This is a genomic window from Pseudonocardia sp. MH-G8, assembly GCF_002262885.1.
Lineage (GTDB): Bacteria > Actinomycetota > Actinomycetes > Mycobacteriales > Pseudonocardiaceae > Pseudonocardia.
In genome coordinates this window covers 228,680-283,961 of record NZ_NKYF01000002.1, presented here as the reverse complement: position 1 = coordinate 283,961, position 55,282 = coordinate 228,680, and the positions used below count along the sequence as shown (strand labels likewise).

The following is a 55,282-nucleotide window of genomic DNA, read 5'->3' as shown; positions in this document are numbered from 1 at the left end:
CCCACCACACTCGCTGGAGGACGTCCGCCGTGTACGACGGTGACATCGCATCGACGCTGGTCACCGAGCAGGCCATCCGTGAGAAGACCGCCGAGCTGGCCGCACAGATCGCGGCCGACCGCTCGGCGGAACACTCCGGTTCCGGCCCTGACTCGGACCTCCTGCTCGTCGGCGTCCTCAAGGGCGCCGTCATGTTCATGACCGACCTCGCGCGGGCCCTGCCCGTGCCGGTGCAGCTCGAGTTCATGGCCGTGAGCTCCTACGGCTCGGCCACCTCGTCGTCGGGTGTCGTGCGCATCCTCAAGGACCTCGACCGCGACATCGCGGGCCGCGACGTGCTCATCGTCGAGGACATCATCGACTCCGGCCTCACGCTGTCCTGGCTGCTGAAGAACCTGGAGTCGCGTCAGCCCGCGTCCCTGTCGGTGTGCACGCTGCTGCGCAAGCCGGACGCGGTGAGGGTCGACGTCCCGGTGAAGTACGTCGGCTTCGACATCCCCAACGAGTTCGTCGTGGGCTACGGCCTCGACTACGCCGAGCGCTATCGGGACCTGCCGTTCATCGGCACGCTCGACCCGGCCGTGTACGCCTGAGGCGCCCGTTCAGCCCGCTGGGAGCGTGGGCACGGCCAGCGTCTCGGCGGGGACGCCGGTCGGGCTCGGGTCGAACGGCTCGGTGCCGGTGGCGAGCTCCACGTCGCCCACGTCGCCGTACGTACCGGCGTAGTCGAGCGCGGTCGCCAGGTCGATCACCCCGTTGCTGACCGGCAGCGGCGCGAGGTTCAGCGTGGACAGCACGCCGATCGCGGAGCCGGAGCCGTCGACGAACGCGCTGCCGGAATCGCCGGGCACACCCGGGGTGAGGGTGTAGACCTCGTGGGACATGCCCGCGCCCTCTTCGGTGGCGTTGATGCCGACCTTCGGGCTGAGCGCGCTGATGCCCAGCCGCAGTGGCGAGTTGCCGTAGCTGTAGACCAGCTCGCCCGGCGCGACGCCGTCCCTGTCGATCCCGGTGGGGCCACCGAAGAACGGGATGCTCGGGTTGACGTCGGCCACGTCCTCGGCCGCGATCTCGACGAGCGCGAAGTCGTTGTAGGCGCAGACGTCCGGGTCGGACTCGCCGTTCTCCTGCATCGTGACCCACGAGCTGTAGGCGAGGCGCCCGGTGCGGTCGCTGCCGTCCGCCGCCCTGATGGTGACGGGCGTGCCGATGCCGCCGGTGCCGGAGTCGCAGCCGTCGGTCTCGGTGGCGTCACCGGTGCCCGCGCAGTGCGCGGCCTGGCCGATGAACGTGCGGTCGCCGCTGGTGAACACGAAGTTGCTCGTGCAGGAGCCGCCGCCCTCGGTGTCGGTGACGACGCCGGGCCGGATCGGCGCGGAGTCGGCCGCCGCCCAGTCGCCGGGCGCGCTCTGGCCGGGCGCTGCGACGGCCGCCGGGGCGACCACCGCTCCGAGCCCGATGCCACCCAATGCGACCGCCAGCGCGATGCCACGGGCCCTGACCGTCATCGTGCTACCCCCATCACCGACGCCGTCGTCGCGAGCGTCCGGGTCGTCCGCCTCCGCCAGTGGCTCAACGACGCGGGCGCCGCGGGGATACCCCCCGCCATCGGCCCTGCTCACCGGCGGGAACACCGGCTCCGGTCCATCCGTTGAACGTGCACGTACCCGTCAGGGGTGCGCCGGTGGACATGGACGGCGCGGCCCGGCTCCCGGACCGCTATCCTGGCGGACTCAGGGCCGGTCAGTCCGCTGCGCCGGGTCTCCGCAGGAGAAACTCGCCAGGGAGGGTGAAGGCCGCCACGGCCGAAGCTGCATGGACCGTAAGCGCCTGCTCCGAAACCCGCTGATCTGGATCCTCGCCGCGATCCTGGTCTACTTCACGTTCAGCGTGTTGTTCGATGACACACGCGGTTACACGCGGGTGGACACCTCCGTCGCTCTCGCGCAGATCGAGAGCGGCAACGTCGCCGAGGCCGAGCTCGAGGACCGCGAGCAACGCCTGCGGCTCACCCTCGCCCAGCCCTTCGAGGGCCACACACAGGTCATCACGCAGTACCCGGCGCAGACCGCCGGCACGATCGTCAGCTCGCTCGAGGAAGCCGGCAACAACCCGTCGTTCGACACGACGGTGCGCCAGGACTCGTTCCTGATGACGATGCTGATCTACCTGATCCCGCTCGGCCTGGTGCTCCTCATCCTGTTCTGGATGATGAACAACGCCCAGGGCGGCGGGAACCGGGTGATGTCCTTCGGGAAGTCGAAGGCCAAGCAGCTCAACAAGGACATGCCGAAGACCAGCTTCGGTGACGTCGCGGGCGCCGACGAGGCGGTCGAGGAGCTGTACGAGATCAAGGACTTCCTGCAGAACCCGGCCCGCTACCAGGCGCTGGGGGCGAAGATCCCGAAGGGCGTGCTGCTCTACGGCCCGCCCGGCACCGGTAAGACGCTGCTGGCGCGCGCGGTCGCGGGTGAGGCGGGCGTGCCGTTCTACACGATCTCGGGTTCCGATTTCGTCGAGATGTTCGTCGGTGTCGGCGCGTCCCGCGTCCGCGACCTGTTCGAGCAGGCCAAGCAGAACTCCCCGTGCATCATCTTCGTCGACGAGATCGACGCGGTCGGCCGCCAGCGCGGCGCGGGCCTCGGCGGCGGTCACGACGAGCGCGAGCAGACGCTCAACCAGCTGCTCGTCGAGATGGACGGCTTCGACGCCCGCGGCGGCATCATCCTGATCGCGGCCACGAACCGCCCCGACATCCTCGACCCGGCGCTGCTGCGGCCCGGCCGCTTCGACCGGCAGATCCCCGTGGCCGCGCCCGACCTCGCCGGCCGCCAGGCGATCCTCGCCGTGCACTCGAAGGGCAAGCCCTTCGCGAACGACGTCGACTTCCTGAGCCTGGCCAAGCGCACGGTCGGCATGTCCGGTGCGGACCTCGCCAACGTCATCAACGAGGCCGCGCTGCTCACCGCGCGCGAGAACGGCACGCTGATCAACGGTGCCGCGCTCGAGGAGTCGGTCGACCGGGTCGTCGGCGGGCCCCGTCGCAAGGGCAAGATCATCTCCGAGCAGGAGAAGAAGATCACCGCCTACCACGAGGGCGGCCACGCGCTCGCGGCGTGGGCGATGCCCGACCTGGAACCGGTCTACAAGCTCACGATCCTGCCGCGCGGGCGCACCGGCGGCCACGCGCTCGTCGTCCCCGAGGACGACAAGGGCCTGATGACCCGCTCCGAGATGATCGGGCGGCTCGTGTTCGCGATGGGCGGGCGCAGCGCCGAGGAGCTCGTGTTCCACGAGCCCACCACGGGCGCGTCCAGCGACATCGACCAGGCCACCAAGATCGCCAAGGCGATGGTCACCGAGTACGGCATGAGCGCCCGGCTCGGTGCCGTCCGGTACGGGCGCGAACAGGGCGACCCGTTCCTGGGCCGCTCGATGGGGGCTCAGGCCGACTACTCGCTCGAGGTCGCCCACGAGATCGACGAGGAGGTGCGCGCCCTCATCGAGGCGGCGCACACCGAGGCGTGGGAGATCCTGAACACCTACCGCGACATCCTCGACGAGCTCGTGTTCGAGCTGCTCGAGAAGGAGACGCTCACCCGCAGGGACCTGGAGCGGATCTTCGACCGGGTGGAGAAGCGGCCGCGGATCACCGCGTTCAACGACTTCGGCGACCGCACGCCCTCGGACAAGCCGCCGATCAAGACGCCGGCCGAGCAGGCCCGCGAGCGCGGCGAGCCGTGGCCGCCGCACACCGAGCCGGCGCGCGAGCCCGCACCCGTCGGCTCCTACCCGGGCGGCAGCAACGGTGTGCCTGCACCCGGCCCGAACGGTGGCCCGGTGCCCACGCCGGGGCCGCACGGCGGCTACCCCGGTGGGCCCGCCCAGCCGCCGTTCCCCGCCGCCTACCCGGGCCAGCCGGTCCGGCAGCAGCCGTGGGGCCCACCGCAGCAGCAGCAGCCCAACTCGGTGCCGCACAACTACGGTGCTCCGCCCGACTGGCGCCCGGCCACGACCCCGCACGGGCAGACCTGGCCGCCGCCGGGGCACCACCAGCAGCCGGCGCCGCAGTGGGCACCGCCGCCGTCCGCGCCGCCCGCGGCCAACGGCAACGGCGCCGGGGACGTGCCGGTCGTCCCGGAGCAGCAGGCGTCGCCGCCCGAGCGCGCCCCCGGCGAGGAGAACGACTCCGACAAGGGTGGCTCGCGCTGAGCACTGCAGCACAGGGGTCCACGGCCGCGGGAGCGGCGCGGAACGGCCGTCCGGGGGTCGACCACGCGCGCGCCGCGGCCGCGGTGCGCGAGCTGCTGATCGCGGTGGGCGAGGACCCGGACCGCGAGGGCCTGCGGGAGACCCCGGCACGCGTTGCGCGCGCGTACGAGGAGATCTTCCAGGGCCTCTACTCCGATCCCGACGAGGTGCTGGACCGCACGTTCGACGAGCACCACCAGGAGCTGATCCTGGTCAAGGACATCCCGATGTTCTCGATGTGCGAGCACCACCTGGTGCCGTTCCACGGCGCCGCCCACGTCGGCTACATCCCCAACGTGGACGGGCGTGTCACGGGCCTGTCGAAGCTCGCGCGTCTCGTCGACCTGTACGCGCGGCGGCCGCAGGTGCAGGAGCGGCTCACCGCGCAGGTCGCGAACGCGCTGATGCGCAAGCTCGACGCGCGCGGCGTCATCGTCGTGATCGACGCCGAGCACCTGTGCATGGGCATGCGCGGCATCCGCAAGCCGGGGGCGCGCACCACCACCTCGGCCGTGCGGGGCATGCTCCAGTCCTCGCCGACCTCCCGCGCGGAGGCGTTGTCGCTCATCCGGAACGGGTGAGGAGGGGGATTCGATGGCTTCCGCTATCCCCCGTCCGCAGCGATGCGTCGTGATGGGCATCCTGAACGTCACGCCCGACTCCTTCTCCGACGGCGGCCGCTTCATCGACCGCGACCAGGCCGTGGCCCACGGCGTGGCGATGCGGGACGCGGGTGCCGACCTCGTGGACGTGGGGGGCGAGTCCACGCGACCCGGCGCAGGGCGGGTCGAGCCGGACGTGGAGCGGGAGCGCGTGCTGCCGGTGGTGCGCGAGCTCGTCGCCGAAGGCGTGTCGGTCAGCATCGACACCACGCGCGCCGCGGTGGCCGACGCGGCCGTCGCGGCCGGCGCCAGCGTGGTGAACGACGTGTCCGGGGGGATGGCCGACCCCGGGATGGGTTCCGCGGTGGCCGCCGCGGGTGTGCCCTGGGTGCTCATGCACTGGCGCGGGCACAGCGACCGCATGACCTCGCTGGCGCGCTACGACGACGTCGTCACCGACGTGCGCGACGAGCTCGTCGCCCGCGTCGACGCGGCGGTCCTGGCCGGGGTCGACCCGGCACGGCTGGTGCTCGACCCGGGCCTGGGCTTCGCGAAGAACGCCGCCCACAACTGGGCGCTGCTGCGCAGGCTCGACGTGCTCGTCGCGCTGGGGTTCCCGGTGCTGGTGGGGGCCTCGCGCAAGCGGTTCCTCGGCGACCTGCTGGCCGACCGCGAGGGCGCAGCGCGAGTCGCAGGCGGTCGTGACACCGCCACCGCCGCGGTGAGCGCGCTCGCGGCACGCGACGGCGCCTGGGGCGTGCGCGTGCACGACGTGGGCAGCACGCTCGACGCGGTGCGCGTGGCGCAGGCGTGGCGCCACGGTGCCCCGCCGCAGGAGGTGGGCTGATGGACCGCATCGAACTGCGCGGGTTGCGGGTGCGCGGCCGCCACGGCGTGTACGAGCACGAGCGCCGCGACGGGCAGGACTTCGTCGTGGACGTCACGGTGTGGATGGACCTGGGGGCCGCCGCCCGTTCCGACGACCTCGCCGACACCCTCGACTACGGGGCGCTGGCCCAGCGGGCGGCCGCCATCGTCGGCGGTGAGCCGTGCGACCTCATCGAGACCGTCGCCGGGCGCGTGGCCGACGACGTGTTCACCGACGCGCGCGTGCAGTCCGTCGAGGTCGTGGTGCACAAACCGCAGGCGCCGATCCCGCTCGAGTTCGCCGACGTCGCGGTCGTGGCGCACCGGTCCCGGGTTCGTCCCGGCCGGGTGGTGCCGGCGTGACGCGTGCCGTGCTGTCGCTCGGCTCGAACCTCGGTGACCGGTTCGGCCACCTGCAGGCGGCGGTCACGGGGTTCGGCGTCACCGTGCGGGCGGTGTCCCCCGTCTACGAGACGGCCCCGTGGGGCGGTGTCGCGCAGGACGATTTCCTCAACGCGGTGCTCGTCGTCCAGGACACCGGCACGGACGCGTGGGGCTGGCTGCGCCGCGGCCAGGGGCTGGAGCGGGCCGCGGAGCGCGTGCGCGACGTGCGGTGGGGGCCGCGCACGCTCGACGTCGACGTCGTCACCGTCCAGGGGGCGGAGGGGGCTGTCCTGAGCGAGGACCCCGAACTGCTGCTCCCGCACCCCGGCACGCCCCAGCGGGCCACCGTGCTGCGCCCGTGGCTCGACGTCGAGCCGGAGGCGGTGCTGCCCGGCCACGGTCCGGTGGTCGCGCTGCTCGCGGCGCTGGGCCCGGAGGCGGAGGCGGGGATGCGCCTCCGGGACGACCTCGTGCTGGTGGGTGCGCCCCGGTGAAGGCCACCCGTCCCCGAGACCTCTTCGCCGTCGGCCTCGTGGTGGCGGTGCTGGCCGGCCTCGTCATCCGGCTGTCCTACGGCTCGCTCCCGCCGATCCCGGTGCTCGCGGGCGCGCCGTTCGGCGTGCTCGGCATCGCGGAGGCGATCGCGGGCAACGCGCTGCGGGCCCGCATCCAGCGCCGCCCGGGCAGCGAGCCCGTGCAGCCGCTCGTGGCCGCCCGGGCCGTAGTGGTGGCCAAGGCCTCGGCGCTGGCCGGCGCGATCATGGCCGGGGTCTGGGCCGGTCTGCTGGTGCACGTGGTGCCCCAGGCGGGTGACATCACGGCGGCGGCGGGCGATTCCCTGGCCGGCGCGGTCGCGCTCGCCTGCGCCCTCGGGCTGGTCGCCGGGGCGCTGTGGCTGGAGCACTGCTGCCGCACCCCGGACGACGAGCCGGGCGGCGAGTCGAACGGCCGCGCGACGGGTGCCGACCACCCGTAGGCTGGCGCCCCGTGACACAGCCGCCCGTGGACCAGCCGACGCGCGTGATCCCGATGCCCACCCCGAGACGGCAGCGGCGCGCCGTGCTCGCGCCGGTCCTCGGCCTGATCGCGCTGGGGTTCTGCGGCCTGGTGGTGCTGGGCCTGGTGGGCAACAGCGTGGGGGCCACCGGGGTCGTGGTCGGTGCGCTGTGCGCGCTGCTGCCGGTCGGTCCGGTCGTGGCCACGTTCCTCTGGATCGACCGCTGGGAGCCGGAGCCGCCGCGCACCCTGCTGTTCGCGTTCCTGTGGGGCGCGTGCTTCGCCGCGCTGACCGCGCTACTGATCAACACCAGCGCCAGCATCGTCGTCGAGCAGGCCCTCGGCAGCGGCAGCGGCGATGTGCTCGGTGCCGTGGCCGTGGCCCCGGTCGTCGAGGAGGCCGTGAAGGGTGCCTTCCTCATCGGATTGCTGGTCTTCCGGCGCCGCGAGTTCGACGGCGTGGTCGACGGCATCGTCTACGCCGGGCTGGTGGCCGCCGGCTTCGCGTTCACCGAGAACATCCTCTACCTGGGCCGGGCGTTCACCGAGGACGCCGGGGCGGGGCCGGTGGGCAGCGTGCTCGCGGTGCTGCTGCTGCGCGGGGTGCTGTCCCCGTTCGCGCACCCGCTGTTCACCGCGATGATCGGGATCGGGGCGGGCATCGCGGCGCGCACCACCAGCGTGGCCGTGCGGATCGCGGCGGTGACGATCGGGTTCCTGGTCGCGGTGGCGCTGCACTCGCTGTGGAACACCTCCGCCTCGGTGCCCGGGAACGGGCTGTTCCTCGTGGTCTACGGCTTCGTGATGGTGCCGGTGTTCCTGGCGCTCGTCGCGGTGGTCGTGTGGCAGCGCCGTCGCGAGCAGCGGATCGTGGCCTCGCAGCTGCCCGGCTTCGCCGCCGCCGGCTGGATCGTGCCCAGCGAGGTGCCGTTGCTGGCCAGCATGGCCGGCCGGGAGGGGTGGCGCGCCGCCGTGCGCAGGCGCTCGGGCCGCAGGGTCGCGAAGGCGGTCGCGGAGTACCAGGCCGCGGTCACCGAGCTCGCCTTCCTGCGGCACCGCCTCGCGCGCGGCACCGTGGGCGCGAACGGTCCGGCGTGGCACGTCGAGGCGGTCGAGGCGGTGCGCGCGGCCCGCGCCCGGGTCGTCGGCCACCCGGAAGCGCTCTCGGTGGCCATCCGCCACCACGGCCCGCCCGGCTGGGCCCCGCCGCCCCCCGGCCCGCCCCCGCCGGTCCCGGGCCGCGCCACCTGGTGACGTCGCCGGAGCCGGCGTCGCTCTCCTGACGATCGGCCGCCCGGACCGGTGAAGCCCGTCACCGATGCGCTGCCCTCCCGGCCCGCCCCGTTAACCTTTCCGCACATCGTCCGGTACCCCGCGCGGGACCGGAACGAGTGAGGAGCGGACTCGATGACTGCTGGCAGGCCTGCCCGGCTCACCGTCGGTGTCGTGTCGGCGGGGCGGGTCGGTGCCGTGGTGGGCGCGGCCTGGGCAGCCGCCGGGCACCACGTCGCCGCCGCCTCGGGGGTTTCCCGCGCCTCGGTCGCGCGGGCCGCAGCCCTGCTGCCCGACACCTCGCTGCTGCCGCCCGACCAGGTCGTGGCCGGCGCCGACCTCGCGCTGCTGGCGGTTCCCGACGACGTGCTTCCCGGCCTCGTGCGGGGGCTCGCCGCGGCGGGCAGCTTCCGAGCGGGCCAGATCGTCGTGCACACCTCGGGGGCGCACGGCGTCGCGGTCCTCGCCCCCGCCGCCGAGCACGGCGTGCTGCCGCTCGCGCTGCACCCGGTCCTGACCTTCACCGGTCGCACGGAGGACGTCGCCCGCCTCGCGGGCGCGAGCGTCGGCGTCACGGCCGCGCCCGGCGACGAGGCCGCGTGGAGCGTCGGCGAGGCGCTCGTCGTCGAGATGGGCGCCGAGCCGGTGCGGGTGGCGGAGGAGGTCCGCCCGCTCTACCACGCTGCGCTGGCGCACGGCGCCAACCACCTCGTCACGCTCGTGCGCGACTGCGTGGACACGTTGGAGCGGGCCGGCGTCGGTCCGGCCGAGCGGCTCGTCGCCCCGCTGCTCTCGGCGGCGCTGGACAACGCGCTGCGCCACGGCGACCGCGCGCTCACCGGTCCGGTCGCGCGCGGCGACGTCGAGACCGTGCGCCTGCACCTGCAGGAGCTGGCGGCCGCCGACCCGGACCTCGCCGAGACCTACCGCGTGCTCGCCGCGCGGACTGCGCGGCGGGCGTCCGATGCGGGCCTGCTGCCCGAGCACGCCGCGCACGACGTGCTCACGATCCTCGAGGAGAAGCCGTGACCGGACCGATGGCCGCCTCGCCGCTGCGCGGCGGCGCCCGCACGCTCGGCGGCTACCGGCCCGGAGCACTCACCGTGCACCGCTCGCCCGCCGAGATCGGCCCGGTGAGCCGCGCGCTGCGCGCCGCGGGACGCAAGATCGCGCTCGTGCCGACGATGGGAGCCCTGCACGAGGGGCACCGCGAGCTCATCCGGCACGCCCGCCGGGCATCGGGTGCGATCGTGCCCGCTGTGTCGATCTTCGTGAACCCGCTGCAGTTCGGCGCGGGCGAGGACCTCGAGCGCTACCCGCGCCCGCTGGAGGCCGACCTGGAGGTCTGCCGGGAGGAGGGCGTCGAGCTGGTCTTCCTGCCCGGGGTGACGGACATGTACCCCGAGGGCGCCGACACCACGGTGGCGCCGGGCGCGCTGGGCGACCGGCTCGAGGGCGAGGTGCGGCCCGGGCACTTCGCAGGCGTGCTCACGGTGGTGGCGAAGCTCTTCCACATCGTGGCGCCCGAGCTCGCCTTCTTCGGCGAGAAGGACTACCAGCAGCTGGTACTCGTCCAGAAGATGGTCCGGGACCTGGACTTCCCGCTGTCGGTGGTCGGGGTGCCCACGGTCCGCGAGCCGGACGGGCTGGCGATCTCCTCGCGCAACGCCTACCTCTCCCCCGACGAGCGGCGGTACGCGCCGGTCCTGCAGCGTGCGCTGGTCGCGGGGGCGTCGGTGTCGGCCCGCGGATCGGAGGCGGTGCTCGACGCCGCGCGCGCCGTGCTGGCCGAGGAGTCCGCGCTGCAGGTCGAGTACCTGGAGCTCACCGCCCCGGAGCTCGGGCCCGCCCCGCAGACCGGGCCTGCCCGGCTGCTCGCGGCCGCCCGCCTCGGCGGCACGCGCCTGCTCGACAACGTCGCCGTCCGCCTGTAGGCCGCCGTGCTGCTGTGCGTGGACGTCGGGAACACCCAGATCGCGCTGGGGCTCTACGCCGACGAGCCGGGCGCGTCCGACGAGCTCGACCCGCCGCTGGTGCGTGACTGGCGGATGCGCACCGACCCGCGCATGACCGCCGACGAGCTCAGCGTCGCCTTCGACGCCCTGCTCGGCCCGTACGCGACGCAGGTCACGGGCGTCGCGGCGCTCTCGACCGTGCCCACGCTGCTGCGCGAGCTGCGGCTGCTCATCGATCGCAGGAACGTGCCCGCGGTCGTCGTCGGGCCGGGGGTGCGCACCGGGGTGCCGCTGCTGGTCGACAACCCGCGCGAGGTGGGCGCCGACCGCGTGATGAACACGCTCGCCGCGCACCGGCTCCACCACACGGCGTGCGTGGTCGTCGACTTCGGGACGTCGACCAGCATCGACGTCGTCTCGGCCAAGGGCGAGTTCCTCGGCGGTGCGCTCGCGCCGGGGATCGAGATCTCGCTGGACGCGCTGGCCACCCGGGCGGCCGCGCTGCGCACCGTCGAACTGGTGCCCCCGCGCTCGGTGATCGGCAAGAACACGGTCGAGTGCCTGCAGTCCGGGGTGCTCTACGGCGTCGCGGGCCAGGTGGACGGGCTGGTGCGGCGCATCGTCGCCGAACTCGGACCGAAGGCGGGGCCGGTGACCGTGCTCGGGACCGGCGGGCTGGCGCCGTTGGTCACCGGCGAATCGGAGACGATCACCGAGTTCGTGCCGGACCTCACACTGCTCGGTTTGCGCCTGACCTACCTGCGCAACATCCGCACCACGTCGGTCACCAGCGGGAGCTCGAACTCCCCGGACACCGTCTCGGGACGGGTGGCGAGGTAGGTCCGGATCCGGTCGAGGGCGGCCTCCCGCTCGGCCGGTTCGGCGGTGAGGGCCCACGACTGGGTTCGCTGGGTCGCCACGAGCAGGTCGACGGTGGTGGGCACGGGGTTGGCGAACTGTGCGATCTCGGCCGGTTCGAAGGCGGGGTGCGCCGGCAGCCGGGGTTCGTCCTGCGGGGCCCGCACGACGGTGCGGCGCATCCCGGCGGCGTCGTTGTAGCCGCGCACCCACTCCACGCTCGCGTCGTCGCCGTTCCAGAGAGCCGCGAGCACCCCGCCCGGCCGCAGCACCCGGGCGATCTCCGGGTGGGCGCGCTCGGGGTCGAACCAGTGCCACGCCTGCCCGACGAGCACGGCGTCGAGGCAGCCGTCCGGCAGCGGGATCTCCTCGGCGCTGCCTTCGTACGCCTCGACCCCCGGGACGCGGGACCGCAGCTCGGCGAGCATCGCCGGGTCGGGCTCGACGGCGATGACCGTGCCGCGCGGGAGCAGGGAGGCGGTGAGCTTCCCGGTACCCGCGGCGAGGTCCAGCAGCCGAGGGTCCGGACGGCCGGCGATCGGGGCCAGCGCCCAATCGAGGGCGGCGTCCGGGTACCCGGGCCGGTACCGGGCGTACTGGGTGGCCGCGGTTCCGAACGAACGAGCCCGGTGCGAGTCCATGATCCGACCGTACGGCCGGGTCGCGCCCTGAGGCGACGGCAATGCCGTCGAGCGGCGTCATTACCCTTGTCCCGTGAGCAACGAGCCCCCCACCGGCCCCGATGACGACCTGCCCGAGCAGATGCGGGTGCGCCGGGCGAAGCGGGCGGCGATGCTGGAGCAGGATCGCGACCCCTATCCCGTCGCCGTCGAGCGCACCCACACGCTGCGCGAGGTGCGCGAGGCGCACCCGGACCTGCCGCCCGACACCGGCACCGGCGAGGTGGTCTCCGTCGCCGGGCGCGTGATGTTCCTGCGCAACACCGGGAAGCTGTGCTTCGCCACGTTGCGCGAGGGCGACGGCACCGAGCTGCAGGCGATGCTGTCGCTCGCACTCGTCGGGGACGACGAGCTGGCGCGCTGGAAGGCGCAGGTCGACCTGGGGGACCACGTCGTCGTGCACGGCGAGGTGCTCACCTCGCGACGTGGCGAGCTGTCGGTGATGGCCGACCGTTGGCAGATGGCGGCGAAGGCGCTGCGGCCCCTGCCCGTGACGCACCGGGAGCTGTCGGAGGAGACGCGGGTGCGGCAGCGCTACGTCGACCTCATCGTCCGGCCGCAGGCGCGCGAGATGGTCCAGCGCCGGGCCACGGTCGTGCGGACGCTGCGGTCGGTGCTGCACGATCGCGCCTTCACCGAGGTCGAGACGCCGATGCTGCAGCTGCAGCACGGTGGGGCGACCGCGCGCCCGTTCGTCACGCACTCCAACGCGCTGGACCGGGATCTGTACCTGCGGATCGCGCCGGAACTGTTCCTGAAGCGGTCCGTGGTCGGCGGCATCGAGCGGGTCTTCGAGATCAATCGGAACTTCCGGAACGAGGGCATCGACTCGTCGCACTCGCCCGAGTTCGCGATGCTGGAGGCCTACCAGGCCTACGCCACCTACGACGACATGGCCGAGCTGACCCGCGAGTTGGTGCTGAACTCGGCCCGCGCCGTGTTCGGTTCGACGGTGGTGCGCCACGCCGACGGCACGGAACACGACTTGGGCGGTGAGTGGCGCTCGGTCACGCTGCACGGAGCCGTCTCCGAAGCGGTGGGACAGGACGTGACACCGGACACGTCGGCGGAGGAGCTGCACAAGCTGGCGATCGCGCACGATGTCGAAGTCGACGCTTCGCTCACGGCGGGCCAGATCGTCCTCGAACTGTTCGAGAAGCTCGTCGAGCACACCCTGCAGGAGCCGACTTTCGTGCGGGACTACCCGTACGAGGTGCGCCCGTTGACCAGGCGTCATCGCACGGACCCGCGCCTGGCGGAAGCATGGGACCTGGTCGTCTTCGGCACCGAGCTGGCCACCGCGTACTCCGAACTCGTGGATCCGGTGGACCAGCGGGAAAGGCTTACCGCCCAGGCCGTTGCCGCCGCGGCGGGTGATCCCGAGGCGATGCAGCTCGACGAGGACTACCTGCGCGCGATGGAGTACGGATTGCCGCCGACCGGGGGCATGGGAATGGGCGTCGACCGGCTGCTCATGGCCCTCACCGGGCTCGGAATCCGGGAAACCATTCTGTACCCGCTCGTGCGTTCCGAGTAACTGCCACGCGACAACCGGACAGGTGACTCGACGGCCCACCACAATTGGTTTATGGTGCGCTTGCGGCATCGCCGCGTGACAGGAGCAGGTTCGAAGTGAGTGGAGGTTGCGGCGATGGCGCAGATCCGCGAGGTGCGGCTGATCGATGACCTGGACGGAGAGGCCGCCGACGAGACGATCGAGTTCGGTATCGACGGGAAGAACTACGAGATCGACCTGTCGAAGGCGAATGCGGGGAAGTTGCGCGACGCCCTGGCGTCCTACGTCGCGTCGGCCCGGCGTTCCGGCGGTCGCCGCCGGAGCGGGTCGAGCGGCAGCAGCGCGCCGGCCCGTCGGCCTTCCATCGACCGCGAGCAGAACCAGGCGATCCGGGACTGGGCCCGCAAGCGGGGCATGAAGGTGTCCGACCGCGGCCGCATCCCCGCCGAGGTCCTCGAGGCCTACCACCGGGAGAACTGAGCGCGGCCGGTGGTCCAGCGCCGGGATGGTTAGGCTGTCCTCATCAGTTGACGATGAGGAGGCGCCGTGGCGCGCAGGACGACCACCCTCGAGGTGCGCCGCACCGAGCGGCTCACACCGCACATGATCCGCGTCGTGGCCGGCGGGGAGGAGCTGTCGGAGTTCCCCGACACCCCCCACACCGACCGCTACGTCAAGATCCTGTTCCCGCGGCCCGAGGTGCGCTACCCCGATCCGTTCGACATGGACGTCATCCGGGCCGAACTGCCGCGCGAGCAGTGGCCGATGACGCGCACGTACACGGTGCGGGCGCTGGACCACGACGCCGGCGAGCTGACGATCGACTTCGTGCACCACGGCGACACCGGTCTCGCCGGGCCGTGGGCCGCGGCGGCCCGCCCCGGCGACGTGCTGCGCCTCGCCGGCCCCGGCGGCGCGTACGCGCCCGACTCGACGGCCGACTGGCACCTGGTGGTGGGCGACGAGAGCGCGTTGCCGGCGATCGGAGCGGCCTGCGAGCGCGTGCCCGCGGGAGTGCCGGTGCTGGCCGTGCTCGAGGTGGGCGACGCGGCCGAGGAGCAGGAGCCGGGTTGCCCCGGGCGGCTGCGCACCACCTGGCTGCACCGCGACCCGGGAGCGCCTGACCAGCTCGCGGACGCGGTGCGGGCGCTGGAGTTCCCGACGGGGCGCGTGCACGCGTTCGTCCACGGCGAGGCCGGGTTCGTGCGAGACATCCGGCGTCACCTCGTCAACGAGCGCGGCGTGCCACGCGAGGCGCTCTCGGTGTCCGGTTACTGGCGTCGCGGTGTCGACGAGGACGGCTGGCAGGCCGAGAAGGCCTCGGAGCGCGCCGGCGCCACGTCCTGACCCGTCCTGACCCGTCCGGACGTGTTCGCGGCGGGTGAACGGAACACCAGGGCTCTTCAGCCGTGATCGAACAGCGCTGGTGTTCCGCTCACCCGCGGACTCGGGGCGAGCGCCCGCCGCCACGAAGGCCGACGGTCCCTGGCCGGACCCATAGCATCGGCCTCGATGGATCAGCACCTTCGCGAAGCCCGTCCCGCCGACCTCGGCCCGGCCACCGACACCCTCGGCGCCGCCTTCGCCGACTACCCCTTCACCCGGCACACCGTCGCCGCCGATGACCACCAGGGCCGGGTTCGGCGCCTGCAGCGGATGTTCCTCGAGCGGATCGGCCTCGCGCAGGGGCGCGCCTGGGTCGTCCCGGATCCCGGCGGGGAGATCGGCGCGGTGGCCGTGTGGACGACGCCCGACACCGATCTGCGGGTGTTCGCGGAGATCGCGCCGTTGGCCCAGGAGATCGCCGGCGACCGGGCGGCGGCGTCCGAGGCAGCCGAGCGTGCGCTGCAGCCGCTCCGACCTACCCATCCGGTGTGGTTCCTCGCCACGGTGGGCGTCCGGCCGGACCGGCAGGGACGCGGCCTCGGACGGGTGGTGGTGGAGCCGGGGCTGCGCGCTGCGGACGCCGCGGGGGTGCCGTGCTTCCTGGAGACCTCGCTCGCGTCGAACGTGGCCTTCTACCGGCGGCTCGGGTTCGAGGTGGCGGGCGAGGTCGACATACCCTGTGGGGGACCGCGGACCTGGGCGATGCGACGGGCGGTCCCGAACACCCCCGGATGGGCGATCGGGGCCGCTCCGACCAGGTGAAACGAGGCGCGGCGGAATCTGGCGGAGCGTGCACGCGTTGTGCCGGGTACGTGAGAGACGGGCGTCCGGGTGTCTCGGCCCGATACAGTGGGCGTCGGGGTGTACTCGGCGCAGTGCGCCGGTGCATGGCGCAGCAGGCTAGGAGCGTAAATGTTCGAGAGGTTCACCGACCGAGCGAGGCGGGTTGTCGTCCTGGCGCAAGAAGAAGCCAGGATGCTCAACCACAACTACATCGGCACCGAGCACATCCTCCTTGGCCTCATCCACGAGGGCGAGGGTGTCGCCGCGAAGGCGCTGGAGTCCCTCGGTATCGCCCTGGAGGGCGTCCGCCAGCAGGTCGAGGAGATCATCGGTCAGGGCCAGCAGGCGCCGAGCGGGCACATCCCGTTCACGCCGCGGGCCAAGAAGGTGCTGGAGCTGTCGCTGCGTGAAGCGCTGCAGCTCGGCCACAACTACATCGGCACCGAGCACATCCTGCTCGGCCTGATCCGCGAGGGCGAGGGTGTCGCGGCGCAGGTGCTGGTCAAGCTGGGCGCCGACCTCAACCGGGTCCGCCAGCAGGTCCTGCAGCTGCTGTCGGGCTACCAGGGCAAGGAGCCCGCCGAGGGCGCCTCCGGTGGCCGCGGCGAGGGCACCCCGAGTTCCTCGCTCGTCCTCGACCAGTTCGGTCGCAACCTCACCCAGTCCGCCCGCGAGGGCAAGCTGGACCCGGTCATCGGCCGGGAGAAGGAGATCGAGCGGGTCATGCAGGTCCTCTCCCGGAGGACCAAGAACAACCCCGTGCTGATCGGCGAGCCCGGCGTCGGCAAGACCGCCGTCGTCGAGGGGCTCGCGTCCAACATCGTCAAGGGCGAGGTGCCCGAGACGCTCAAGGACAAGCAGCTCTACACGCTCGACCTGGGTTCCCTGGTCGCAGGCTCGCGTTACCGCGGTGACTTCGAGGAGCGCCTGAAGAAGGTCCTCAAGGAGATCCGCACGCGCGGCGACATCATCCTGTTCATCGACGAGCTGCACACGCTCGTCGGCGCGGGTGCCGCCGAGGGTGCGATCGACGCCGCGTCGATCCTGAAGCCGATGCTGGCGCGCGGCGAGCTGCAGACGATCGGTGCCACCACGCTCGACGAGTACCGCAAGTACGTCGAGAAGGACCCGGCCCTGGAGCGCCGCTTCCAGCCGATCCAGGTGGGCGAGCCGAGCGTCACGCACACCATCGAGATCCTCAAGGGTCTGCGCGACCGGTACGAGGCGCACCACCGGGTCACCATCACCGACCCGGCACTGGTGGCCGCGGCCACGCTGGCCGACCGCTACATCTCCGACCGCTTCCTGCCGGACAAGGCGATCGACCTGATCGACGAGGCCGGTGCCCGGATGCGCATCCGTCGGATGACCGCGCCGCCGGACCTGCGCGAGTTCGACGAGAAGATCGCCGGCGTCCGTCGCGACAAGGAGTCGGCGATCGACGCGCAGGACTTCGAGCGGGCCGCGCACCTGCGCGACTCCGAGAAGCAGCTGCTCGGCCAGAAGGGCGAGCGGGAGAAGCAGTGGAAGTCCGGTGACCTGGACGTCGTCGCCGAGGTCGACGACGAGCAGATCGCCGAGGTCCTCGCCAACTGGACCGGTATCCCGGTGTTCAAGCTCACCGAGGAGGAGACCACGCGTCTGCTCCGCATGGAGGACGAGCTGCACAAGCGGATCATCGGCCAGGAGGAGGCCGTCAAGTCGGTCTCGCAGGCCATCCGCCGCACGCGGGCCGGCCTGAAGGACCCGAAGCGCCCGTCCGGCTCGTTCATCTTCGCCGGCCCGTCCGGTGTCGGTAAGACCGAGCTGTCCAAGGCGCTGGCCAACTTCCTGTTCGGCGAGGACGACGCCCTCATCCAGATCGACATGGGCGAGTTCCACGACCGCTACACCGCCTCGCGGCTCTTCGGTGCCCCTCCCGGGTACGTGGGCTACGAGGAGGGCGGCCAGCTCACCGAGAAGGTGCGCCGCAAGCCGTTCTCGGTGGTCCTGTTCGACGAGATCGAGAAGGCGCACCAGGAGGTCTACAACACCCTCCTGCAGGTGCTGGAGGACGGCCGCCTGACCGATGGCCAGGGCCGCACGGTGGACTTCAAGAACACCGTGATCATCTTCACCTCGAACCTCGGCACCCAGGACATCTCGAAGGCCGTCGGTCTCGGGTTCGCCCAGGGCAACGACGAGCAGTCGAACTACGAGCGGATGAAGAACAAGGTCAACGACGAGCTGAAGAAGCACTTCAGGCCGGAGTTCCTCAACCGCATCGACGACATCGTCGTGTTCCACCAGCTGACCGAGGACCAGATCATCACGATGGTCGACCTCATGATCACGCGGGTGGAGGCTGCGCTGGCCAACAAGGACATGGACATCGAGCTCACGCCGGCCGCGAAGGGCCTGCTGGCCCGTCGCGGGTTCGACCCGGTCCTGGGTGCGCGGCCGCTGCGCCGCACCATCCAGCGCGAGATCGAGGACCAGCTGTCGGAGAAGATCCTCTTCGGCGAGGTGGAGCCCGGTCAGATCGTGGTCGTCGACGTCGAGGGCATCGACCCGGACGCCCCCAACTCGCGGGCGGCCGACGACAAGGCTGTGTTCACCTTCCGCGGTGAGCTGAAGCCGGTCACGGTGCCGGACTCGCCGCCGGTCGACCTGGCCAAGTCGGGCGACGAGTGAGCCGCTAGATCCACCGGGACGGCCCGTCCGGACGTGAGTCCGGGCGGGCCGTTCTGCTGTCCGCCCTATGCCGTCACGCGGCGGTGGCGGAGCTAGAGGGCGTCGGCGAGCGGTGTGAGCCGCACACCAGCGTCCTCACGACCCCGCTGACGTACTTCTCGCATGCGGGCGGCCGCCCGTTTCATGATCAGGTCGACGTGAGGGCTGCCGCCGCGGGGTCCCGCAGCTCTGGTGTCGATATGATCTTGGAAACCTCCTGTTGGCGGGCCGTTCCCGGCTCGCGACCACTGCCTCACGCTCCGGCCCTGGTCTTCGGCGCAGTCGGCCGGGTTCCCCCTGCTCCTGCCTGTCGGTGGGGTGGCCGGGTTGGCAGAACTGCCGAATATCGGCGCCGGGAACGGCTGCCCGGCCGACCACCATATTCGTGGCTTGTACCCAACCCGGCTGCCCTCGGCACCGGACCGATTGCGGGTGAGACCCGGCTGCGGGGTGGGGCAGGAAGTGTCGAGCCGGGGACGGCGCGCCCACCGCAATCCGGGCTACGAGGCAGCGCCACGAGGAGGGGCGACGGCGGGGCGCCGGAAGGGGGGCTCGCGCACCCCGTGTCCGGTCGCGCCCCCAAATTCACGCCGCGCACCCCGTCGACGGGCCGCGTCCGCATAGAAGGGGTGCGCGGGCGGGCCTACCGGTGTCGCGGACCGGCAGTTGCACGACCCGGTGGACGATCGTGGTCACCGCAGGCGCTCCTGGGTGGGGCAGCGACCGCGGCAAGGTGATTACATTCGTGGCGTGAGCTCCGTCCGCGTGGTTCCGGAGACCGAGCTCATGTCCGGTGAGCTGCTCTCGGCCGACGACGCCTGGCACACCGTGCGCCACTACGGGCTGTGGCACCTGCTCGCCACCGCGTTCGTCCGCTTCCGCTACGGCGACGGGTTCAGCCACGCCCGCGCGTTCGCCCTGCAGCTCGCGCTGGCCGCGGTGCCGCTGGTGATCGCCGGTGCCGGGCTGGCCACGGCCATCGGGGTCGAGTCCTTCGCCGAGGTGGTGGCCCGCACCGTCGTGGCCGTGTCGCCGGGCAGCAGCGACTCCCTGCTGGCTGCGGTGCTCGAGGGCGGGGAGGAGGGCAGCGAGCGCGGCGAGGTGGTGCTCGTTCTCGGGCTCGTCACCGCGTTCGCGGCCGCCACGTCGGCGTTCGCGCAGCTGGAGCGCGGCGCCAACCGGATCTACGGCACCAAGCGTGATCGGCGGGCGCTGCGCAAGTACGCGCGCGCCGCACTCCTGACGGCCACGGCGGGCGTCGCGCTGGCCGTCGGCCTGCTGCTGATCGTGGCGGGTGAACCGTTCGGCGAGGCGATGGAGGCCGTCTACCACTGGGGCGACGGTGCCGAGGAGGTCTGGGACGCGTCGCGGTGGCCGGTGGGGCTGGCCGCGCTCGTCGTGGCGGTCACGCTGCTCTTCCGCCATGCCCCGCGCCGGCGCCAGCCCGGCCTGAGCTGGCTCGCCGTCGGGGCCGCCGTCACGGTGCTCGCCTGGCTCGCGGGCTCGGGCCTGCTGGCGCTGTACGTGGTGCTGGCAGCCGGTTTCGACGACACCTACGGGCCGCTGACGGCGATCATGGCGCTGCTGCTGTGGGCCAACGTCACCGGCGTGGCGCTGCTCGCGGGGATCGCGCTCGCCGCCCAGCTGGAGGCCGTGCGGGCCGGACGGCTCGACCCGCTGCTGCCCGACAGCGACGACGACGGCATCCCCGACGAGCTCGACGAACACCCCGACTCGCCCGCTCGCTGAGCGAGCCGGAGCCCCACGCGCTCACTAGATCAACTCGGTAGACTGTGCACGCAGTCACTCTGTGTCATCAAGGAGGCTTTGTGCCAGACGAGTCCGGGCCCGACTGGTCCCGAGTCGAGCAGCAACTCCCCGACGACTACTTCCGTCGGCCGTCACCCGCGCGGGTCTGGAACTACTGGCTGGGTGGCAAGGACAATTACGAGCCCGACCAGACGGTCGGCGAGGTCGTCGCCGACATCTATCCCGGCATCCGGACGATGGCGAGCCAGTCCCGCCAGTTCCTCATCCGCAGCGTGCGCCACCTGGCCGGAGAGGTCGGCATCCGCCAGTTCCTCGACCTCGGTTCCGGCTTGCCCGATCCGATCGGCAACAACACGCACAGCGTCGCCCAGGCCGTGGCTCCGGACGCGAAGATCGTCTACGTCGACAACGACCCGGTGGTGCTGGCCCACCAGAGGGCGCTGATGGTCAGCGGCCCGCAGGGGGCGTCCGCGTACCTCGACGAGGACTACCGGGCTACCGATGAGGTCATCGCCCGGGCGAGCCGGACGCTGGACTTCACGCAGCCGATCTCGGTCATGTTCATGGGTGTTTTCGGGTACCTGCCGCCCTACGACGAACTGCGGTCGATCGTCAGCCGGACGATGGCTGCCGTGCCCCCGGGTAGCTACCTGACCTTCTGGGACGGCACCGACACCAGCGACGAGATCCGCGAGTCGCACAGGCTGCAGGCGGAGATGGGCCACCCGTACACGCTGCGCACCGTCGAGGAGATCGAGCAGGTCTTCACCGGGCTCGACCTCGTCGAACCGGGTGTGGTGCAGCTGTCCCGGTGGCGGCCGAACGAGAACGGCATCGCCGCCGGCCGGCAGCAGGTCGACGCCTTCGGAGGCGTCGCGCGGAAGGCCTGAGACCTGGTCCCCGGCCCGTGGAGCCGCACGCGAGCCGTGCGGGCGGCTGAGGCCACAGCGATGCGGCCGGCGACACCCGTGACGGGTGGCCCGGCCGTTCGCCCTGCCCGGACCGGCGTCAGGATCCCGACGCCGTGGAGCGCTGCACGACCTCGAACTCCAGCAGCGACGACCCGCTGGCCACCGGGCGTGCCCGCTCGCCGGAGTGGGCCTCCTTGGCGGGCCCGTTCAGCCACGCCTGGAACGACGCCTCGTCCTCCCAGTGGGTGAGCACGAAGTAGCGGTTCTCGCCGGCCACCGGGCGCAGCAGTTCGAACGACAGGAAGCCCGGCTGGCCGTCCACGGCGTGCAGCCGGTTGGCGAAACGCTTCTCCAGCTCGGGTCCGGCGCCCTCGGGCACCTCGATCGCATTGATCTTCACGACGGCCATGGGTCCAGGGTAGCCACTGCCCGTCGGCTCATTTCTGACTACTCATATGTGAGTGGTTAACTGGCCTCGTGAACCCGACGAGGCTCTTCGTGCTGGGCGCGCTGGCCAAGGGCGGCGCGATGTACGGCCACCAGATCCGTCGCGACGCCCGCGTGGACCGCGCCGAGCTCTGGTCCGATGTGCGCCCCGGCTCGCTGTACGGCGCGTTGCACCGGCTCGAGGACGAGGGGCTGGTCCGCGCGGTGCGCACCGAGCAGGCGGGCCGGCTGCCGTCGCGCACCGTCTACGAGATCACCGACGAGGGTCGCCGCGAGCTGGGCGTGCTGCAGGCCGAGGCGTTCGAGGAGGTCCGCTTCCCGCCCGACCCCGTCGATCTGGCGTTGGCCACGGTGAACGGGATGGACGAGGCCACGCTGCGCGGCCACCTCGAGGACCGCGTCCGGGAGCTCGACGCCCGGCTGGTGCGGCTCCACCACCTGGCCGACCGGCGCTGGCCGGACCAGACGCCGGCCGACGACCTCGTCGTCGAGCACGCCCGGTTGCGGTTGCGGGCCGAGCTGGAGTGGCACGCGCTGGTGCTGGACCAGCTCGGGAAGGTCGGGGGGACGCGATGACCGTCCGGGAGCTGCGGCTGATCGGCGACCCCGTCCTGCGTACCCCGTGCCGCCCGGTGACCCAGTTCGACGACGGGCTGGCTGCGCTGGTCACCGACCTCGTGGACACCGTCGCGCTGCCGGGCCGCGCCGGCCTCGCGGCCAACCAGATCGGCGTCTCGCTCGCCGCGTTCTCCTACGACGTCCACGGCGCGCGCGGCTACGTCGTCAACCCGCGGCTGGTCGCCACCGACGGCGAGTACGACGGCGAGGAGGCCTGCCTGTCGGTACCGGGTGTCTCGGCGATGCGGCTGCGTGCGGAGTACGCACGGGTGGAGGGCGTCGACGCGCTCGGGCGGCCGGTCGTCGTGGAGGGCACCGGCGAGCTCGCCCGTTGCCTGCAGCACGAGACCGACCACCTGCGTGGCGAGCTCTACATCGACGCGCTCACCGGCGAGCGGAGGCGGATCGCATTGCGGCAGTTGCGGGAGCGCGGGGTCTGAGGGTCGGCGCCGGCGCAACATCGACGGCGCGCGCGAACGCCGGCACCGGCAGCCCGCGATCCCACACTGCCATCCCGGAGATCTGGGATCCCGCCCCCCGATCTCCCATGCTGGGCCGATGACCGCAACGATCCGGCTCTACATGTCGATGTCCCTGGACGGCTTCATCGCCGGCCCCGACGACCGGCCCGGGCAGGAGCTCGGCCGCGGCGGGGGACGGTTGTTCAACTGGCTCGACGACCGGATGTCCCCGGGGGTGAACGGGCAGGTGTTCGGTGAGGCGTTGGCGACCGGCGCCGTGATCGCCGGACGACGCACGTTCGAGCTCGCCGGCCGCTGGAACGGCGATCACCACGACGGCGTGCCGATCCGGGTGCTCACCCACCACGTCGACGACGGCGACGTGCCGCCGGGCAGCGCGAAGTTCTGCACCGATGTCGTCGAGTGCGCCACCGAGGCCAGGGCCGCGGCCGGTGACCGGGCCGTCATGGTGCACGGCGCGGGGGCGGCACAGGCGCTGCTGCGGGTCGGCGAGCTCGACGAGCTGGAGATCCATCTCGTTCCGGTCCTGTTGGGCGCGGGACGTCGGCTCTTCGGGGACGCCGACGAAGGGCCGGTCGAGCTGGAACTCGTCCGGCGCCTCGAGGGCCGTGACGTGACGCACCTGCGCTACCGGGTGCTCCGGCCTGCCTGATCGCTCCGCGAGCTCCGCTCGGCATTGGTGTTCGCTCCGCAAGCTCCGCTCAGCATTGGTGTTCGCTCCGCAAGCTCCGCTCAGCCGACGTCCACCGCCACCACCCGCGCGCGGACGGTCGGCACCGGGTGCAGCACGGCGAACGCCTCGGCCGGGCGCTCGGTGGCCAGCACGCAGTGCGGCAGCCAGGTCCCCGGGAGGTACGCCGCCAGCGGGGAGCGCACGCGACCGGCCAGCGCGTCGTGCACGGCGCCGTGGACGGCCAGCAGTTCGGTGTCGACGACGGCGGCGAGCACGAGCTCGTCCGGACGGCCGGCCACGGTGCCGAGGGTGGCCAGCCAGATCGAGGGCAGGGCGAGCAGGCGCACCTCGGTGGCCAACGCGTCGCGGGCGGGTTGCGGGATGGTTCCGGCCGCCGCGGCGGTCACGGCGGGCGCCCCGTCCGGAACCGCGATGCCGTGTGCGATCAGCTGCGCCCGCAGCGCGGTCAGCTCGGCGCACGCGGCGTCGTCGAGGCGGAAGCGGACGGTCTGGGCCACGGCGTCAGGCGGGCAGCGCGAAGCGGCCGTCGTCGTGCTGCTCGGCCAGCCCGTCGACGAGCAGGGAGTCCAGGCAGCGGTCGCGTTGCGCCGCGTCGGACCACGCGGCGTCCAGCGCGGCGCGTTCCACGGGCTCGTCGGCGCCGCGCAGGACGTCCAGGAGGCGGCCGCGGACCTGGCGGTCGGTGCCGGCGAAGCCCTGCACCGGGCGGCGCGGCCCGGTGTACTCCGGGCGGCCCGCTGCCCGCCAGGCGCACGTCTCGTGCAGCGGGCAGGCGCCGCAGCGCGGGCCGCGCGCCGTGCAGATCACCGCGCCCAGCTCCATGAGCCCGGCGGAGACGACGGCTGCGGAGTGGGCGTCGGGCGGGAGCAGGGCGTCGACGTCGGCGAGGTCGGCGGTGGTGCGAGCGGGCCCGGCGTCGCCGCGGCCGTGCACCGCGCGGGCGACGACGCGGCGGACGTTGGTGTCGACCACCGGGCAGCGCCGCCCGTAGCCGAACGCGGCCACCGCCCGTGCCGTGTACGAGCCGACGCCGGGCAGCGCCTCCAGGGCGTCGACGTCGGCCGGGACGGCGTCCCCGTGCCGGGTGGCGATCACGCCGGCGGCCTCGTGCAGCCGCAGGGCGCGGCGGGGATAGCCGAGCTTGCCCCAGGCGCGCAGGACGTCGGCGCGGGAGGCGGTGGCCAGGTCCGACGGGGCCGGCCAGCGCGCGAGCCATTCGGTCCAGACCGGCTCGACGCGCGCGACCGGCGTCTGCTGGAGCATGAACTCGCTGACCAGCACCCCCCACGGCGTGGTGTCCGGGCGCCGCCAGGGCAGGTCGCGGGCGGCGGCGGGGTACCAGTCGAGCACGACTGCGGCGGTCGACACGGCTGACGATCGTGCCACTGTGCCTGGTGGCGGCCCTACGGGGGCGAGCACTGGCGCAAACGATCTACCGTGGGACCGTCGCTCGGGTGCTTCCGGCGCGTCGCGACGCGCCGTGGCAGCACGGCATTCGCAACATGTGGTAGTCGCTCAGATACTCTGTGTGACGTGTGGGAGCCGGTGGGTCCGCTGCCCGCGTCCGTCTACTGGAGACGACGCTGGGCCGCGATCGCCTCGGTGTTCACCGTCCTCGTCCTCCTGGCCTCGGGGACCGCCGCGATCGCCCGCGCAGCCGCCGCCCCGGAGGGCGACGACACCACCAGCCTCGCAAGTCGCCCTGCCGCCGTGTCCGCTCCCCAGCAGGCCTCCCCGTCCCCGGCTGCGCCGGGCGCCTCCGTGCTGCAGCCGGGGACGGAGGGGCCGCGGTCGCTGCAGCCCGAGCCGGAGGGTGCGCCGCCGCAGTCCCGGCCCGAGGGTGCGCCGTCGCTGCAGCCCGGGCCGGAGGGGCCGCCGTCGGCCACCGGAGAGCCGCCGCGCGCGCTCGTCGAGGGCGGCCCCGACACGTCGACGGCCGAATCGAGTGCGCCCGGCACCGGCGAGAGGCTCCTGCCCGACGACGCCCCGCGCGCCTCCTCGTCGGCGCCCTCTCCCGCCCCTGTGCCACCCACCGGGCCCGTCGCATGCACGAACGAGATGCTCGCCGTGGCGGCCGAGGTGGATCGTCCGGAGCACCGCGTGGGCGAGCGTCCCCTGCTGCGACTGGTGGTCACCAACGTCTCCGACCAACCCTGCGTGCGCGACCTCGACCCCGTCCGGCAGGAGATCGTCGTCTGGAGCGCGGACGGCAGTGAGCGGTTGTGGTCGAGCAACGACTGCTCGAGCGCGCAGGGCGTGGACCTGCGCACCCTGGTTCCGGGCCAGCCCGTCGCCTCCTCGGTGCGCTGGGCGGGGCGCACCTCGGAACCCGGCTGCCCGCTGGAGCGTTCGACGGTGCCCGCGGGCGACTACCGCGTCATGAGCCGGGTGGACGACGTAATCAGCCCGCCCACGCCCTTCGTCCGCACCTCCTGAACCGGACCGGCGACTCCTGACGGGCATCCCGCCCGTCGGCCACTGCGCGATTTGACACCGCTTCCCGTGCTGCCTACGCTTTCCATATAGAAAGTAGTTGCCGCTGAACGGAGGAGTCATGTCCGGAACGCCCGAGCTCGACCAGGTCGCCGCCGCGCGGCGCAGGCTCGCCGCGCACGCCCAGTTCCCCCGCTCCTACTGGGTGGTCTACGGGGTGGTGCTGGTGCTGTTCGCGGGGGTGCCGGTGTGGTTGTCGTACCTGCCGTCCGGCAACTGGATGTACCTGCAGTGGGCGGTCGCCGCGGTGGGTATCGGCTCGGCGGTGTACTCGATGGTCCGGCGGCGCCGCTCCGGCGTGTACCTGCCCCGTCGGATCAGCGCCTACCCGAAGGCCTACAAGATCTGGCTGGCCGGACTCGTCATCACCGTCGGCGGGTTCTTCGGGATCCAGCAACTCGTCCAGCACTCCCACCGCGACATCGCGCTGTACATGCTCGTTCCGGTCGCCGTCGCCGTGTTCATCGCCCAGGTGGCGACCCGTTCGGCGATGCGTGCCGACATCGAGGCCGGCCGAGTCACCTCATGAGCGGGCACGGTCCCGCGCAGGCCGACTCCGCCGATGGCATCTCGGTGTCGGGTCGGGACCCGCTGCTGGAGACCGGTCCACGGCTGGCGTTGTGCGCGCTGCTGCAGGGTGCCGATTGGGTCGATTTCGCCACCGCCCGGGACATGCTCGCCGTGAGCGACTCGGCGATCTCCAAGCACAGCCGCACCCTGGAGGACGCCGGCTACCTCGAGGTCCGCAAGGGCTCGATCGGGCGCCGGCCCCGCACCTGGTTCCGCCTCACCGCCGTCGGGCGAGGGGCCCTCAGCGCCCACCTCGCCTGGCTGACCGACCTGAGCCGGGCCCACGGCTCGCCCGAACAGCCCGAAGCGGCAGACCGGTGACGGCTCACTGCTTGCGGGAGGGGCGGATCGCATCGAGCACCACGCCGACGTCGCGCACCTCGGTGAGGCGCATGCCCTCGGGTGCCTCGCCGCTGTCGGGCGGGACGAGGGCGTGGGTGAAGCCGAGGCGGGCGGCCTCGGCGAGCCTGCGGTCGAGGCCGGTGACGCGGCGCACCTCGCCGGCGAGGCCGAGCTCTCCCAGCACGACGACGTCGGCGGGCAACGCCACGTCACGGCGGGCCGAGGTGATCGCCAGGGCGAGTGCCAGGTCGGCGGCGGGCTCGACGACGCGCATCCCGCCCACGGTGGCCGCGTAGACCTCCGCGTCGTGCAACCGCACGCCGGCCCGCTTCTCCAGGACGGCGAGCAGCATCGCCACACGGGCGTTGTCGAGGCCGCTGACGGCCCGGCGCGGGCTGGGGATGTCCTTGCCCGTGACGAGGGCCTGCAGCTCCGCAGGGAGCGGCCTGCGACCGTCCATGACGATCGTGACGGCCGTGCCGGGCACCGGCGGCCCGCCGAACCGGGCCAGGAACAGTCCGGACGGGTCGGGCAAGCCGACGATGCCGGAGTCGCGCATCTCGAAGCAGCCCACTTCGTCGGCCGGGCCGAAGCGGTTCTTGATCCCGCGGACCATGCGCAGCGTCGAGTGCTTGTCGCCCTCGAACCCGAGCACGACGTCGACGACGTGCTCCAGAACCCGGGGGCCCGCGATGCCCCCGTCCTTCGTGACGTGCCCGACGAGCAGGACGGGCAGGCCGCGCTCCTTGGCCAGCCCGGTGAGCGCGACGGTGACGGCGCGGGTCTGGGTGACCCCGCCCGGGGCCCCGTCGGCCTCGGCACTTGACATGGTCTGCACGGAGTCGACGATCAGCAGGTCCGGGCGCAGCTCGTCGAGGTGGCTGATGATCGCGCCCAGGTCGGACTCGGCCGCGAGGTAGAGCTCGTCGTGCACGGCCCCGGTGCGTTCGGCGCGCAACCGCACCTGCCCGGCGGACTCTTCGCCCGTGACGTACAGCACGCGCCCGCTGCGCGCCACCTGCGCGGCGACCTCGAGCAGCAGCGTCGACTTGCCGACGCCCGGCTCCCCGGCGAGCAGTACGACCGCGCCCGCGACGAGACCACCGCCCAGCACCCGGTCGAGTTCGGAGATCCCGGTGGGCCGGGACCGTGCCGAGTCGAGCGCGACGTCGCCGATGCGGCGCGCGGGCGCACTCGGCGCCCCGGCGGCCACGCGCTGGCGGGGCCGGGCGGGCGCGCTGGGCGTCGCCTCCTCGAGGCTGCCCCAGGCCTGGCAGGTGGGGCACCGGCCCACCCACTGGGCGGCCTGGTGCCCGCACTCGGTGCAGCGGTAGCCGTTGCGGGTGGATCGGGTGCGGGTGGCCACGCCGGAGCTACGCGTGCCCGTCCTCGCGCAGGGCCTCCGGGTTGGCCACGGGGATCTCGAACCGCACTTCGCCCGCCCGCTCGAAGGTCAGGACGAGCGGGTACGTGAGGCCGGCCTGGATGTCCTCCTGCAGGCCGCTGAGCACGATGTTCGCCACGCCCGGCACGCCTTCGTCGACCGGCAGCGGGGCGACGGCACCGGCCTGCGGTGCGGCGTCGGGCGCCTGCTCCTGATCGGGCGCTGCGGCCTCGGCCGGCGCCGGTGCGGGGGTCGCGGGTGCGCCCCGGACGGCGAGCGCCTGCCCGCCGGGGATCCGCATGTCGCCGTTGACCTGCACGGTGGTGGCCACCGGGCTGCTGGCCGACACCAGGCGGTCCAGCTCGGCGCCGGAGTTGACGATCGCCATCGTCAGCGCGGCGTCGCCGCCCGCGCGGTGGACGATGCCGGCCTCGACCGGGCCGTCGTACTCGACGGTGGCGTTGCGGACCGCGATCGGGCCCGCGGTCGCGTTGGCGCCTTCCACGGCGGCGACCTGCTCGCTGGTCTGCGTCACCTGGCCCGCACCACAACCGGCGAGCGCGAGGGCCCCGATCAGGGTGCCGACGGCGAGTGCAGCACGGGTCGGGCGGCGGCTCGCTCGGTCGCTCACGGGGGTGACGTCCTTCCTGTCGCCTGGCATTCCGCCGAGCCGGTGGATCGGCGGAGCGAGGAATGCGGACGCAGCGCGCCCGCGATGATCGCTCGGGTGGTCGCCGGGTGCGACCGGAGAGAGCCTAACGCCACGGGTAGCTGTGCTGGTCGCGGTCCCCTCCGGCCCTCCCCTGCACGCGCACCTGCACGTTTCGTCGCCATTGTCAATCCCCTGACCTGCGACGACAGGGCCTACCGGGCAGCGAAGGCAGGTTCGGGCGTGTTAACCTGGGTGCAGCGAAAGGGGCAGAGGACACATGGTTTTCAAGGTCGGAGAGACCGTCGTCTACCCGCACCACGGTGCCGCTCTCATCGAGGCCATCGAGACTCGGACGATCAAGGGCGAGGAGCGCAAGTACCTCGTCCTGAAGGTCGCGCAGGGTGATCTCACGGTGCGTGTTCCCGCCGAGAACGCCGAGGTTGTCGGCGTCCGCGACGTGGTGGGCCAGGAGGGTCTGGATCGGGTGTTCGAGGTGCTCCGCGCCCCGCACACCGAGGAACCCACGAACTGGTCCCGCCGGTACAAGGCCAACCTCGAGAAGCTGGCTTCCGGTGATGTGAACAAGGTCGCCGAGGTCGTGCGCGACCTGTGGCGGCGCGAGAAGGACCGCGGCCTGTCCGCGGGGGAGAAGCGAATGCTGGCCAAGGCCCGGCAGATCCTCGTCAGCGAGCTCGCGCTCGCCGAGGGCACCGACGAGGAGCGGGCCGAGGTCCTGCTCGACGAGGTGCTGGCCACCGCCAACGCCTGAGCGCGGTCGCTCTGCCTGGAAACGTCGAGTCCCCTCCCACCGACCTCCGCGAGTCCGTTGTCGCGGCGGTGGTGGCGGGCTCGGCGCATGCTCTCACGCCGGTCGACGGTGTGCCGGTGGTCGTGCGCGCGGCACGTGTGCTGCGGGCCACCGGCCTGGTCGACCGCATCGTCGTGCTCGCCGAACCGGCGTTGCACGCGGCGCTCGAGCTCGCCTGTGCCGCGGAGCCCGTCAGCGTGCGCGCGGGCGGGCTGCACGCGCTGCTGGATGTCGGGGCACACACCGCTCAACGAGCCTCCGACACGATTGGTGACGCCGTGAGCACCGCGGGTGTGCGGGAGATCGTGTTGCTGCACGACGCCCGCCGCCCGATGGCGCCGGGTGCGCTCGTCGCCGCGGTCGTCGCCGCGGTGCGTCATGGTCACGAGATGGCCGTACCCGTGTTGCCGCTCACCGACACCGTCAAGCGGGTGGACGGCAGCGGCGTCCTCACGGCGACGCCGGACCGATCCGCGCTGCGCGTGCTGCAGACGCCGATCGCCCTCCGCGCCGACCTGCTGCCCGCCGAGATCGGCGCCGATCCGCTCGACGTCGTCCGCCGGCACACCGCGGCGGGAGGCACCGTGCACACCGTGGCCGGGCACCCTTCGGCGTTCGCGCTGCACAGCCCGTGGGACCTGGAGCTCGCCGAGCTGGTGGCGCAGGGGACGATCGCGCTGTGAGGGTGGGGATCGGCACGGACGTGCATCCCGTGGAACCGGGGCGGGAGTGCTGGGTCGCCGGGTTGCGCTGGGACGGCGTGGACGGCTGTGCGGGGCACTCGGACGGCGACGTCGCCGCGCACGCGCTGTGCGACGCGCTGCTCTCGGCGGCCGGCCTGGGCGACGTCGGGGCGGTGTTCGGCACGGGGCGTCCCGAGTGGTCGGGCGCGAGCGGGGTGGTGCTGCTCGCCGAGGTGCGCAGGATCGTCGCGGCGCAGGGCTGGGCGGTCGGCAACGCCGCGGTCCAGGTGATCGGCAACGCGCCGAAGATCGGCACCAGGCGAGCGGAAGCGCAGCGGGTGCTCTCCGACGCGGTCGGCGGCCCGGTCGCGGTGTCCGGTACGACGACGGACGGCCTGGGGCTGACCGGCCGCGGCGAGGGCATCGCCGCGATCGCCACGGCCCTGCTGGTGCCCGACTCCTGAGGTTCAGGAACTTGTCGGGGCCGACGGCGGGCCGTCAGCCGACGCGTTCCTGGATCTGCTCCGGCGTGAGGGCCTCGACCCGCTGGGCGATCAGCCACTGGTGGCCGAACGGGTCGCGCAGGCGGCCGCCGTAGTCGCCGTAGCCGTGGTCGGCGATCGGGAAGATCACCGATGCGCCCGCGGCGAGCATGCGCTCGGCCACGGTGTCGGCGTCGGCGACGTCGAGGGACATGATCACGGGGATGCCGTCGCCGGTCGGGGCCGGGTCGCCGTCGCCCGCGTCCTTGACGGCGAAGCGGGCCGGGCCCGCCTCGACCATGGAGTGCACGACGCGCCCGTCGGGGCCGGTGTAGCGCTCGGTGACGGTGGCGCCCAGAGCGCGGGTGTAGAACTCGAGTGCGGCGTCGGCTCCCTCCACGACGAGGCGGGGGTGCAGGCCGGTGATGGGGCTCATGCCGACCATCGTGGCGGTGCCGCATTACACCGTCGTGGACGAAACGGAACACCGCGCGCGATGGACGCCACACCGGCTCCGTACCCTGGAGACGTGAGCCTCCGCCTGCACGACACCGCCACGAGGATGCAACGGGACTTCGTCCCGCTGCGGGCCGGGGCTGCGTCGATGTACGTGTGTGGGGCCACCGTGCAGGGACTGCCGCACATCGGGCACGTCCGTTCCTCCCTCAACTACGACGTCCTCCGCCGCTGGCTCGCCCGCTCCGGGCTCGACGTCGTGCTGGTACGCAACGTCACCGACATCGACGACAAGATCCTGCGCAAGTCCGCAGACGCGGGCCGGCCGTGGTGGGAGTGGGCCGCCACGCACGAGCGCGCCTTCACCGCGGCCTTCGACGCGCTGGGCTGCCTGCCGGCCTCGATCGAGCCGCGCGCCACCGGGCACGTCACGCAGATGACCGAGCTGATCGAGCGGCTCGTCGCGGGCGGCCACGCCTACGCCTCGGGCGGCGACGTCTACTTCTCGGTGCGTTCGTTCCCGGCCTACGGCGAGCTGTCGCACCAGAAGGTCGACGACGTCGCGCAGGGCGAGGGCGACACCGGGGCCAAGCGGGATGCGCAGGACTTCACCCTGTGGAAGGCCGCGAAGCCGGGTGAGCCGTCCTGGCCCACGCCATGGGGCCGGGGGCGACCGGGGTGGCACCTGGAGTGCTCGGCGATGGCCACGGCGTACCTCGGGTCCGAGTTCGACATCCACGGCGGCGGGCTGGACCTGGTGTTCCCGCACCACGAGAACGAGCGGGCCCAGTCGAACGCCGCGGGCGACCCGTTCGCCCGGTACTGGCTGCACAACGCCTGGGTCACCATGGGCGGCGAGAAGATGTCCAAGTCGCTGGGCAACACGCTCTCGATCGAGGCGCTGCTGCAGCGGGTGCGCGGGGTCGAGCTGCGCTACTACCTCGTGGGCCCCCATTACCGCTCGTCGATCGAGTACTCCGACACCGCGCTGCAGGAGTCGGTGGCCGCCTACCGGCGGATCGAGTCGTTCGTGCACCGCGTGCGGGAGCGGGCCGGCACGCCGGAGACCGGCACGGTGCCCGCGGAGTTCGCCGCCGCGATGGACGACGACCTGGGCACCCCGGGTGCACTGGCTGTGGTGCACGGCGCCGTCCGCGAGGGCAACACCGCGCTGGACCGCGGTGACCACGCCGCGGCGGGCGCCGCTGCCGCAGCTGTGCGCGCGATGACCGGCGTGCTGGGGCTCGACCCGCTCGATCCCTTCTGGGCGGAGTCCGACGGCCCGGGGGACATCACGGGCAGCGCGCTCACCGCACTCGTCGAAGATCTCCTCGCGCAGCGCCAGGAGGCGCGGGCCCGCCGCGACTTCGCGGCTGCCGACGAGGTGCGCAACCGTCTCACCGCCGCCGGGGTCTCCGTGGAGGACTCCCCCGACGGCCCCACCTGGACACTGAAGGACGCATAGATGGCCGGCAATTCCAAGCGCCGCGGAGCGATGCGCAAGGATGGCACCAAGAAGGGCATGGTCGTCGGTTCGGGCGGCCAGCGCCGCCGCGCACTGCAGGGCAAGGGCCCCACGCCACCCGCCGACATGCGGCCCGGTCACCCGGCGGCGCGGCGCGCGGCCAGGGACACCGCGGCGAAGGCCAAGCAGGGCGGCCGTGGCGCCGCGGGCAACCGGCGCCGGCCCGGCGACGGGGACGCCCCGGAGACCGTGCTCGGCCGCAACCCGGTCGTGGAGTGCCTGCGCGCGGGCGTTCCGGCCACGGCGCTGCACGTCGCGCTGGGCACGCACGCCGACGAGCGCGTCGCCGAGGCCGTACAGCTGGCCGCGGACCGGGGGATCTCGATCCTCGAGGTGCCACGGGCCGACCTGGACCGGATCACCGGTGGTGCGTTGCACCAGGGGCTCGCCCTGCAGGTGCCGCCCTACTCCTACGCCCACCCCGACGAGCTGCTGGAGATCGCGAGCGAGTCGCCGTCACCGGGCCTCATCGTGGCGCTCGACGGTGTCACCGATCCGCGCAACCTCGGTGCCGTGGTCCGCTCGGTCGGCGCGTTCGGCGGGCACGGCGTGGTCGTCCCGCAGCGCCGGGCCGCCGGCATGACGGCCGTCGCGTGGCGCACGTCCGCCGGCACCGCCGCGCGCGTGCCGGTGGCGCGGGCCACCAACCTCACTCGCACGCTGCGCGAGTACGCCACCGCGGGCTTCATGGTGGCCGGCCTCGACGCCGAGGGCAGTGTCTCGCTCGACGACTTCGAGCTCGCCAACGACCCGCTCGTGCTGGTCATCGGGTCGGAGGGCAAGGGCCTGTCGCGGCTGGTCAAGCAGACCTGCGACGTCACCGTCGGGATCCCGCTCGACGGGGCCGTGGAATCGCTCAACGCCTCGGTGGCCGCGGGAGTGGTGCTGGCCGAGGTGGCCCGCCAGCGGCGGACCTTCTCGGGGTAGGTGCGCGGCGCGGCCCGGGTGCGCCGATCAGTGCGATAGATCAGTGCGAGTCGCACCCCAAGGTCCTCGCGACCGCGCTGACGTGCTTCTCGCGCGCCGGCTCGCCGTCGCGTGTTCCGCTGAATCTCCTGTGGGCGGGCCGTCCCCGGCTCGCGACCACTGCCCCACTCCCCGCCCTGGCCTTCCGTGCAATCGGCCGAGTTCCCCGACCCCGCCCGTTGGCGAGGTGGCCGGGTTGGCACAACTACCGAATATCGGGGCTGGGTGGACGGCCGTTCCCGGCGCGGGCCCAGGCCTGTCCTGGACGAGCCCGCCCCTGCTGCGTGCTCGCGCACCTTGCGGTGGTCCCGATCCACCCCTTCACGATGATCATCGGGCCGGCTCGAGGCGTGTTTCCGACCATGACCGGCGAGATCGGGACATGGACCGCGCCGGGAGCCTGTTGCCGAGTCGGTCAGGCCCGCACCGCGGGCGCTGCGTCGATCACGGGCACATGGTGGTCGGTCGATCGTCGAGCACGACCATCCGCCCGTGATCGACGATGCCGGCCGCGACGCGGCCCGCGGTGATCGATCTGATCAGCACCTGGGCGCGGGTACGACGACGGTGGCGTACTTGTCGGAGTGATCAGGGCCGGGTGATCGGTGCGAGCAGTGCGTGGTTGCTGTCGCGGCGACGTCAGGTGCTTCTCGCAGCGATCACCACCCGCACTGCGGCCCCATCCGGCAACACGCTCCCGTTGGCTGCACGGACGGTTGAACCTCCGTGGCGATCCACGCCTCTGGCGGTCGCCGGTCAGGCTGACGTTGCAGGCTCCCGAGGACCCCGCGCTCGCAGTCGGGACGCCCTCGCCGGATCTCGCATCTTCCCGATGACGCGGCAGCAGAGGTAGATGAGGAACGAGATCGAAGCGACGTAGCCGGAGATCGGGAGTCCGGGCGCCAGGGAGAGGAGTGCCCCTCCCACCAGGGCGGTCTCCGCGAAGGCGAAGGCCAGCACCGTCGCCACCGCCGGGTTGCTCGAGATGCGAGCAGCTGCGGCGCCGGGGGTGATGGTGACCGACAGCACCAGGATGGCGCCCACGATCGGGACGGCGACCGCGGTCAGCAGCCCGACCAGGACGGCGAACAGCACCGAGAGCTGCCGAACGGGGACGCCGCGGGCTGCGGCGACCACCGGGTCCGTGCTCGAGAACAGGAGCGGCCGGTACAGCACACCCGTCACGAGGATGATCACTGCCGCCGTGACCGCGAGCACGATGAGGTCTTCGCGGGTGACGGAGACGATGGAACCCACCAGCAGGCCGAACTTGCTCGACGCGCGCCCGCTGTACATGGCCAGCAGCAGCACACCGAGCCCGAGCCCGAACGCGAGGACGACGCCGATCGCGGAGTCGCGTTGCCGCTCGCGCAGGCCCAAGATGCCGAAGACCGCTCCGGCGATGATCGCGCCGGCCGCGGCTCCGATCCCGACGCTGATCCCGAGGAGCAGGGCGGCTGCTCCGCCGGTGAACGCGAGCTCGGCGCTGCCGTGCACGGCGAACGCCATGCCGCGCGCGACGATGAGGGGGGCGAGGCTGCCGGCCACGACGCCGAGCAGAGCGCAGGCGATCAGCGCGTTCTGCACGAACTCGGCCGTGAGCAGCTCGCCGATCCCCTCGAACGAGAACAACTGCTCCAGGAGCTCGCTCACGCCGACTCCTCGTGGCAGTGCTCGCCGCGCTCCTCGGCGCCGACCACGACGAGCCGCCCGCGCACGCGCAGGACGTCGACGTGGGTGCGGTAGAGCTCGGAGAGCACCTCGGACGTCATGACCTGCTCCGGCGGCCCGATCCGGAAGCGGCCGTCCACGAGGTAGAGCACGCGGTCCACGAGCGGCAGCACCGGGTTGATCTCGTGCGTCACGAACAGCACGGCCGTGTCCGCGGTGCGCCGCCGTTCGTCGACCAGCCGGGTGACCGTGCGCTGGTGGGACAGGTCGAGCGAGAGCAGCGGCTCGTCGCACAGCAGCACGTCCGGGTCGCCCACCAGGGCCTGGGCCACCCGCAGGCGCTGCTGCTCGCCGCCGGACAGGCGCCCGACCGGCGCGTCGGCGTAGGCGGTGCCGGCGACGGCGGCCAGCGCGGCGTCCACCCGGTCCCGCCGCTCGCGCCGGCCCCGCAGCCCGAGCCCGAAGCGGTGCCCGTCCAGGCCGAGGCCGACGAGGTCGCGTCCGCGCAGCGGCAGGTCCGGGTCGAGCGCCTTCTGCTGGGGGACGTAGCCGATGGCGGGGCTGCCGCGCCGCGGCGCGCGGCCGGCGATGCGGACCTCGCCCGCCGACAGCGGGAGCAGCCCGAGCAGCACCCGCACGAGGGTGGTCTTGCCGGAACCGTTGGGGCCGAGCACCGCCACGAACTCGCCGGGCGCGATGTCCAGGTCGAGTCCGTCCCACAGCGTGCGGTCGCCGAAGCTCACGCGCGCGCCGCGCAGCGACACCGCAGGCGCGACGTCGGTCGGGGCGTCGGTGGGTGTGGTGGGTGGTGCGGGCACGGGCCTCAGCTTCCGGTCGCGGTCCCCAGCGCGCCGCCGAGGGCGTCGATCTGGGCGCCCATCCAGGCGACGTAGTCGGTCGTGCCCTCCGGGAGCGTCTCGGTCATCTCCACGACGGGCACCCCTGCAGTCTGCGCCGCCTGGCGCACCTGGTCGGTGCTGGGGGTCTCGGTCTGCGCGTTGACGATCAGGGCCCGCACGGGGTCGCCCTGGAACAGCGTGAGCGTCTCCTGGAGGACGGCGGCCGGCGGGTCGGTGTCCTCCTCGATGGCCTCGGTGAACTCCGGGGGCGTGACGTCGGTGAGGCCTGCGGCCTCGACGAGGTAGCCGGGGACCGGCTCGGTGACGGCGACCCGGGCGCCGGGCTGTGCGGCCCCGATCGCCTCGGCGCGGCTGACCAGCTCGGCCACGCTGCCGTTGAACGCCTCCGCGTTCGCCGTGAACTCGGCCGCGCCGGCCGGGTCGGCCGCGCCGAGGTCGGTGGCCAGCCGCGTCGCGAGGGCCTGCACGGTGGGCAGGCTGTACCAGACGTGCTCGTTGAACTCGCCGTGCTCGTGCGCGTGCCCGTGCCCGTGCTCGTCCGCGGCGTGCTCGTCCGCGGCGTGCTCCTCGCTCTCGGCGTGCTCTTCCTCGGGCGCGAGACCGGAGACCTCGACCGCCTCGATCACGGTCGGCGCGCTGCCGGAGGCTTCCACGAGCTGCGTCACGAAGTCGTCGTAGCCGCCTCCGTTGGCGACGACGAGCCGCGCTTCGGCGACGGCGGCGGCGTCGGCGGGGGTGCTCTCGTAGGAGTGCGGGTCGGCGGCGGGGTCGTCGATGATCGATTCCACGCTGACGCGGTCGCCGCCGACGGCCTCGGCGATGCTGCCGTAGACGTTGGTGGAGGCGACGACGGCGAGCGGCTCCTCGCCTACGGGCGCGTCGGCGGGGGGTGCCTCGGGGCCGGCGCCGCAGCCGGCGAGGGCGAGTGCGGCGAGCGCGGCGACGGCTGCGCGGCGGTACGGCATGGGGAAGCTCCCGGACATATCGTAAGGAGTGATAACCGTTGTCGATTCACTCTAACCCGTGATGCGAGGCCCTCCCCGAGGGCCGCGTCACACGACTTTCCCGCTGAGTGTCTGAACCGTTACGGTTCGCGGATGGCAGGGCCTCCCAACGTCCGCCGGCCTGCGACTCTCGCCTCGCTGGCTGCCGAGCTCGGTGTGTCACGGACGACGGTCTCGAACGCGTACAACCGCCCCGACCAGCTGTCGGCGCCCCTGCGCGCGCGCGTGCTGGAGGCGGCCCGCCGCCTCGGGTACCCGGGGCCGGACCCCGTGGCCCGCTCCCTGCGCACGCGCAAGGCGGGCGCCGTCGGGCTGCTGCTCACCGAGGCGCTGTCCTACGCCTTCCGCGACCCCGCGGCCACCGGGTTCCTCGAGGGTCTCGCGCTCGCCTGCGAGAAGGCGGGCCAGGGACTGCTGCTGGTGCCGGTCAGTCCGGAGCAGGTGGACGTCACGACCGTGCACCAGGCGGGTGTCGACGGGTTCGTCGTCTACTCCGTGCGCGAGGACGACCCGCACTTCCTCGCCGTGCTCGAGCGTCCGTTGCCCACCGTGGTCTGCGACCAGCCCACGGGCGTGGAGGGCGTGGACCGGGTCGGTGTCGACGACCGCGCCGGCATGCTCGCGCTCACCCGGCACGTGGCCGGGCTCGGGCACCGGCGGGTCGGGGTGCTGTGCATGCGCCTGGCGGCCGGTCGCAACGACGGTCCGGTCTCCGCGGAGCGGCAGGCGGGCGCCACCTACCCGGTGCAGCGCGACCGGCTGGCGGGGATCCGGGACGGCCTGGCCGAGGTCGGTGTGGACTGGACGGGTGTGCCCGTGCACGAGCGCTTCGAGCACACCGTCGAGGCCGGGCAGGACGCGGCGGCGGCCCTGCTCGCGGCGCACTCCGACCTCACGGCCGTCATCTGCACCTCCGACATCCTGGCCCTCGGCGCGCTCGGGCACGCCTCGGCCCGTGGCCTGAGGGTGCCGGAGCAGCTCACGATCACCGGGTTCGACGGCGTGCCCGAGGCCGAGCGCGCCGGCCTGACGACCGTGCGCCAGCCCGTGCTGGAGAAGGGTCGCGTGGCCGGGGAACTGCTGCTGGAACGCGGCGACCGCAACCGTCCGCGCCGGGTCACGCTGCCCACCGAGCTCGTCGTGGGCTCGACGAGTGCCCGCGCCCGTGCGGAGGAGCGCTTCTTCTCCGGCTGGTGATCATGGCACGCCTCAGGGCGGTGGGCGCAGGTGTGCGGTGACGTCGCGCGCGAGCGTGGCCACGTCCGACCCGGGCTCGGGGGCCACGGCACCTTCGAGGAGCAGGGCGGCGAGCCCGTGAACCAGTGACCAGGCGGCCAGGGCGGTGGCGCTGTTCCCCCGCCCGCTGCCGGTCGCGAAGCGCTCCGCGCCGGACTGCAGTTGCGCCTCTGCGCGGCGCATGGCGGCCTGAAGCTCCGGGTCATCAGCCCGAGCGAGCCCGGGGGCGCGCATCACCGCGAAGTGCGCGGGGTGGGAGGTGGCGAACAGGACGTAACCGACGCCGACCTCGCCGAACCCCTGGCCGGCCGCCTCGCCCAGCGCGTCCGCCAGCAGCGACCACCCCTCCGTCGCGAGCGCGGTGAGCAGCCCTGCCTTGTCGCGGAAGTGGTGCGTGGGCGCCGCGTGGGACACCCCGGCCCGCCGCGCCACGTCGCGCAGGCTGACCGCGGCCGGGCCGTGCTCGCCGATCGCCTCGAGTGCGGTGTCGAGCAGGGCCCGTCGCAGATCGCCGTGGTGGTAGGGCACCCGCTCAGCCTACCGCGTGTCTTGTCATTGACAAGATGTGGTCGGACGGGCATCTTGTCAACGACAAGACTCATGGAGGTTCCCGTGCCCACCCTGCCCTGGATCACCGTCGCCACGCCCGAGCCGACCGCCGAGGTCCTCGTGATGGCGTCCCGGTTCCGTGTGCGCGGCCTGCGCCACGTGCTGCCGTTCTTCGTCGACGCGATGCGGGTGCACGCGCAGATGCGCAAGGCGCCCGGCGTCGTCGGCCTCTCCCTGGTCGCGCACCCGCTGCGCCGCGAGTTCGCGACCCTCAGCGCCTGGCGCGACCGCGCCTGCCTGGACGCGGCCGTGCGGGCCGAGCCGCACCGCACCGTGATGGCACGGCAGCGTGGCGCCATGGCCGGTTCGGTCTTCCGGTTCTGGAACACCCCGGGGAGCGCGCTGCCCACCTGGGAGGAGGCCGGACGCCGGTTGGCCGCGGCCGAGCGGCGCTAGTGCCTAGCGCCCGCCGCGCTGCTGCACCAGCAGTTCCAGCAGCGCGCCGACGTCCGGCGGCCCGTCCACGCGGTGCTCGGCTGCGGTGTCCCCAGGTCCCACCTTCACCCCGACGTCACCGGGACGCAGGCGGGCGAACGCGGTCTCGTCGGTGACGTCGTCGCCGGCGAACAGCACGGCGCCGGCGTCCGCGCGCTCGCGCAGCACCTCCAGCGCCGCGCCCTTGTCCATCGTGACGACCGAGAGGTCCAGCACCGCCTTGCCCGGGGTGACCGCGACGCCGTGGCGGGCAGCGGGCCCGGCGCGGACGGCGTCCAGAACGCGGGTGCCGACCTCGGGCGGGGCGTTGCGCACGTGCACGGCCACCCCGGCCGGCTTGTCCTCCAGCGTGACGCCCGGCTCGCCGGCCACGAGTTCGCGCAGCTCGGCGGCGAGCCGTTCGAGCCGGTCGCGCTGCGCGTGGTCGAGCAGGGAGCTCGCGTCACCGTCGTCGAACTCGCCGCCGTGGCTGCCGACCAACCGGATCGGGCGGCCGAAGCCGGACACGGCGGCGAGGTCGGCCAGGCCGCGCCCGGACAGCAACGCGACGGTGGTGTCGGGCAGGGCGGCCAGCGCGTCGATCGCCGCCGCGGTGGCCGGGAGGGGCCGCGCCTGTGACGGCACGTCGACGATCGGGGCGAGCACGCCGTCGAAATCGAGGGCCACGAGCAGCCGGGGCACCCGGGCCAGCTCCCGGGCCGCGGCGTCGAGGTCGGTCACGAGTCCGCCCCGTCCGGCGGCGGGAGTCCGAGCGCGTCGAGGAAGCTGCGGGCCCAGCGGTCGACGTCGTGCCCCATGACCTGCCTGCGCATCGCCCGCATCCGGCGCTTGCCCTCGTCCGGCGCGAGCGTGAGGGCGGCGAACAGGGCGTTCTTGACGCCGTCGGTGTCGTGCGGGTTCACCAGGATCGCGTCCTTGAGCTCGATCGCGGCGCCGGCGAACTCCGACAGCACCAGCACGCCGCCGTTGTCGTGCCGGCAGGCGACGTACTCCTTCGCGACGAGGTTCATGCCGTCGCGCAGCGGGGTGACCAGCATGACGTCCGCAGCCACGAAGAACGCGGCCAGCTCCTCGCGCGGCAGCGCCTGGTGCAGGTAGTGCACGGCGGGGTGCCCGACGCGGGCGTACTCGCCGTTGATCCGCCCGACGGACTGCTCGATGTCGTTGCGCATCTTCTGGTAGTGCTCGACGCGCTCCCGGCTCGGGGTGGCGAGCTGGATCATCACGGTGTCTTCCGAGTCGATCCGGCCCTCGACGAGCAGCTCCTCGAAGGCGCGCAGCCGGACGTCGATGCCCTTGGTGTAGTCGAGCCGGTCGACGCCGAGGACGACGCGCTCCGGGTCGCCCAGGTCGGCTCGGATCTGCTTGGCGCGTTCGAGGACCTCGGGGGTGCGGGAGAGCCGGTCGAGGTTCGAGGAGTCGATCGAGATCGGGTACGCGCCGAGCTTGACGGGGCGGCCGTCGACCAGGACCTCGGTGCGCCCCTGCCCGGGGCTGGCCCCGGCTAGCCGGGTGGCGAGCCAGCGGAAGTTGCGGGCGCCGCCGGGGGTGTGGAAGCCGACCAGGTCGGCGCCGAGCAACCCCTCCACGATTCGGGTGCGCCACGGCAGCTGCATGAACAGCTCGGTGGGCGGGAAGGGGATGTGCAGGAAGAACCCGATCCGCAGGTCGGGGCGCAGCTCCCGCAGCGCCGCCGGGAGCAGCTGCAGCTGGTAGTCCTGGATCCAGACGGTGGCGCCCTTCGCGGCCACCTCCGCCACGACCTCGGCGAAGCGCTGGTTGACCCGCACGTAGCTCTGCCACCAGTGGCGGTGGAAGGCGGGACGCTCCACCACGTCGTGGTAGAGCGGCCACAGCGTGGCGTTGGAGAAGCCCTCGTAGTACTCCTCGACGTCCTGCGCGGACAGCCGCACCGGGTGCAGCTGCAGGCCGTCCTCGACGAGCGGCTCGACGTCGGCGTCGGGCAGCCCGGGCCAGCCGACCCAGGCGCCCTCGCGGCTGCGCAGCATCGGTTCCAGCGCGGTGACGAGACCGCCCGGGCTCCGCTTCCAGCGCTGCGTGCCGTCGGGGAGCTTCTCCAGGTCGACCGGCAGCCGGTTGGCCACCACCACGAACTCGGCATCGGACAGAGCATCGCCGGTCGGCATGTTCCTCCTCGTGCGCTCAGCGAACACGAGCCTACTGTGGCTCGGCCTCCGATGGGGGCTCCGTGAGACCGAGAACGGGTTGCGTGCGCGGCCGGGCCACGAAGTCGCCGAACGCCACGCCGGCGGCGAGCGCGAGCCCCGTGCCGAGCGCGATGGTGACGGTGACCAGCCCGTCGGCGAGCCCTTCGACCGCCAGCTGGTAGAAGCCGCGGTAGGCCGAGAAGCCCGGCAGCAGCGGCGTGATGCCGGCGAGCGTGACGACGAGTGGCGAGACCCCGCCGACCCGCCGCAGCAGCCCGGTGGCGAGCCCCACGACCACGGCCGCGGCACCGGTGGCGGCCACCGGTCCGAACGCGACCACCTGGGTGAGGGCGCCGTAGGTGCTCCAGCCCAGCGCCCCGGCGAGCCCGGCCGCGAGGAGCGGGCGCAGCCGCGCGTAGCCGGCGAGCGAGAACGACGCCGCGGCGAGCGCGCCCGCGAGCGCGGAGATGCCGAACTGGGCCACGCCCGTCGGTAGTTCCCCCGCCACCTCGAGCGCGACGCCGAACTCGAACCCGATCTTCAGGGCGAGCACCACACCGGTCAGCAGTCCCGCGGAGAGCAGCATGATCTCCGCTGCGCGGCCGGCCGATGTGACGTAGTAGCTGGAGATGGCGTCCTGCACGGTGCCGACCACCGACAGGCCCGACAGCAGCACCGTGATGCTCGCCGCGACCACCAGCGATGGTCGGGTGCCGGGCGGGAACATGCCGACGGCGAACAGCGCCAGCGTGACCCCCGTGGCCACCATCCCGCCGACCACCTGCTGGAAGAACGCGGGCAGCCCCCACCGGTTCAGAAGCCGCCCGAGCCGGTCGATGAGAGCGGTGACGAGGAATGCGACGAGCGCCGTGAGCGGCTCCGCCCCGAGCAGCAGCGCGATGGAGCCCGCCAACCCCGCCCAGCCCGTGGTGGCGACCCAGCGCGGGTAGGGGTGGGGAGCGCTGACCGCCTCGGAGAGCTCGGTGGCGGCCGCGTCGAGGTCGAGCTCGGCCCGTTCCAGCCGCTCGATGATCCGGGCGACCTCCTCGAGCCGGGTCAGGTCGAGGGAACGGTGGCGGACCAGTCGCATCGAGGTGACCGGCGCAGCACTCATCCCGCGGTGGCAGCACATCGTGATCGAGGTGAACGTGATGTCGACGTCGACCGCCGACAGCCCCGCCACCGCCGCCAGTCGCTGCATCGTCTGCGTGGTCTCGTCGGCGCTCTCGCCGCTGGAGAGCAGGACCTCACCCACCCGCATGCAGAAGTCGAGCACCTGCTGCACGCGCGCGTCGTCCGGAACGCGGGGGCCGAGCGGCCGCATCAACTGCACCGACGGGGGACCGGCATGCAGCAGCCCGTACGCCTCCTTGCGCAACGCACTGCGGACCCGGCGCGTGAACCTCTGACCTGGCGTCATACCGGCCCGCCCGGACGGACGCCGCCTGTGGCGACGATCGACTGCGGCATGGCGCCCAGGGTAGGCGGGAGCGGCGCCGGCACTAGGATGGCGGGCAGTACCGGCCGGTGTAGCTCAGTGGTAGAGCAACCGCCTTGTAAGCGGTAGGTCGTCGGTTCGATCCCGACCCCCGGCTCCACAGTCCTCTGGCCAGGGGCGATGCGGTTCATAGCTACCTGCGGTCCGGCATGCCGTACGCGGGCTGAACACGGCAGGCCCCCGCAGGAGCGGCAGGATCGGGACCAGGCTCACACCCGGCGGCCAGGTCTCGACCCTGGCGATCACGGCGGCTCGCCCTCCCCGCTCTGGTGCGCCGGCGGGGATGGTGCGGCTCACGTCGGGCGCCGGCGCAGTGCTCGGAGCTGCTCCTTGACGTTCTCGACGTTCCACCGGTGCTCGCCGCCCGGCGTCGTGAAGTCCGGGGTGATCTTCCCGTCCGCGTAGTAGCGGTAGATCGACCGCGTGGACAGCTTGAGACGCGCGGCAAGCTCGGCCGTCGTCACCAGCTCTTCATCCACGTCGGCACGTTACGTCTGCCCTGGTCATGACTGGAACCAAGCTGGCATACGTGGTCGCCAGCTGGCGGCAGCTGTCATATGCTGTCATGTGCGGCGTTCTGGATGGCCGAGACCCCGGAGGGGTTCGCGATGGGCGAGGCAGCAGACGAGGCGGAGGCGCGACTCATGATCGAGTCGCAGCAACGGGGCTCCGTGACGTTCAACGAGGCGAGCGGCCGGTACCGCTGGACCGTGGTTCTCGACGGCGGCAAGTCGTCGCACGGGCATGCGGAGACACGCGACGAGGCGTGGTGGCACGTCAAGGAGGCCCTGCACCGACCAAGCCGGGGAACGCGCTATCGGGCGGCACGCGGCAGGTTCGAGTTGCCGCCGACGTAGCTGTTGAGGGGGCGCCAGGCGGAGGCTCGAGCGACGCGCCAGGCGTGGGGGACCGCCAGGATCGGCAGGATCGGGACCCGGCGTCCACATGTGGATGCGAGGTCCCGATCCTGGTGATCAGAGCGGGTGAGCGGTGTCGGCTGTCACGCGCACGCGGCGACGGGTCTCGGTGCCCGAGCACGGTTCCGGTCGTTCCAGTAGCCCTGCGTGTGGATGCGGTCGGGCGCGATGCCGGCGTCGGTGAGGGCCTCGCGAATCCGTGCGGCCCGGGTGCTCTCGGTGGCCACCCAGGCGTAGAACGCCTCGCCGTGCCGGGCCGCCTGCTCGCCGTGCACCTGCGACCACGCCTCGGCGGCGCTCTGGAGTGTGGACACGCCGCGCACGCACACGGCCCCCGTGACGTGGGCGTGCGCGGTGGTGAGGCCGGCCGCGTCGGCGCGGTCCGCGACCTCGGCGATGAGCTGTCCTCGGATGCCGGGGCCGAGCGATGCGAGGATGCCGCGCATCGCGGGGATCGCGGTTTCGTCGCCGGCGAGCAGCACGGAGGTGGCTGTGCCCGGCCTCCACTGGATGCCGTGCGTGGGACGACCGCGGCGGGCGTCGGGACCCGACAGCAGGACCCGATCGCCCACACGGGCCGACGTCGCCCACGCGCTCGCCGGCCCGGGCCGGGTGTGGAGGAAGACGTCCAGGTCGACCTCCTGCCGCTCGGGCCGAGCGGCGCTGACCGTGTAGCTGCGCAGGACCGGGCGACGACCGGCAGCGAGCGCCCGCCAGAGCGTCCGCCATTCCGCTTCGGGGAGAGGTTCCGGCCCGGGGCCCAGTTCCACCGGATAGCCGTCATGGGGAACGAGGATCTTGATGCGCTGATCTCGACCGTGCGCGGCGAAGAGCGCGAGCTGGGATCCCGTGACGGTCAGCCGCACGAAGCTCGGAGAGAGCATCGCCGTTGCGGCGACGCGTGCCTCGAACAGCGCGTTCGGGGACGCGATGAAGCGCACCGCTACCGCGGACGGTCTCGGCCGGACAGGATGCGCTCGATGTCGTCGAGCACGGCCATGCCGCCACGGGGGCCGACACCGGTGATCCAGAATGCCTGGTCCACGACATGGAGCTGCGGGAACGCCTCATCCCGCACTGCGGCCATCGCCGGAGGGATCGCCGTCTCGTCGCCCGGCTCCGTGGCCGTGACGAACACGTGGTCCGCCTTCGCCTCGAGAACCAACTCGAAGGACAGGTCCGCCGAGATGGAGCCGCCCCAGTCGTGTGGAGGCGTGGTGAACCCGGCGCATTCCAAGGTGCTTCCCGCGAAGGAGGTCGGACCGTAGAGGGTGAGGAGGTCATTGCGCGGCCGGACGAGTTGCGCAGTACTTCCTGCCGTTCCGTACTTCTGCGCCACCTCCGCGCACCGGGCCGAGTACCGGTCCAGCAAGGCCTGGGCGTCGGCCTCGACGCCGAGCGTGCGCCCCATCAGCCGGACGTTGTCGGGCCACGGGTCGGCCTGGCTGGCCATGAACACGGTCGGCGCGATCGTCGACAGCTGGTCGTACAAGGCCGAGTGCCGGGACTCGGTACCGAGGATGAGGTCGGGGTCGAGCGCCGCGATCTTCTCCAGGGACGGCTCGGTGACCGTCCCGACCGAGTCGATGTCCGCCGCCTCCGGACCGAGGTAGGCGGGCACACCGGTCGCCTCGCTGAGCACGGCGGCGCCCACGGGGGCCCTTCCCAGCGAGACGGTCGTGTCCAGCTGCACCGGCTCGAGCACGACGATCCGCTGCGGGTCCGCCGGCACCTGCGTCTCACCTCGAGCGTGCGCGACGGTACGGAGCTGTGCGGTCGGCTCGACGTTCTCGCTCGTGCCCTGGCCGCCACATGCGACGAGCGCGAGGGCAGGCGCGACGCACAGCGCGAGCACGAGTCGGGTGCGTGATGGAGGGTGAGCGGGCATGGCGAGCGGACGACCTTCCGGCTGCAACAGGAATGGCAGCCTAACCTCACTCGCCGCAGGTGGGGGTGTGACGCAGATCGCGACCGGCCATCGGCGTAGGGGCCCGCGGCGGGCGGCCGGTGTGCGACCGTCACCACCGGTCGCTGCCGAAGCGCGCCAGCAGGTGCCACACCTTCTTGAGGACCTGCGGGTCGTGCCCGCCCTCCCGTGCGGCGGTGCCCAGTAGCGCCGGATCGAGGACTTCGCCGCCGGCGATGGCGAGCCCGAGCGCCACCGGCTCGGGGCCGCGGTAGTCGACGTGGCGGGCCAGCTCGGCGGGCTCCAGCCGGAAGCCTCCGTGCCACTGCACCGGGCAGCCGAGCCGGGCGGCCGCCTCCTCGACGGCGGTGCCGCGGTGGCTCGGGTCGAGGACGAGCGCCTCGACGTCCTCGGGCAGCCGGAGCGGGCCGTGCACCTGGGCTTCCACGTAGTCGTCGAGGGGGTCGAGGTCCCCCGCGAGTGCCAGTGCGATGAGGTCGCCGGCCGCTCGCGCCGGGGCGAGTGCGGTGGGCTCGAACACGCTGTCGGGGAAGCAGCAGGTGGTGCGGTCGAGGACCGCGGCCGCGAGCCGCAGGTGTGCGGAGCCGAAGCGCGGAGCGGCGCCGATCGGGCGGCGGTGCACGTCCAGCGCGCCGTAGGTGGGCCGGTCGGCGGGCGCCGCGGTGTCGTAGGCGCCGCCGAACATCCGGTTCTCCCAGCGCCAGCGGTCCCCGCCCGGACGCGCGGTGAGCCCGCCGTTGCTGGTGGCCGTCTCGAACTGGCTGCGGTACCGGCGGTCGCCTGCGATCGCCTCGAGCACCGTGGCCGCCCGGAACGGCCAGTCCGGGTGGAAGTGCAGCATGACCCGCCGGTCCGCTCCGGTGGGGCGGCCGGTGGATCCGACGTGCGCGAGAGCGGCACGGTGCGCGTCGCCGAGTGCCACGGGTGCGATCGTTCCACGTCGGTTTTGGAACGTTGAGTCTAGAACGTGCTACGGTTCCGCGCGTGCCCCGCCCCCGGACGTTCGACGAGGACTGCGCCGTGGATGCGGCGATGCGCACGTTCTGGGCCCAGGGCTACGAGGCGACCACAACGCAGGACCTGTGCGAGGCCACCGGCCTGGGGCGCAGCAGCATCTACAACACGTTCACCAGCAAGCACGAGCTCTTCACGCGTGCACTGCTGCGCTACATCGAGACCACGAACGCGGCGCAGCTCGCCGTGCTCGAGGACGAGCGGCGGGCGCCGGCGGAGCGGCTGCGCGCCCTGCTCTCCCAGATCGTGGACGGTGAGGCGGCGAACCGTCGGAACGGTCGCAGTCCCGGCTGCCTGACCGTCAACACCACCGTCGAGCTCGCCGGGCGCGATCCGGAGGCCACCGCCCTGCTCGAGCGCGACCAGCAGCGCCGGACCGAGGCCCTGCGCGACGTGATCGCGGCCGGGCAGCGTGACGGCGGGATCGCCACCGCCCGCGACGCGCTGGCGCTGGCCCGCTTCGTCAACGCCGTGATCGGCGGGATCCGGGTGGCGGGGCAGGGTGGTGCGGACCGCGACGTGCTGCAGTCGATCGCCGACGCAGCCCTGGATGCCCTGATCACCTGACCTCGGTCCCGAGTCGGGGCGCGCTTCCGCGCGGCCAAGTTTTGTACAGATCATCCCAAAATAGGAGGAGCACCGTGCCCCGCGCCGTCTACGTGCTGGCCCTCGGCATCTTCGCCATGGTCACGAGCGAGTTCGTCGTCGCCGGACTCATGCCGCAGATGGCCGACGGGCTGGGTGTCTCGATCCCGCAGGTCGGCTACCTGATCACCGCCTTCGCGTTCGCGATGTCCGTCGGCGGGCCCCTGCTGATGGTCTTCGTGATGCGGATGCGCCCCAAACCCGCGCTCATGCTGCTGTTCGGGATCTTCCTGGGCGGGAACGTGCTGGCTGCTGTGGCGACGGGGTACGGCGTGATGTTCCTGGCCCGGCTGGTCACGGGCACCGCGTCGCAGGCGTTCTTCGGTGCGGCGGTCTCCATCTGCGTCGCGATGGCCGCCCCCGAGGTCCGCGGGCGGGCGGTCGCGGTCGTCCTGAACGGCCTCATGCTGGGCACGCTGCTCGGCCTGCCGCTGGCCACCCTCGTGGGCTCGGCGTTCGGGTGGCGCGCGGCGTTCTGGGCGATCGCGGTGCTCACGGTCGTCGCCGCGCTCTGCACGGTCCGGGGCGTCCCCGACCTGCCGCGCGTCGACAGCGGGCCGATGCGCCAGGAGCTGGGCGTCTTCCGCAGACCCCGGCTGTGGCTCGTGCTCAGCACCAGCACGCTCGTGATCGGTGCGACGTTCTCCGCCTTCAGCTTCCTGAACCCGATCCTGACCGGGATCAGCGGCTTCGCCTCGGGTGCCGTCCCGCTGCTGCTCGTGGCCTACGGAGCCGCCACCCTCGTCGGGAACGCGGTGGTCGGGCGGCTCGCCGACCGGCACGCGCTGGTCGTGCTGTGCGCCGGGCTCGTCCTGAACCTGCTCTTCCTGGTGGGGTTCGGACTGTTCGCGCAGGTCAGCGTGGCGGCTGTGGTGTGCATGCTCGGCATCGGCCTGGTCGGGGTGACGATGAACCCGGCGATGGTCGTGCGCGTGCAACGGGCGGGGAACGCCGGGCCGCTGGTCAACACGATCCACGGCTCGTTCATCACGGGCGGGATCATCATCAGCTCGTCCCTCGGGGGCGTCGCGATCGACGGGTTCGGGCTGCGCGCCCCGCTGTGGCTCGGGGCCGGGCTGGCGCTGATCGGGATCCTCACGCTCGTGCCCGACCTCGCCCGCCGGACCCGCGGTGGTCGGACCGCGGTGGTCGGCGCGCCCGCGGCCGGCTGACTCAGGTCCCGGCCTCGCGGGCGATGCGCTCGAGGTGGTCGCGGTGCTCCCCCCACCACGCGGCGTCGCCGGGCGGCAGGTTCGCGTTGTCCAGGCGGAGCCCGACGGCCCCGTCGACCAGCTCCCGGACGATGTCGGCGTGCCCGGCGTGCCGGTGCGTCTCCGCGATGACGTGCACGAGGATCCGGTGCAGCGTGACCTCGCCCCGCGGCCACAACGGCACGTGCCCGGGGGCGTCCAGGGGGAGGGTCTCGATCGTGACGTCCGCGTGAGCCCAGGCGCTGTGGTAGAGCCCGATGACGTGCTCGCGCGACTCGTCGGCGGTGGCGAACATGTCCGCGTTCGGTTCGGCGTCGGTCGCGAACCAGTCGCCCGGGGGCTCGACGGGCCGGCCGAAGGTGGCCCCGAAGTAGCCGAGCTCGACGCCGGCGAGGTGCTTGACCAGCCCGAGCAGGTTGGTGCCGGTGGGCGTCAACGGGCGCCGGACGTCGCGCTCGCCCAGGCCGTCGAGCTTCCACAGCATCGCGTCGCGGGCCGCCTGCAGGTAGCGGCGGAGGTCTGCCTTGGCATCGTTCGGGGTCATGCGCGGATTCTCCCGGCTCACCCGCCGCGCAGCAGACGTCCGACGACCGCGTGACCCGCCCGCGCCCGCCTCCGGTGACGACCGACGGAGCGGGGCGCGGGGGCGGAGGGCACGGTCGCAGGCTGGTCGGTGTGACGGTTGTTGCGATTTCGTGATGTGTGGCCCAGGCTACCCCCTGAGGGCGACTGCAACACGCCTGAAATCGCGCCGTGAGCTGGTGGAACGACCCCGTTCCCGGCAGGCATGATCGGCAAACCAGATTGTGATAGCGCTCACATGTTGAGTGTCCGGATCATCCCCGGGGGGACGCGTGGCGGATTCCGGCCTGTTAAGTTCCTTAGACATGGCCGCATCCGCTGGATCTCCGAACCTCGCTCGGCGAAACGTCGGGGAACAGTTGACCATCGGCCGCCCGAGTACGCCCGACGGAGTGGCCTGCTGGCGGCTCGCGGCGGAGTCCGGCGTCCTGGACGTCAACTCGCGCTACGCCTACCTGCTGTGGTGCCGCGACTTCGCAGCCACGTCCGTCGTGGCTCGCGACGGCGCCGATGTGATCGGGTTCATCACGGGCTTCCGCCGCCCGGACGAGCCGTCCACGCTGGTCGTGTGGCAGGTGGCGGTCGACGAGGCAGCCCGGGGGCGGGGTGTTGCGGGGCAGATGCTCGACGCTCTGTTCGACGCCGTGCCCGACGTCGGGCACCTCGAGACCACGATCACGCCGGACAACGAGGGTTCCATCGCGCTCTTCACCCGCTTCGCGCAGCGGCGTGACGCGGAGGTGCGGCGGAGCGAGCTGTTCGGCGCGGAACTGCTCGGCGCCGGCCACGAGCCCGAGATCCTGTTTCGGATCGGACCGGTTCGGCGCTGACCGGACGATCCATTTCGACATTGCTAGGGGAAGCACGTGGAGACCACCGTTTTCGACGACATGGAATCCCAGGTCCGCAGCTACTGCCGGACCTGGCCCGTGGTGTTCGACACTGCCCGCGGGTCTCACATCAACGACATCCACGGCCGTAGCTACCTCGACTTCTTCGCCGGTGCCGGCGCTCTGAACTACGGCCACAATCCGCCCGCGCTGAAACGTCCGCTGATCGAGTACCTCGAGCGGGACGGCATCACTCACGGTCTCGACAAGTACACCGTGGCCAAGGGTGAGTTCCTGCGGACGTTCGAGGAGGTCGTGCTCAAGCCGCGCGGCCTCGACTACAAGGTGCAGTTCCCGGGACCGACCGGCGCCAACACCGTCGAGGCGGCGTTGAAGCTGGTCCGGAAGATCACCGGCCGCGAGTCGATGATCAACTTCACCAACGCGTTCCACGGCATGACGCTGGGCGCGCTGTCCGTCACGGGCAACTCGATGAAACGGGGCGGGGCGGGGATCCCGCTGGTGCACGCCACCCCGATGCCGTTCGACAACTACTTCGACGGCACGGTCCCGGACTTCCTGTGGTTCGAGAAGCTGCTCGGCGACTCCGGCAGCGGGCTGAACGAGCCTGCCGGCGTGATCGTCGAGACCGTGCAGGGCGAGGGCGGCATCAACCCGGCGCGGATCGAGTGGCTGCAGGGCCTCGAGGAGCTGTGCCGGCGCCACGGCATGCTGCTGATCGTCGACGACGTGCAGATGGGCGTCGGACGCACCGGTCCGTTCTTCTCGTTCGAGGCCGCCGGGATCAAGCCCGACATCGTCTGCCTGTCGAAGTCGATCAGTGGTTACGGGCTGCCGATGGCACTCACGCTGATCAAACCGGAGCTCGACCAGTGGGGCCCGGGCGAGCACAACGGCACCTTCCGCGGGCACAACCCGGCCTTCATCACGGCGACGGCCGCGCTGAACGAGTACTGGACCGACGACACGCTGGAGCGCGGCACGATCGCCAAGGGCGAGCGGGTGGAGGAGCGCCTCACCGAGCTCGCGGCATCGTCGCAGGCGGTGGACCTGACGCCCAAGGGCCGCGGGCTCGCGCGCGGGTTGTCGTTCTCGCAGCCGGAGCTCGCCGCGAAGGCGTGTGCCGCGGCGTTCGAGCGGGGACTGTTGATGGAGACGTCCGGCCCGTCCGACGAGGTCATGAAGATCATGCCGCCGCTCACGATCTCCGACGCGGAGCTGGACGAAGGTTTGTCCGTGGTCGGAGAGGCCGTCCGCGCCGTGACCGAAGGAGTTTCTGCATGATCGTTCGTACGCTGGAGGAGATCACCGACACCGAGCGCGACATCAAGACCCCGCACTGGCGCAGCAAGCGCATCGTGCTGGCGGGCGACGGTGTGGGCTTCTCGGTGCACGAGACGGTGCTCGACGCCGGTTCGGTGAACGACTTCTGGTACGCGAACCACATCGAGGCCGTCTTCATCACCGAGGGTGAGGGCGAGCTGTACGACAAGAACAACGACGTCACGTACAAGCTCGCTCCGGGCTCGATCTACGTCCTCAACGGCAACGAGCGCCACCAGCTGCGGCCCAAGACCCAGATGCGGACGGTGTGCGTGTTCAACCCGCCGGTGACGGGGCGCGAGGTGCACGACGAGAACGGCGTGTACCCGCTGATCGTCGAGCCCGACGCGACGGCGTCGGGGAAGAGCGAGTCGGCCTCCTGAGCGAGGCGAACGACCGAACGCCGCGAACGGCTGCCACCGAGTTCTGGTGGCAGCCGTTCGCAGGTCACTGGCCGCCAGCACTGGCGGCGTGGCGCGATCCGTGCTCGGATCGGGAGCAATCCGACCCATAGCGGTCTCGCGGCCCGACGTCGGGTCGTCCGGGGCCCGGCGGTAAGTCAGCCTCCGGCACCACCGACCTCCGGTGTCGGCGATGCCGGCAGGCCTGACATCGGGCGGCGAAGTGCCGCGGAGGTGTGATGAACGAGGAGTGGCTGGAGAGCTTGGTACTCGGCAAATTGCTCAGATCGCGCGCCGAGACCCATGGGGACGTCGTGTTCCTGAAGTTCCGCGACGGTGAGTGGACCTTCGCGGAGGTCGACGATGCGGCCGACCGGTACGCGAGCGGCCTGGCGGCCGAAGGCGTGCGCCGTGGCGACCACGTCGCGGTGATGCTGCCGAACTGCGCCGAGTTCGTGCCCGTGATCTTCGCGCTCGCCCGGCTCGGTGCGGTCGCGGTGCCGGTGAACACGGCCTATCGCGGCGAGCTGCTGCGTCACGTGCTCGACAGCGCGGACGTGTCCACGCTGCTGATCGACGTCGAGTACGCCGACCGGTTGCCGCCGGTGGCGTCGGAGCTGCCCGGCCTGGCCCGGGTGATCGTCCGTGGGGCCGAGCCCGCACTCGGTCTGCTCGGTGTGCGGGCGGTACCCATGTCGCGGCTGCTCGTCCACGGCGCCGAGCCGGTGCACGACGAATCCCGGTTCACCGACCTGCTCGCGATCATGTACACCTCCGGCACGACCGGCCGCTCCAAGGGCGCGATGGCGCCGCACGCGCTGGCCCTGACCTGCGCCCGCGACTCGTTGGACTACCTGGATCGCTGGGGCAGTACGACGTACTGCCCGCTGCCGCTGTTCCACGCCGCAGGTCTGTGGGACGGCGTCTTCGCGGCGCTGCTGTCCGGGAGCGCGGTCGGCATCGTGGAGCGGTTCAGCGCCTCGCGCTTCTGGGACGACGTGCGCCACTTCGACGCGCAGGTCGCGATGAGCGTGTTCGCGATGATCCCGATCCTGCTCAGCGCCCCGCCGGGACCGCGGGACCGCGACCACCCGCTGAAGACGTTCTACATGGGCAAGTCCGCGCTGGACGCGGCCCTGCTGGAGCGGTTCGGCGTCCGGTCCGCGGAGACCTACACCAGCACCGAGGTCGGCATCGCGACCGGCAGCCCGTACGGCGGGTGGCGCCTGGGCTCGATGGGCCAGGTCAACGCCGAACGGTTCGACGTGGCGGTCGTCGACGAGGACGACCGCGAGGTCCCCGCAGGCGAGCCGGGTGAGCTCGTGGTGCGTCCCAAGCAGCCGTTCGTGATCACGCCGGGCTACTACGGGATGCCCGAGGCGACCGCCAGGGCGTTCCGCAACCTGTGGTTCCACACGGGCGACCGGGTCTGGCGCGACGACGACGGCTACTTCTACTTCCTCGACCGCATCGCGGACGCGATCCGCAGGCGCGGGGAGAACATCTCCGCCTTCGACATCGAGTGCGAGGTCAACCTGCACTCGGCCGTCATCGAGTGCGCGGCGTTCGGCGTGCCCTCGGAGCTGGAGGAGGAGGAGGTCAAGCTCGCCGTCGTCCTCGCCCCGGGCGCCGAGCTGACCCACGCCGAGCTCATCGAGTACTGCGCGGCGAAACTCCCCTCGTTCATGGTGCCGCGGTTCGTTGAGTTCGTGGACGAGCTCCCCCGCACACCCAGCGACAAGATCGCCAAGTACGCGCTGCGCGCGATGGGTGACCGCGGTATCACCCCCGGCACCTGGGACCGGGAGAAGGCGGCGCCCAGCACGTGGGCGGGCCAGGCGTCCGCCGCGGCCGGGTCGACCCCCGGGAGGACGGCATGAACTGGGAAGACACCCCCGACCAGGCCGCGTTCCGCGAGGAGGTGCGTGCCTTCGTCCGCGACCGCTTCCCGGCCGCGTACACGCCGGACCCCGACGCCGAGCAGAGCCTCGAGCCCGAGGACGTCCGGGGGTACAACTGGCCGGTCGACCGCACCAGCGCGGACCCGGCGCGCCGCGAGGGCGCGCGGGAGTGGGCAGCGGTGCTGGCCGAGCGCGGCTGGATCACGCCGCACTGGCCGGTGGAGTACGGCGGCGCCGGGCTCTCCGCCCTGGAGGAGTTCATCCTCCAGGAGGAGATGATGCGGGCGCGCGTGCCCACCGTGAACGGCATCGGCGCGTTCCTGCTCGGGCCGACCCTGCTCGCGCACGGCACGGACGCGCAGCAGGCCGAGCACCTGCCGCCGATCGCCCGCGGCGAGCGCACGTGGGCGCAGGGGTTCTCGGAGCCGGAGGCCGGATCCGACCTCGCCGGGTTGCGGACGAGGGCGGTCCGGGACGGCGACCACTACGTCGTGGACGGGCAGAAGGTGTGGACCTCGCTCGGCCAGCACGCCGACTGGCTGTTCGTCCTGGTCCGCACCGACCCGGACGCGTCGCCGAAGCACCGGGGCATCACGTTCCTGCTCGTCGACGTGAACACGCCCGGGGTCACGGTGCGCCCGATCCGCGACATCCGCGGCGACACCCCGTTCTCGGAGATCTTCTTCGAGAACGCGCGGGTGCCGGTCGCGAACCGGGTGGGCGAGGAGAACCGCGGCTGGTACGTCGCGATGGACGCGCTCAGCTTCGAGCGCGCCGGTATCGGAGCGACCATCAAGTACGAGCAGGCGATCGCCCGCCTCGTCGAGCACATCGGCTCGCCCGAGGGGCGCGAGCACCTGCGGGAGGGCTGGGAGCACGGCGTCCGGCAGGAGATCGCGCGTCGCTACACCGAGATGCGGGTGCTCTACAACATCGCCCGCTACACCGTGTCCAAGCAGGCCGCGGGCGGGGTGCCGGGGTACGAGGCGTCGGTCAACCAGCTGTTCAGCGCCGAGCTGCACCAGCGGCTCGCGCGCACCGGGGCCCGGGCCTTCGGCTCGCACGCCCTGCTCTGGCAGCGGCGGAACGCCCCGCTGGCCGGCGCGTTCACCCACATGCGCATGGACGCCGTGGCCGCCACTTTCCTGGGCGGCGCCTCGGAGATCCAGCGCAACGTCATCGCCACCCGGGGCCTCGGCCTGCCCCGATCCTGAGGAGGACCACACATGACTGAAGGACTCGACGTCGCGGTCAAGGACCGCGTCTGCTGGATCACCCTGGACCGGCCCAAGAAGCTCAACGCGCTGACCCCGGAGATGATGCACGGCCTGCGTCAGGTCTTCACCGACATCGACGACGACCCCGAGGTCTGCGTCGCGGTGCTGCGCGGGGCGGGCGAGAAGGGCTTCTGCGCCGGCATGGACCTGGACTGGTCCGAGTCGCTGACCAAGGCCGACCGGATCGAGCAGGGCCGGCTCGGTGAG

At 72.6% G+C, this 55,282-nt stretch carries 60 protein-coding genes and 1 tRNA gene (1 of these 61 only partly in view); 41 read left to right on the top strand and 20 right to left on the bottom strand.

Annotation, left to right across the window (positions count from 1 at the left end; all coding sequences use genetic code 11):
• Positions 1-29: 29 nt before the first annotated feature.
• The gene (hpt, locus tag CFP66_RS08360) at positions 30-593 is read left to right on the top strand and encodes a hypoxanthine phosphoribosyltransferase (protein ID WP_094921940.1); all 564 of its coding nucleotides are present in this window, start codon (positions 30-32) and stop codon (positions 591-593) included.
• A gap of 9 nt (positions 594-602) precedes the next feature.
• Here the strand turns inward: hpt and CFP66_RS08355 are convergent, their stop codons facing one another.
• The gene (locus CFP66_RS08355) at positions 603-1,508 is read right to left on the bottom strand and encodes a serine protease (protein ID WP_198961316.1); all 906 of its coding nucleotides are present in this window, start codon (positions 1,506-1,508) and stop codon (positions 603-605) included.
• Positions 1,509-1,815: 307 nt separating this feature from the next.
• Between CFP66_RS08355 and ftsH the strand changes: the two genes are divergently transcribed.
• From ftsH to CFP66_RS08305, 10 genes are all read left to right on the top strand, one after another.
• Entirely contained in the window at positions 1,816-4,212 is a 2,397-nt protein-coding gene (gene ftsH, locus CFP66_RS08350; protein ID WP_094921938.1) for an ATP-dependent zinc metalloprotease FtsH, read from the top strand.
• A complete protein-coding gene (gene folE, locus CFP66_RS08345) occupies positions 4,209-4,832 on the top strand; it encodes a GTP cyclohydrolase I FolE (RefSeq protein ID WP_094922364.1) in 624 nt (207 codons plus the stop codon). Before ftsH ends, folE begins: the two co-directional genes overlap by 4 nt.
• Positions 4,833-4,845: 13 nt before the next feature.
• Entirely contained in the window at positions 4,846-5,700 is an 855-nt protein-coding gene (gene folP, locus CFP66_RS08340) for a dihydropteroate synthase (RefSeq protein ID WP_094921937.1), read from the top strand.
• The gene (gene folB, locus CFP66_RS08335) at positions 5,697-6,083 is read left to right on the top strand and encodes a dihydroneopterin aldolase (RefSeq protein WP_198961343.1); all 387 of its coding nucleotides are present in this window, start codon (positions 5,697-5,699) and stop codon (positions 6,081-6,083) included. Before folP ends, folB begins: the two co-directional genes overlap by 4 nt.
• Entirely contained in the window at positions 6,080-6,598 is a 519-nt protein-coding gene (gene folK, locus CFP66_RS08330; RefSeq protein ID WP_094921934.1) for a 2-amino-4-hydroxy-6-hydroxymethyldihydropteridine diphosphokinase, read from the top strand. Before folB ends, folK begins: the two co-directional genes overlap by 4 nt.
• On the top strand, positions 6,595-7,080 hold the full coding sequence (locus tag CFP66_RS08325) for a DUF3180 domain-containing protein (RefSeq protein WP_094921932.1): 486 nt from the start codon (positions 6,595-6,597) through the stop codon (positions 7,078-7,080). Before folK ends, CFP66_RS08325 begins: the two co-directional genes overlap by 4 nt.
• An 11-nt stretch (positions 7,081-7,091) precedes the next feature.
• A complete protein-coding gene (locus CFP66_RS08320; RefSeq protein WP_233159239.1) occupies positions 7,092-8,354 on the top strand; it encodes a PrsW family intramembrane metalloprotease in 1,263 nt (420 codons plus the stop codon).
• A gap of 153 nt (positions 8,355-8,507) precedes the next feature.
• Positions 8,508-9,401, top strand: coding sequence for a Rossmann-like and DUF2520 domain-containing protein (locus CFP66_RS08315; protein WP_094921931.1), 894 nt, complete (start codon positions 8,508-8,510; stop codon positions 9,399-9,401).
• An 8-nt stretch (positions 9,402-9,409) separates the two neighbouring features.
• Positions 9,410-10,306 carry a pantoate--beta-alanine ligase gene (gene panC / locus CFP66_RS08310; RefSeq protein WP_094922361.1) on the top strand — a complete coding sequence of 299 codons (897 nt, stop codon included), beginning with the start codon at positions 9,410-9,412 and terminating at the stop codon, positions 10,304-10,306.
• Between the two features lie 6 nt (positions 10,307-10,312).
• On the top strand, positions 10,313-11,167 hold the full coding sequence (locus tag CFP66_RS08305) for a type III pantothenate kinase (protein ID WP_094921929.1): 855 nt from the start codon (positions 10,313-10,315) through the stop codon (positions 11,165-11,167).
• On the opposite strand, the gene CFP66_RS08300 is transcribed toward CFP66_RS08305, so the two are convergent.
• Positions 11,083-11,826 carry a class I SAM-dependent methyltransferase gene (locus CFP66_RS08300; RefSeq protein WP_094921928.1) on the bottom strand — a complete coding sequence of 248 codons (744 nt, stop codon included), beginning with the start codon at positions 11,824-11,826 and terminating at the stop codon, positions 11,083-11,085. The two genes, CFP66_RS08305 and CFP66_RS08300, sit on opposite strands and share 85 nt — an antisense overlap.
• Before the next feature lie 121 nt (positions 11,827-11,947).
• On the opposite strand from CFP66_RS08300, the gene lysS reads away from it, so the two are divergent.
• From lysS to CFP66_RS08265, 7 genes are all read left to right on the top strand, one after another.
• Positions 11,948-13,402 carry a lysine--tRNA ligase gene (gene lysS / locus CFP66_RS08295; RefSeq protein WP_094922360.1) on the top strand — a complete coding sequence of 485 codons (1,455 nt, stop codon included), beginning with the start codon at positions 11,948-11,950 and terminating at the stop codon, positions 13,400-13,402.
• 114 nt (positions 13,403-13,516) lie between these two features.
• Positions 13,517-13,861: an Lsr2 family protein gene (locus CFP66_RS08290; protein WP_094921926.1), complete on the top strand. Its 345-nt coding sequence runs from the start codon at positions 13,517-13,519 to the stop codon at positions 13,859-13,861.
• Positions 13,862-13,927: 66 nt separating this feature from the next.
• Positions 13,928-14,728, top strand: a complete 801-nt coding sequence (locus CFP66_RS08285; protein ID WP_094921925.1) for a siderophore-interacting protein — start codon at positions 13,928-13,930, stop codon at positions 14,726-14,728.
• A gap of 165 nt (positions 14,729-14,893) precedes the next feature.
• The gene (locus CFP66_RS08280) at positions 14,894-15,529 is read left to right on the top strand and encodes a GNAT family N-acetyltransferase (protein ID WP_094921923.1); all 636 of its coding nucleotides are present in this window, start codon (positions 14,894-14,896) and stop codon (positions 15,527-15,529) included.
• Between the two features lie 150 nt (positions 15,530-15,679).
• Positions 15,680-18,223 (top strand): ATP-dependent Clp protease ATP-binding subunit, encoded by a 2,544-nt coding sequence (locus CFP66_RS08275; protein WP_094921922.1) that lies wholly within the window; start codon positions 15,680-15,682, stop codon positions 18,221-18,223.
• A gap of 789 nt (positions 18,224-19,012) precedes the next feature.
• Positions 19,013-20,011 (top strand): YihY/virulence factor BrkB family protein, encoded by a 999-nt coding sequence (locus CFP66_RS08270; protein WP_198961315.1) that lies wholly within the window; start codon positions 19,013-19,015, stop codon positions 20,009-20,011.
• A gap of 80 nt (positions 20,012-20,091) precedes the next feature.
• Entirely contained in the window at positions 20,092-20,922 is an 831-nt protein-coding gene (locus CFP66_RS08265) for an SAM-dependent methyltransferase (RefSeq protein WP_094921920.1), read from the top strand.
• Positions 20,923-21,040: 118 nt separating this feature from the next.
• Here CFP66_RS08265 and CFP66_RS08260 read toward each other — a convergent pair whose 3' ends face one another.
• Complete coding sequence (locus CFP66_RS08260) at positions 21,041-21,352, bottom strand: antibiotic biosynthesis monooxygenase (RefSeq protein ID WP_094921919.1); 312 nt, start codon at positions 21,350-21,352, stop codon at positions 21,041-21,043.
• Between the two features lie 68 nt (positions 21,353-21,420).
• Here CFP66_RS08260 and CFP66_RS08255 point away from each other — a divergent pair, with 68 nt between their 5' ends.
• The 3 genes from CFP66_RS08255 to CFP66_RS08245 all read left to right on the top strand — a co-directional run bounded on the left by CFP66_RS08255 (position 21,421) and on the right by CFP66_RS08245 (position 23,142).
• A complete protein-coding gene (locus tag CFP66_RS08255) occupies positions 21,421-21,966 on the top strand; it encodes a PadR family transcriptional regulator (protein ID WP_094921917.1) in 546 nt (181 codons plus the stop codon).
• A complete protein-coding gene (locus CFP66_RS08250) occupies positions 21,963-22,448 on the top strand; it encodes a peptide deformylase (protein ID WP_094921916.1) in 486 nt (161 codons plus the stop codon). Before CFP66_RS08255 ends, CFP66_RS08250 begins: the two co-directional genes overlap by 4 nt.
• Positions 22,449-22,566: 118 nt before the next feature.
• Positions 22,567-23,142, top strand: coding sequence for a dihydrofolate reductase family protein (locus tag CFP66_RS08245; RefSeq protein WP_094921914.1), 576 nt, complete (start codon positions 22,567-22,569; stop codon positions 23,140-23,142).
• Positions 23,143-23,222: 80 nt separating this feature from the next.
• On the opposite strand, the gene CFP66_RS08240 is transcribed toward CFP66_RS08245, so the two are convergent.
• Entirely contained in the window at positions 23,223-23,681 is a 459-nt protein-coding gene (locus CFP66_RS08240; protein ID WP_094921912.1) for a hypothetical protein, read from the bottom strand.
• A 4-nt stretch (positions 23,682-23,685) separates the two neighbouring features.
• Positions 23,686-24,552, bottom strand: a complete 867-nt coding sequence (locus tag CFP66_RS08235; RefSeq protein WP_198961314.1) for an A/G-specific adenine glycosylase — start codon at positions 24,550-24,552, stop codon at positions 23,686-23,688.
• Positions 24,553-24,717: 165 nt separating this feature from the next.
• Between CFP66_RS08235 and CFP66_RS08230 the strand changes: the two genes are divergently transcribed.
• From CFP66_RS08230 to CFP66_RS08220, 3 genes are all read left to right on the top strand, one after another.
• Positions 24,718-25,620, top strand: a complete 903-nt coding sequence (locus CFP66_RS08230) for a hypothetical protein (RefSeq protein WP_143517170.1) — start codon at positions 24,718-24,720, stop codon at positions 25,618-25,620.
• 118 nt (positions 25,621-25,738) lie between these two features.
• Complete coding sequence (locus tag CFP66_RS08225) at positions 25,739-26,206, top strand: hypothetical protein (protein ID WP_094921905.1); 468 nt, start codon at positions 25,739-25,741, stop codon at positions 26,204-26,206.
• Positions 26,203-26,568, top strand: a complete 366-nt coding sequence (locus CFP66_RS08220) for a transcriptional regulator (RefSeq protein WP_094921903.1) — start codon at positions 26,203-26,205, stop codon at positions 26,566-26,568. Before CFP66_RS08225 ends, CFP66_RS08220 begins: the two co-directional genes overlap by 4 nt.
• Positions 26,569-26,572: 4 nt before the next feature.
• On the opposite strand, the gene radA is transcribed toward CFP66_RS08220, so the two are convergent.
• Positions 26,573-27,955, bottom strand: a complete 1,383-nt coding sequence (gene radA, locus CFP66_RS08215) for a DNA repair protein RadA (RefSeq protein ID WP_094921901.1) — start codon at positions 27,953-27,955, stop codon at positions 26,573-26,575.
• A 7-nt stretch (positions 27,956-27,962) separates the two neighbouring features.
• Positions 27,963-28,604: a hypothetical protein gene (locus tag CFP66_RS08210; RefSeq protein ID WP_094921899.1), complete on the bottom strand. Its 642-nt coding sequence runs from the start codon at positions 28,602-28,604 to the stop codon at positions 27,963-27,965.
• A 298-nt stretch (positions 28,605-28,902) separates the two neighbouring features.
• On the opposite strand from CFP66_RS08210, the gene CFP66_RS08205 reads away from it, so the two are divergent.
• The 3 genes from CFP66_RS08205 (at position 28,903) to ispF (ending at position 30,580) form a co-directional block, all read left to right on the top strand.
• Positions 28,903-29,394, top strand: coding sequence for a CarD family transcriptional regulator (locus tag CFP66_RS08205; protein WP_094921897.1), 492 nt, complete (start codon positions 28,903-28,905; stop codon positions 29,392-29,394).
• A gap of 68 nt (positions 29,395-29,462) precedes the next feature.
• Positions 29,463-30,116 carry a 2-C-methyl-D-erythritol 4-phosphate cytidylyltransferase gene (locus tag CFP66_RS08200; RefSeq protein ID WP_369804984.1) on the top strand — a complete coding sequence of 218 codons (654 nt, stop codon included), beginning with the start codon at positions 29,463-29,465 and terminating at the stop codon, positions 30,114-30,116.
• A complete protein-coding gene (ispF, locus tag CFP66_RS08195) occupies positions 30,113-30,580 on the top strand; it encodes a 2-C-methyl-D-erythritol 2,4-cyclodiphosphate synthase (RefSeq protein WP_094921893.1) in 468 nt (155 codons plus the stop codon). Before CFP66_RS08200 ends, ispF begins: the two co-directional genes overlap by 4 nt.
• A 34-nt stretch (positions 30,581-30,614) precedes the next feature.
• On the opposite strand, the gene CFP66_RS08190 is transcribed toward ispF, so the two are convergent.
• Entirely contained in the window at positions 30,615-31,034 is a 420-nt protein-coding gene (locus CFP66_RS08190; RefSeq protein ID WP_094921891.1) for a glyoxalase/bleomycin resistance/extradiol dioxygenase family protein, read from the bottom strand.
• Positions 31,035-31,127: 93 nt separating this feature from the next.
• Here CFP66_RS08190 and cysS point away from each other — a divergent pair, with 93 nt between their 5' ends.
• On the top strand, positions 31,128-32,519 hold the full coding sequence (gene cysS / locus CFP66_RS08185; protein ID WP_094921889.1) for a cysteine--tRNA ligase: 1,392 nt from the start codon (positions 31,128-31,130) through the stop codon (positions 32,517-32,519).
• Positions 32,520-33,506: a 23S rRNA (guanosine(2251)-2'-O)-methyltransferase RlmB gene (gene rlmB, locus CFP66_RS08180; RefSeq protein WP_094921887.1), complete on the top strand. Its 987-nt coding sequence runs from the start codon at positions 32,520-32,522 to the stop codon at positions 33,504-33,506.
• A gap of 795 nt (positions 33,507-34,301) precedes the next feature.
• Here rlmB and CFP66_RS08175 read toward each other — a convergent pair.
• The 3 genes from CFP66_RS08175 to CFP66_RS08165 are packed head-to-tail and all read right to left on the bottom strand — an operon-like array spanning position 34,302 to position 37,041.
• A complete protein-coding gene (locus CFP66_RS08175) occupies positions 34,302-35,186 on the bottom strand; it encodes a metal ABC transporter permease (RefSeq protein WP_094922357.1) in 885 nt (294 codons plus the stop codon).
• A gap of 8 nt (positions 35,187-35,194) precedes the next feature.
• Positions 35,195-36,034 (bottom strand): metal ABC transporter ATP-binding protein, encoded by an 840-nt coding sequence (locus CFP66_RS08170; RefSeq protein ID WP_094921884.1) that lies wholly within the window; start codon positions 36,032-36,034, stop codon positions 35,195-35,197.
• A 5-nt stretch (positions 36,035-36,039) separates the two neighbouring features.
• A complete protein-coding gene (locus CFP66_RS08165) occupies positions 36,040-37,041 on the bottom strand; it encodes a metal ABC transporter solute-binding protein, Zn/Mn family (RefSeq protein WP_094921882.1) in 1,002 nt (333 codons plus the stop codon).
• 132 nt (positions 37,042-37,173) lie between these two features.
• Here CFP66_RS08165 and CFP66_RS08160 point away from each other — a divergent pair, with 132 nt between their 5' ends.
• Positions 37,174-38,277 (top strand): LacI family DNA-binding transcriptional regulator, encoded by a 1,104-nt coding sequence (locus CFP66_RS08160; RefSeq protein WP_094921881.1) that lies wholly within the window; start codon positions 37,174-37,176, stop codon positions 38,275-38,277.
• 12 nt (positions 38,278-38,289) lie between these two features.
• Here the strand turns inward: CFP66_RS08160 and CFP66_RS08155 are convergent, their stop codons facing one another.
• A complete protein-coding gene (locus CFP66_RS08155) occupies positions 38,290-38,844 on the bottom strand; it encodes a TetR/AcrR family transcriptional regulator (protein WP_094921879.1) in 555 nt (184 codons plus the stop codon).
• Between the two features lie 84 nt (positions 38,845-38,928).
• Here CFP66_RS08155 and CFP66_RS08150 point away from each other — a divergent pair, with 84 nt between their 5' ends.
• The gene (locus CFP66_RS08150) at positions 38,929-39,321 is read left to right on the top strand and encodes a DUF3291 domain-containing protein (protein WP_198961313.1); all 393 of its coding nucleotides are present in this window, start codon (positions 38,929-38,931) and stop codon (positions 39,319-39,321) included.
• A 3-nt stretch (positions 39,322-39,324) separates the two neighbouring features.
• Here CFP66_RS08150 and otsB read toward each other — a convergent pair whose 3' ends face one another.
• The 3 genes from otsB to CFP66_RS08135 are packed head-to-tail and all read right to left on the bottom strand — an operon-like array spanning position 39,325 to position 42,948.
• Complete coding sequence (otsB, locus tag CFP66_RS08145; RefSeq protein WP_094921877.1) at positions 39,325-40,080, bottom strand: trehalose-phosphatase; 756 nt, start codon at positions 40,078-40,080, stop codon at positions 39,325-39,327.
• Positions 40,077-41,507, bottom strand: a complete 1,431-nt coding sequence (locus CFP66_RS08140) for a trehalose-6-phosphate synthase (protein ID WP_094921875.1) — start codon at positions 41,505-41,507, stop codon at positions 40,077-40,079. Before CFP66_RS08140 ends, otsB begins: the two co-directional genes overlap by 4 nt.
• A 31-nt stretch (positions 41,508-41,538) precedes the next feature.
• Positions 41,539-42,948, bottom strand: coding sequence for a threonine/serine exporter ThrE family protein (locus CFP66_RS08135; protein ID WP_094921872.1), 1,410 nt, complete (start codon positions 42,946-42,948; stop codon positions 41,539-41,541).
• 103 nt (positions 42,949-43,051) lie between these two features.
• On the opposite strand from CFP66_RS08135, the gene CFP66_RS08130 reads away from it, so the two are divergent.
• Positions 43,052-43,126: transfer RNA gene (locus CFP66_RS08130), tRNA-Thr, on the top strand.
• 193 nt (positions 43,127-43,319) lie between these two features.
• Here CFP66_RS08130 and CFP66_RS08125 read toward each other — a convergent pair.
• Positions 43,320-43,505 (bottom strand): hypothetical protein, encoded by a 186-nt coding sequence (locus CFP66_RS08125; protein ID WP_094921871.1) that lies wholly within the window; start codon positions 43,503-43,505, stop codon positions 43,320-43,322.
• A gap of 102 nt (positions 43,506-43,607) precedes the next feature.
• Between CFP66_RS08125 and CFP66_RS08120 the strand changes: the two genes are divergently transcribed.
• Positions 43,608-43,883, top strand: a complete 276-nt coding sequence (locus CFP66_RS08120; protein WP_094921869.1) for a hypothetical protein — start codon at positions 43,608-43,610, stop codon at positions 43,881-43,883.
• Between the two features lie 143 nt (positions 43,884-44,026).
• On the opposite strand, the gene CFP66_RS08115 is transcribed toward CFP66_RS08120, so the two are convergent.
• The 3 genes from CFP66_RS08115 to CFP66_RS08105 form a co-directional block, all read right to left on the bottom strand.
• Positions 44,027-44,884, bottom strand: coding sequence for a siderophore-interacting protein (locus CFP66_RS08115; RefSeq protein ID WP_198961312.1), 858 nt, complete (start codon positions 44,882-44,884; stop codon positions 44,027-44,029).
• Positions 44,885-44,886: 2 nt separating this feature from the next.
• Positions 44,887-45,675, bottom strand: a complete 789-nt coding sequence (locus CFP66_RS08110) for an iron-siderophore ABC transporter substrate-binding protein (protein ID WP_233159238.1) — start codon at positions 45,673-45,675, stop codon at positions 44,887-44,889.
• Positions 45,676-45,961: 286 nt separating this feature from the next.
• Positions 45,962-46,792, bottom strand: coding sequence for a DUF3626 domain-containing protein (locus CFP66_RS08105; protein ID WP_255413831.1), 831 nt, complete (start codon positions 46,790-46,792; stop codon positions 45,962-45,964).
• A gap of 62 nt (positions 46,793-46,854) precedes the next feature.
• Here CFP66_RS08105 and CFP66_RS08100 point away from each other — a divergent pair, with 62 nt between their 5' ends.
• Both CFP66_RS08100 and CFP66_RS08095 read left to right on the top strand, forming a co-directional pair.
• Positions 46,855-47,451: a TetR/AcrR family transcriptional regulator gene (locus CFP66_RS08100; protein ID WP_094921866.1), complete on the top strand. Its 597-nt coding sequence runs from the start codon at positions 46,855-46,857 to the stop codon at positions 47,449-47,451.
• Between the two features lie 74 nt (positions 47,452-47,525).
• The gene (locus CFP66_RS08095) at positions 47,526-48,701 is read left to right on the top strand and encodes an MFS transporter (RefSeq protein WP_094921865.1); all 1,176 of its coding nucleotides are present in this window, start codon (positions 47,526-47,528) and stop codon (positions 48,699-48,701) included.
• Between the two features lies 1 nt (position 48,702).
• Here the strand turns inward: CFP66_RS08095 and CFP66_RS08090 are convergent, their stop codons facing one another.
• Positions 48,703-49,284 (bottom strand): DinB family protein, encoded by a 582-nt coding sequence (locus CFP66_RS08090; protein ID WP_094921863.1) that lies wholly within the window; start codon positions 49,282-49,284, stop codon positions 48,703-48,705.
• Between the two features lie 343 nt (positions 49,285-49,627).
• Here CFP66_RS08090 and ectA point away from each other — a divergent pair, with 343 nt between their 5' ends.
• The 6 genes from ectA to CFP66_RS08060 form a co-directional block, all read left to right on the top strand.
• Positions 49,628-50,152 (top strand): diaminobutyrate acetyltransferase, encoded by a 525-nt coding sequence (ectA, locus tag CFP66_RS08085; protein WP_094921862.1) that lies wholly within the window; start codon positions 49,628-49,630, stop codon positions 50,150-50,152.
• A gap of 36 nt (positions 50,153-50,188) precedes the next feature.
• Positions 50,189-51,457 carry a diaminobutyrate--2-oxoglutarate transaminase gene (gene ectB / locus CFP66_RS08080; RefSeq protein WP_255413830.1) on the top strand — a complete coding sequence of 423 codons (1,269 nt, stop codon included), beginning with the start codon at positions 50,189-50,191 and terminating at the stop codon, positions 51,455-51,457.
• Positions 51,454-51,879: an ectoine synthase gene (locus tag CFP66_RS08075; RefSeq protein WP_094921860.1), complete on the top strand. Its 426-nt coding sequence runs from the start codon at positions 51,454-51,456 to the stop codon at positions 51,877-51,879. Before ectB ends, CFP66_RS08075 begins: the two co-directional genes overlap by 4 nt.
• Before the next feature lie 257 nt (positions 51,880-52,136).
• A complete protein-coding gene (locus CFP66_RS08070; protein WP_094921859.1) occupies positions 52,137-53,777 on the top strand; it encodes an AMP-binding protein in 1,641 nt (546 codons plus the stop codon).
• Positions 53,774-55,012: an acyl-CoA dehydrogenase family protein gene (locus CFP66_RS08065; RefSeq protein WP_094922348.1), complete on the top strand. Its 1,239-nt coding sequence runs from the start codon at positions 53,774-53,776 to the stop codon at positions 55,010-55,012. The genes CFP66_RS08070 and CFP66_RS08065 overlap by 4 nt, the downstream gene beginning before the upstream one ends.
• A 12-nt stretch (positions 55,013-55,024) precedes the next feature.
• Positions 55,025-55,282 carry the 5' end (the start) of an enoyl-CoA hydratase/isomerase family protein gene (locus tag CFP66_RS08060; protein ID WP_094921857.1) on the top strand. Its footprint extends 489 nt past the window's final position, so only the first 258 of its 747 coding nucleotides appear in the window; it begins with the start codon at positions 55,025-55,027; its stop codon lies off the right edge, out of view.

What these genes read in the sequence shown, in the direction of transcription:
- CFP66_RS08075 (WP_094921860.1), top strand. Translation starts at nt 51,454, where the DNA reads ATGATCGTTCGTACGCTGGAGGAGATCACCGACACCGAGCGCGACATC.
- CFP66_RS08205 (WP_094921897.1), top strand. Translation starts at nt 28,903, where the DNA reads ATGGTTTTCAAGGTCGGAGAGACCGTCGTCTACCCGCACCACGGTGCC.
- CFP66_RS08355 (WP_198961316.1), bottom strand. Translation starts at nt 1,508, where the DNA reads ATGACGGTCAGGGCCCGTGGCATCGCGCTGGCGGTCGCATTGGGTGGC.
- lysS (WP_094922360.1), top strand. Translation starts at nt 11,948, where the DNA reads ATGCGGGTGCGCCGGGCGAAGCGGGCGGCGATGCTGGAGCAGGATCGC.
- CFP66_RS08140 (WP_094921875.1), bottom strand. Translation starts at nt 41,507, where the DNA reads ATGCCGACCGGCGATGCTCTGTCCGATGCCGAGTTCGTGGTGGTGGCC.
- CFP66_RS08220 (WP_094921903.1), top strand. Translation starts at nt 26,203, where the DNA reads ATGAGCGGGCACGGTCCCGCGCAGGCCGACTCCGCCGATGGCATCTCG.
- CFP66_RS08090 (WP_094921863.1), bottom strand. Translation starts at nt 49,284, where the DNA reads ATGACCCCGAACGATGCCAAGGCAGACCTCCGCCGCTACCTGCAGGCG.
- CFP66_RS08260 (WP_094921919.1), bottom strand. Translation starts at nt 21,352, where the DNA reads ATGGCCGTCGTGAAGATCAATGCGATCGAGGTGCCCGAGGGCGCCGGA.
- CFP66_RS08135 (WP_094921872.1), bottom strand. Translation starts at nt 42,948, where the DNA reads ATGACGCCAGGTCAGAGGTTCACGCGCCGGGTCCGCAGTGCGTTGCGC.
- CFP66_RS08160 (WP_094921881.1), top strand. Translation starts at nt 37,174, where the DNA reads ATGGCAGGGCCTCCCAACGTCCGCCGGCCTGCGACTCTCGCCTCGCTG.
- CFP66_RS08280 (WP_094921923.1), top strand. Translation starts at nt 14,894, where the DNA reads ATGGATCAGCACCTTCGCGAAGCCCGTCCCGCCGACCTCGGCCCGGCC.
- CFP66_RS08070 (WP_094921859.1), top strand. Translation starts at nt 52,137, where the DNA reads ATGAACGAGGAGTGGCTGGAGAGCTTGGTACTCGGCAAATTGCTCAGA.
- CFP66_RS08190 (WP_094921891.1), bottom strand. Translation starts at nt 31,034, where the DNA reads ATGAGCCCCATCACCGGCCTGCACCCCCGCCTCGTCGTGGAGGGAGCC.
- CFP66_RS08315 (WP_094921931.1), top strand. Translation starts at nt 8,508, where the DNA reads ATGACTGCTGGCAGGCCTGCCCGGCTCACCGTCGGTGTCGTGTCGGCG.
- CFP66_RS08165 (WP_094921882.1), bottom strand. Translation starts at nt 37,041, where the DNA reads ATGCCGTACCGCCGCGCAGCCGTCGCCGCGCTCGCCGCACTCGCCCTC.
- rlmB (WP_094921887.1), top strand. Translation starts at nt 32,520, where the DNA reads ATGGCCGGCAATTCCAAGCGCCGCGGAGCGATGCGCAAGGATGGCACC.
- CFP66_RS08065 (WP_094922348.1), top strand. Translation starts at nt 53,774, where the DNA reads ATGAACTGGGAAGACACCCCCGACCAGGCCGCGTTCCGCGAGGAGGTG.
- CFP66_RS08225 (WP_094921905.1), top strand. Translation starts at nt 25,739, where the DNA reads ATGTCCGGAACGCCCGAGCTCGACCAGGTCGCCGCCGCGCGGCGCAGG.
- ftsH (WP_094921938.1), top strand. Translation starts at nt 1,816, where the DNA reads ATGGACCGTAAGCGCCTGCTCCGAAACCCGCTGATCTGGATCCTCGCC.
- folP (WP_094921937.1), top strand. Translation starts at nt 4,846, where the DNA reads ATGGCTTCCGCTATCCCCCGTCCGCAGCGATGCGTCGTGATGGGCATC.
- CFP66_RS08290 (WP_094921926.1), top strand. Translation starts at nt 13,517, where the DNA reads ATGGCGCAGATCCGCGAGGTGCGGCTGATCGATGACCTGGACGGAGAG.
- CFP66_RS08275 (WP_094921922.1), top strand. Translation starts at nt 15,680, where the DNA reads ATGTTCGAGAGGTTCACCGACCGAGCGAGGCGGGTTGTCGTCCTGGCG.
- CFP66_RS08245 (WP_094921914.1), top strand. Translation starts at nt 22,567, where the DNA reads ATGACCGCAACGATCCGGCTCTACATGTCGATGTCCCTGGACGGCTTC.
- ectA (WP_094921862.1), top strand. Translation starts at nt 49,628, where the DNA reads ATGGCCGCATCCGCTGGATCTCCGAACCTCGCTCGGCGAAACGTCGGG.
- CFP66_RS08250 (WP_094921916.1), top strand. Translation starts at nt 21,963, where the DNA reads ATGACCGTCCGGGAGCTGCGGCTGATCGGCGACCCCGTCCTGCGTACC.
- panC (WP_094922361.1), top strand. Translation starts at nt 9,410, where the DNA reads ATGGCCGCCTCGCCGCTGCGCGGCGGCGCCCGCACGCTCGGCGGCTAC.
- CFP66_RS08300 (WP_094921928.1), bottom strand. Translation starts at nt 11,826, where the DNA reads ATGGACTCGCACCGGGCTCGTTCGTTCGGAACCGCGGCCACCCAGTAC.
- CFP66_RS08120 (WP_094921869.1), top strand. Translation starts at nt 43,608, where the DNA reads ATGGCCGAGACCCCGGAGGGGTTCGCGATGGGCGAGGCAGCAGACGAG.